A 57,671-nucleotide genomic window follows, 5' to 3' on the forward strand; every position below is an offset into this window, starting at 1 on the left:
CCTCTTCTGCACTCAAGTCTCCCAGTTTCCAATGACCCTCCCCGGTTGAGCCGGGGGCTTTCACATCAGACTTAAGAAACCGCCTGCGCTCGCTTTACGCCCAATAAATCCGGACAACGCTTGCCACCTACGTATTACCGCGGCTGCTGGCACGTAGTTAGCCGTGGCTTTCTGGTTAGATACCGTCAAGGGATGAACAGTTACTCTCATCCTTGTTCTTCTCTAACAACAGAGTTTTACGATCCGAAAACCTTCTTCACTCACGCGGCGTTGCTCGGTCAGACTTTCGTCCATTGCCGAAGATTCCCTACTGCTGCCTCCCGTAGGAGTTTGGGCCGTGTCTCAGTCCCAATGTGGCCGATCACCCTCTCAGGTCGGCTATGCATCGTGGCCTTGGTGAGCCGTTACCTCACCAACTAGCTAATGCACCGCGGGTCCATCCATCAGCGACACCCGAAAGCGCCTTTCAAATCAAAACCATGCGGTTTCGATTGTTATACGGTATTAGCACCTGTTTCCAAGTGTTATCCCCTTCTGATGGGCAGGTTACCCACGTGTTACTCACCCGTTCGCCACTCTTCTTTTTCCGGTGGAGCAAGCTCCGGTGGAAAAAGAAGCGTACGACTTGCATGTATTAGGCACGCCGCCAGCGTTCGTCCTGAGCCAGGATCAAACTCTCATAAAAAGTTCGAACAATCTTGCGATTGTTAAGCTCAATTTGTTTGCTAGCATATTGCTTGCTTGTTAAAAAATGTTTGTTGTCTTGAATTGAATCAAGACGCCCTACACATTTGGTTTGTCTTACTTTGTTCAGTTTTCAAAGGTCTACTTCATCGGAAGTGTTTTTCCGATTTATTTTTGGCTGCCGTAGCAACTTTTATATCATATCAGAGTGACAAGTGATTGTCAACTCTTTTTTAAAAGTTTTTTTCGATTTCGTTTTTCGAAATCTTTCAGCAACTCATTTATCATAACTTATTGTTCGTTATTTGTCAAGAACTTTTTTGAAGTTTTTTCCGATAGAATCAAGCTTCGCAAGCTGTTCTTTTTTAACGACTCAGTTATCTTATCACGTCTAAAAACATGTGTCAACTCTTTTTTGGAATTTTCACAAAATGTTTCAATCAGATGCGACAACGTTGTTTAATATATCATTAAAAAAAATAAAGGTCAAGCTAAAATAATATTTTAGCTTGACCTTATTATAATTTCAACGATTGTCAAAAGTATTGTTTGCAACTGTGTTCCCTGTTTCTATTGATAGAATACAGCTTTCGAAACATAAGTTTTGAACTGCTTCGATCCGTCCAAATTCTTTTGCAGTTATTGTACAATGAGTAAAGCAGACATCTTCTATAGGTTTTTCAGGAAATGCTACCAAGTCAAAAGCCCGAGAAGGAAGTGGATAGCCTGGAGAAAGACTTGCCTGTACATTTTTGACATGTATGTTTCTGACTTTTGTCATTTGTTTTGATTCAGGTATTTCTTCAGCCACTGCTTGCCAACTTTCTGGCATTCGTTCAAGATCATTGCTATTTTTTCTATTATATTCATTATGCCAGTCCATTATCCAAGAAAACGGAAATTGTACATCCATCATATTCAGGTTTTCTACCCTGATATTTTCAATCACTCCCCCTCTTTCTCTTGAAGATTTCATTCGAATACCACAGTCTGACTGAAAAAAATCGATATCGTGAATATACACATCACTAATTCCAGCACTAACTTCGCTACCAATAGTTACACCGTAACCTGAACGAATGTTACATCTCGCAATCTCGATTCTTGATGATTTTCGATTGACTCTTGCACCGTTACCGTCCCTGCCAGATTTAATAGCGATACAATCATCACCACAGGCCAAATCACATTCATAGATACGCACATCTGTTGAAGAATCAATATCAATCCCATCTGTACTTGGCCCATCATTATGACGGATGATTACTTTTTCTACTAATACATCGTTAGAATAAGTGATTTGCAGGTTCCAAAAACCTGATTTTTGAAAAATCAAATCACGAATGACAACATGTTCTGCATGATACAGTAAACACGCGCGCGGACGCTTAATAGCATAATCTGCAATCCAACGCAGTCCCTTTCGATCATATTCAGCTCTTGTTCCGCTTTTTTGGTCTTTCCCCCAATATAGTTCCCACCAATGCTCTCCTTGACCGTCGATTATTCCTTTTCCTTCTATAAGAATATCTTTTGCTGAGAGAACATTCAAAATCGCTGCTGGCCATTTCATTTCTATTCCAGCAACTCGTGTATCAATCTCTGGAAATGCTTCGATCTCTGTTTTTCCCTTGAGAACAGCCCCTTCTTCGAAAATGAGATGGCTCTTATCTTTTAAAAAAAGTGCGCCGACTAAATAAATACCTTTTGGAATAAATACGGGCAAGTGTTCTTTTGCACCTTGATTGATTGCCTTTTGCAGCATTACTGTATCATCTTGTTGAATGTCGTTTGTTTTAAAGTCTAAAGCATTGATGAACTCTTTTTTGTCTGCAATACTTTTCTCCTTATCTTTCATTGATTTTTTTTAATTCTTCACCAATAAACACAGTTTTCGAACGATTCAGCGGATACCCTACTAACAAAATGATTGCGGATACAAATAAACAGAATGCTGGTAGCAAGTTTGCCATCGTATAAATTCTTTCTTGTACTAAAACTGATTGGATGGCTCCACCTGTTGTAGACGATTGGTAACCAATGAGTGCTAGCATAAATCCTCCGACTGCTCCTGCGCACGCTTGTCCTACTTTTTTCGCAAAAGAATTCACTCCGTATACTGTTCCATCTTCTCTTAAGCCTGTCTTATATTGATGATAGTCAATCACGTCAGTAATGAATGCCCAGACCATCAAATTGAATAAACCAGATCCTAAAGTAGCAATAAATAAAAGAATCAGATATACCCATGCATTTGTTATATGAAGGAAATACATCAGCAAGTACATACATGAAGAAGCGAGTAACGCAAATACGCTTGCTTCCTTTTTACCAAATAATTTTGTCAGCTTTGTAGCAAATGGTGCTAAAACTACTACTGTTCCGTAAGTAAATAAAAGAGCAACAGACATTGCTTGTTTATTATGGAAGTAATCATTAAATAAATAAGTCATATTCGTCCCAGCTAAAATCTGATTGATCACAATGAAAATGTCAACAATGACTAAAATAATCAGTGCTCGGTTAGCCAACAAACCTTTTACCAACTGAGAAGCAGGCACTTTTTCGTTTTTGACAACTCTTACTCGTTCAGTAGTCAATTTACAAGTCAGCATGTATGCGACAAATGCAATTGCCGCACATCCGATGGAAATCCAAAAGAAATGATTCCCCGAAACGACTTGCTGCCCACTCTTGTTATGGGTGTACATCAAAATCGGGATAAAGAACCCTGTAGTTGACCCGCCAATCGCAGAACCAATGCTTCGGAATGTGGATAGCGAGGTGCGGTCATTAAGATTTGAACTAATGGCTGCTGCCATTGCTCCGTAAGGGATATTGATTGTTGACAGAAAAATACCATAAACAATATATGAAACAAAAATATATGCAATCTTCACCGTCATTGGAAGATGTTGGACGAATGGTAAAAACAAAATGACTGTCACTAAGCAAAATGGATATTTCATTTTTCTGATCCAAGGAATAAATCGGCCAGCTTCTGTTAACTCTGAGACATCGCATAATCTTCCAACCATCACATCAGCAAACGCATCCAAAATTCTTGAAATCAAGAATAACGTACCTACAATTGCTCCTGAAACACCAAGAACATTCGTATAATAAATCATCAAGAAACTATTGACCAAACCTAAAATAAAACAGTTACCTAAATCACCGAACATGTAGCCTATCTTATCGGAAATCCCAAATTCCTTTTTTTCTTTTTTTACTGTATTTGCTGTAACAGCATTTTGTGAAAGCATTTGAATTCCTCCTACCTCTTCTAGTAAACGTTTTCAAAATTATAACTCTTTTTTTCTTGTTTTGATATTCACAATATTGACATTTTATTGCATTATCTTGACAGAAAAAAAACAAAAATACGTTTAAAAACATTGTCAGAAAAGGGCATTAATATTATTTTCATAACATCATAGATAAACAAAAAGATTCACTAACTAGCAAAAACAAGTTAGTGAATCTCTATTTATTAGAGAGTTAGATTATTCAAGATCTTTTCCTTCGTACTTAAAAAATTCAAAGTCCGCATAACTTCCTCTTTTTCTATTCAAATCATGTACGACTATCCCGATAAAATTCCCGGTAAATCCACCTGAGAGTATACACATGTTTTTTTGTAGACCTACTTCCTTCCATTCTTCAGATGGTGTGTCTTTCAAATAAAACTGTGCTGTCTCTTTCCTTACGGCTACTTTCAAGAAAGTCTTCTTTTCTGTGAGTGGAATCCTCCAATCTTCTATTTGTGCAACTCCGTTTTCTGATTCTATCATACGAAGACATTTTCCCTTGTTCTCATTCCAAGTAACATAGCAATAAATATAATTGGATTCATTTAGGTACAATACCAGTCCAGCCATCTGATTAAAATTATTAGGTGTATATTCAAATGCTGTCTCCGCATCAAAAGTAAAATCCGTTTGCCGAATAGCTAATAAATGATGGTCAAAGGTAGATTGAAGAGATTCACCGGCAATCAGTCGTAAAAAACCAGGTCTAGTTTTTGTATCACACCAATCAGCCCTTGGCAAAATACGTCTGGCATTCCAGTTCTTTTTTAACTCTCCTTCAAATGTATCCATAAACTGATGATCTCTCTCTTGTTGTACCTCTTCATTCGTCTCAATCATTATTTCTTCCATCGGAGTTGTCTGGTTATCTTTAAGCCTTAACCAATCGTCGGACGTCCAATACACTTCTTGGATAGCGGTTTCTCTTCCCAAAATAGCCGCACCGTTTAATGGTCTGGTACAAAGATATGTCATGTACCATTTTCCTGACGGGGTTTGTACTAAGCTCCCATGTCCTGTACATTGCAATGTAGAAGCAGGTTTGTCACTAGCTGTCAGCATAGGAAAACCAGGATCAAGCTCGTAAGGACCAGTAATCTTCTTTGCTCGGCAGACTGTGACTGAATGTCCTCTTCCTGTACCGCCTTCTGCTGTCCTCAAATAATAATACCCGTTACGAAAATACAAATGCGGTGCCTCTGTTTTCGCTAATTCTGTACCTGCAAATATTTTATAGATGGGACCGTCAAGCTTCTTCTTCTCTGCATCATATTCTTGCAATACGATACCGCTGGATTTATTCGGTGTGTCCAGACGATAATCCCATAATTCATTGACAAGCCATTTTTTCCTGTTTCCAAATCATGAAACAAAGAAGGATCAAAGCCGTTACTATTTAAATAAATCGGTTCGGACCAAGGTCCTGTGATCTCAGATGCAGTAATCAAGTAATTGTGGACATCTTTAAACGGACGGCCTGCACTTTTGACATCTGTGTAAACAAGATAGAACAATCCATCAGCATAACTGATTTGCGGTGCCCATATGCTTCCGTTTGTAGGATTTCCTTGCAAAGATACTTGAGTGGTCAAAATATCCGTTGTATGTGACCAATTGACTAAATTCTTCGACTCATATACTCGAATTCCTGGAAGCCATTCAAAAGAGGAGACAATAATGTAATATCGGTCTTTCGCTCTTAAAATATTAGGATCTGGATTGAACCCTCTTAAAATAGGATTTTTCACTTTGATAGTCTGCATGATTCAGGCTTCCTTTCTTATTCTTACTCGATACAAACTGAATACCCCAGCGGCAAAATAAAAAAATGCAAAAGGAAACGCAATAAACTGAGTGCCGACCAACAATATAACTCCCGTTATAAAATACAAGCCAGTGGCAGTTGTTAAGTATTTTCCTTTAGCCGTCAAAAATAGTGCTACTGCTAAAAAAGAAAGTGAAATAAACAATACAACGGCAAACAGACCAGTCATGTCCTGTAATAGCTCAAATGTATTTTCTAAAGACAAAGTTGGATGATCGACAGCAAGCGACTGATAACTTTTTTTAAACTCTGACGCAGACATATTACTTAAAGTAACTGCTAACCCGCCAAAGAAAATCAGAGATAGGCTGCCACCGATCATTCCTAGCAATAGTTCCCATTTTCTTTTCATTTCAGAACCCCCTGCTTTTCTAAATGGATCCATTCAGGTCTTTTGATTGGTGTTTCATAATTGTTATTTCGTTCAGAGAATTTGGCAGTCTGTTCATTTTTCTTGTCATCCCAATTGTCCCAACCAGTTGGGTGAACATGCCCACCTATCTTACACGCTTCAAACACGACATTTGCATACGGACGCCACGGTCTTCCTAAATAGACGTTTCTAGTATCAGGCTCTGCAGTCAAGGTACAGCTTTCAAAACGATACCCTGATTTTTGATTTTTCGGCGTAGATGCTGCTGTGATGTATCCAGGATTTTTACTGGCTAAGCTATGGATACGGCACTGGCGAAAAACTGCATCTGCCCCACCAAATATGAAATCCACCGTTCCTTCAATCCAACAATATTCATAGGTCTGACGACAATAATCAGGATTGGCAGAAGCCGGTGTACAAAAAGGTGTACCATCTTTTTGCAAGTCAGGCAACGGACCCGTGCATAAAGTATCCTGATAACCAGTTAGTCGACAGTTTTTTAACAATACGCGATCTCCTGAATTGAATAAAGCAACAGCTTGACCTACTTTTTCTCCTGGACCTGCTGTATTTTCGATGTAAAGATTTTCTAATACGACATTCGATCCTTCTAAGAAAAAAGTAGCACTTCGGAAAGTCCCTAACTGGCTACCGTCAAGATACTCCTGTTTTGCAAAACGATTACCAGAGATCACTACTGTTCCTGTTCCCACAAGTTTAAAATTGGATAATCTACTTTCTATATATTCATCATATCTTCCTTCTTTTACTATCAAGACCTTTGGATGGCTATCCGGCAGGTCTGCCAAATAATCGATTCCTTCTTGGATAGTTTCAAAATCCGTCGGGGTATCTATAGAATTTTTTCCAATTATCAGTTTGTCTTTCATCCTCATAAATGCTCCCTTATGAATTGTTTCCAAATGTTTCTCATTTCTTGTGTTTCCATATGACCGCCTGTTAAAGAAAAAGAAGAAAAGTTTTCTGGACTACCCATTGATCGATACTTCTTGTCCAGTCCTTTTCTCAGCTTCAGTACGCCTTCGTCCAAGCACATCGTATCGTTTTTTCCAACTAAGCTAAGACGAGGGCGCGGAGCGATTTTTTCTTGGATTGCTAACGTTGTATAAGCTGTCAGTAGGTTTGGCACATAGTAATAAAACCCATGATGATCTAGGCGACGATGTAGCAAAAGTGTTTCGATGTCCACCTGTGCCGCTAGATCAATACAAACTTTGACACGAGAATCCAATGCCGCCACCCACCAGCTTAATAAGCCTCCCATAGAAAGACCAATCGTTGCGATCCGTTGAGTATCTGTGTCTTCCCTTGTCTCCAAATAATCGATCAAGCTGATCACATCATAAATACGCATTCCCCATAATGTTTTTCCTGTTAATAAAAATTGTTTGAACAACTCGCTTTCGGAAATACCTCCGCGTTCTTCAAATCCCCAAGCATCAATCGACCAAACAGCATATCCCATTCCTGTCAGTACTTCTGCAAAAGATGGAGAAGCTAAGTAAGGAGCACCATGGATCAATTCACTTTTCCCGACTGAAAAATCTCCGCCGTGAGAATGCAGGTAAAGGACCGTCGGAAACGGTCCTTCTTTCTCCGGGTAAGCATAAAGTACTGGTACTGTTTCCAATTCATTTAAGTACAGTTGATAATATTCAAGCATAAACCCATTTTGTTTTTCTCTGTATAATCGCTTTCCACTAGGAGTAAGTCTGCTAGATGGATCACCTAAAAAGTCATTCAACTGCATAAGCAAAATTTTTACGAACAACCAGATCATCCATGTTTTCCGATTGAGTTGACCGGAATTTCTCAATACTGATTTCTTTCGTATTTTCTAATAGAAATGCTGGTCCTTCATGATTCTCAATCGTCATTTGATTAAAGGTAACCTTCTCCGCAAAACCAATGTAAAATCCTTGCTTGCTCATTTCCTCTATCCCTTTCATCATAGCAGGGACACCGGGAACTGCATCTTGGGCCATTGAAACATCAATATTATCAAATGTGATTTCTTGTATAAACTGTTCTGCTAATCCATAAATAAATCCTGCAGAAGCATGGACATTCCTTGCCGTGATATTCGAAAAATGGATCCTTCTGAATGCTGGTGTCCGCTCATCTATCGGATAAGCCGTTTTTTCCCATACATATGGTTCTTTTCCTCGCGGACCGCAGAAATAATAAAGATTCAGTATAAATGGACACATCACATTATCCATGACTATATTGGATACTCGAATATCTTCAACGTTCCCGCCTCGACCTCGTCTAGATTTCAATCGTATTCCTCGATCAGTTTCTTGGAAGATACAATTTGAAATGGTAATATTACGTATACTACCACTCATTTCACTTCCTAACACGACCCCTCCGTGTCCATGGACCATCGTGCAATTTGTAATCGTGATATTTTCACAAGCAATTCTTTCGTACGTATCTTCAGTCCCTGCTTTGATTGCGATACAGTCATCTCCCACGTCAATATGGCAATTACTAATACGCACATTTTTGCAGGATTCTGGATCGATGCCGTCTGTATTTGGTGAATCCGCCGGGTTCAAAATCGTCAAGTTGTCAAACGTCGCGTTGCTACAAAGAATTGGGTTGATCGTCCAGCTTGGTGACTGGATCAGTTTGATATCTTTCACAGTGATTCGATGGCAGTTATGGAAACTCATCAATTTAGGACGAGGATAAGCCAGATTATCTGGTTCGTTTCGGAAAGTATGCCACCATTTTTTTCCATTTCCATCTAATGTACCGAAACCAGTGACAGAGATGTTCTCTACATTTTGTGCATAGATACAGGAAGCATAGACTTTTCGATGGACTCCTTCCCAACGTGAATGAACAATAGGATAATCTTTTGGATCGTCAGAGAATTTCAAAACCGCCCCTGCGCTCAAATGAAGTTCTACATTGCTTTTTAAAAATAAAGCCCCTGTTAAAAATTCACCTGCTGGCACAACTACGGTTCCGCCTCCTGCGCTTGCTGCTGCATCAATCGCTTGTTGTATTGCTTCAGTATTCAATTCATCAATTGATGCACCGAATGTCAAAATATCATACATACTTATAATGCCTCCACTTCGATCAATGCTTGCAAGAATGCACCGACACCTTTTTGATCATTACAAATAATCGGCTCACTGATGTAGTAAGCGTATGAACCATCTCGCTGTTCTGCTCCGCCTAACCCTGCTACTTGACAGTTTTTGTTCAAGTTCAACCAGCCTTCTTTTGTTTCAAGAACAAATTCATCGAGTAGTCCTTGATGAGATTTTTTCACTTGCGGCAGCCACTCTTCTTTGTTCAGCAAGCCTAAGCGTATCCCTTTAGCCATTGCGTAAACAAACATACTGCTGCCAGAAGCTTCCAGATAATTTCCTTTCCGTTTTGTTTCTGTTGTTACTTGATACCATGTCCCACTGTTTTCTTCTTGATACGGAAGTAATGCGGTCAATGTCTTTTCTAAAATTTCCTTCAGCAAAGAACAATCCGTTTCCGCATGAAGCAATTCATAGGTATCTGCCGCAGCCATCAGATACCAGCCAATCGATCGACTCCAGAAATGATGAGATAAACCTGTTTCTGGATCAGCCCATGGTTGGACTTTCTTTTCATCCCATGCATGGATCAGTAAATTTGTTTTTGGATCAAATAAATGTTTATAGCTGATTTCAAACTGTCTCAAGACATCTTGGTAATCTTTTTCCTCACTAAAATTCTGGATAAATTCAGCATAAAAAGGTGAGCCCATATATAATCCATCTTACCAAATTTGATAAGGATAAATTTCTTTATGCCAAAAAGCCCCTTCGGATGTACGCGGATGGTTTGCCAACTGCCGGGAAAGGAGTTCTGCTGCTTTTTTATATTTTTCTTCGCCTGTTTCTTTGTACAATAAAAAGAAAAGCTTTCCTGTATTTACATGGTCGATATTGTATTCTTCAACGCTGTAGCCACGGATCGTTCCATCTTCTTGCACGAAATAGTCGATATTGTCTTTTATGAAATCAAAATAAATTTTTTCTTGGGTTTGTTCCCAAAGTAATTGGAACCCTTTAAGTACGACGCCATAGTCATAAGACCATTTTCCTTTATACCACTTTTCTTCATATAAGCGAGGTGTTCTTTCCATGATGCTTTTTGCTAATCTCTTTGACCAGTTTTCCATTATTTGCTCTCCTTTAAAAATTAAAATAGGATTTAGGACAAATACCAAGAAGTATTTGTCCCAATCGTCTATATTACTGTGCCGCTGCTTTGTATGCTTCCTCGTATTCTTGTGTGATTCGGTCGCCTCCTTGTGCTTTCCAGTCTTCTACAGCTTTCTTGAATCCTTCTTCGTCAAGCTGTCCCATGATGTATTGCACTGTAGCATCAATAACGATTTTTTCGATTTCCGATCCTACTTCATTGTTCGTCGGTGAATCCAATGGCACAGAAGGATCCATTACAGCGAATTCTTCGTTTTCTTTGATCAATTGATTCGACAATTCTTTTTCAGGATCTGCGTCTTTGAAAGAGAACGTTACTTCACTAGGGCGAGAACTTGATAGCGGTTGCACTTCTTGTTGCCAAAGATCCATATCGATAAATTCGATAGAACCATCATCATTCAATTCATAATGTGTTCCCTCAATACCACCAGTCATCAATTTATACATATCTTCTTCTAGAAGATCATCAACAAATTGCAGTAATTTCTTCAATTGTGCTTCGTCTTTTACTTGTGATTTAGGGAATGCTAACAAACCACCAATACCATTTCCTTCTGACCAAACATGATAACCTCCGCCTTCACCATCTGAAATCTTGTTTACAGGGACTAATTCCATATCATCTTGAATACCTTGTCCCATTGTCTTCAGGTTCTTGATATCCACCATCCCAGTGTAGATTCCTGTTTTTCCTTGTGCAAATTGTTCTTGCTGGTCAGTCTTTTGAGTAACCGCAAAATCTTGTGCCAAATAGCCATTCTCAAATAGATCTCTTGAGAAGTTCAACGCTTTCATGTATTCTTCTGTATCAAATTCTGGAGTAAATTTGCCATTATCATCTACAGCCCAGCCATTCGGTGCTCCAAAATAAGAAGTGAACAGCTTAAAGCTGGTATAACGAATATCACTAGGCGCACGATCACCAAAACCAACTGTATCATCCACACCATTTCCATCTGGATCGTTTTCTGTAAATTGTTTAGCTACTTCGTAAAGTTCATCCATCGTAGTTGGAACATCTAATCCAAGATTATCCAACCAGTCTTTTCGAATGACTAAACCAGCACGAGCATAGTCCTTTTGCATTGGCACACCATACAATGCTCCGTCGATACTTGCAGCTTCGATTCTATCCTCAGAGATTTGGCTTAAGTTTTTATAGTCTTTTAAATATTCCGATACATCCCAGAATACGCCTGATTTCAACGCACTTCGGACAGAAGAGTTTTTCAGCATAGCAATTTGAAGTGTAACGATATCTCCTAGTTCGTCAGAAGCCAATGCAGTTGTCAGTCTTTCTTCTTTTGAAGCATCAGGAATCCAATTGAATGTAAGTTCCGTATCGGTTTTTTCTTCTATTAGATTCACGATTGTGTCAGTTGGTGGGGAAGCATGGTGTAAAATATTCAACCAAGTGATTTTGGTTTTCCCATCTTCTGTTTCTGAAGAACTGTTGTTTGAACTGTTGCCACATGCGGCAAGTGCTAAAATTCCTGCAAAACTAAGACCTAATTTTACGAGCGTTGCTTTTTTCATAAATTTTCTCCTTCACTGTTTTAATGATATTTTTGTTTTCTTCTGTTTTTTCTGTATATGAGTTCTTCCATTCCAAATGGCAAAATATAGAATTTGCTGTCCACGTGACTGCGGAAAAGAAGAGACTGCCACCGATAAAGGTTAAAACACCTGGCATTGTTTGGATGATCATCAGGTAAATACCCACCAGACTTAGTATTAATACTAATGAATAATGAAGATGAGAGAATCCGAACAAAAATGCCATTTTCATTTTGAAAAAATATCCTTTCCAATCATAATGTGCCATGATTGGAAAAATATAGAGTGCTGAGAGCAAATACAAGAACGCAGCAATATACAAAGCGATTCTAAGATACCAATTGTGTATGAAAGAAAGATCCACAAGTAAAACAACTCCGATGACGCCGTATATCCAGCTCATCAGCAAGGTTTCACGATAGTTTTCTTTAAAATATGAGAAGTACGTTTTCGTCAAAGGAAATGTTTCTTTTGTGCGCAGCCATTTTCTAATCACTGCAACCATTGCATAAGATGCAGGACCAAAAGTAAAAACCCCCAGACCTGCAATGACTAAACCACCCCACAGAAAATTCAAATAAACCAACTGTAAAATACGATTTAGCCTTCCATTTATTTTATCTAATGACTGCAGCATGTCTTTTCCTCTCTTTCTAAATTAGTAAACGCCGTCTTCTCCTAGCTTTTTGGCGATCTTGTTAGCTAAAATTACCATGAATAATCCTACGACCCCTTTAAACAATCCCATTGCTGTACTGAAACTTAATTGTCCATTCTTCAATCCAGCTGTATAAATGTAGGTGTCGAAAATTTCTGCAACACTTCGATTCAATGAATTCAATAACAAGTACATATGCTCGAAACCTAAGTCCAGTGTCTGACCGATTTTTAGAATCAGCAAGGTAATGATTACTGGACGAATCGCCGTCAATGTAACATGCCATGTTTTTCGCAAGCGTCCTGCGCCATCCATTTCAGCTGCTTCATATAACTGTGTATCTACTGCAGTGATTGCTGAAAGGTAGATGATCGTAGACCAGCCCAACTCTTTCCAGATTACTTGTCCAATATAGACTGTTCGTGTCCACTCAGGAGATGTCAGAAAACTGATTTTTTCAAATCCCATCGTTGCAAGGAATTCATTCAATACCCCTCCGTCAACGTTCAAAAATACATAAGTAATCGAAACGATGATTACCCAAGACATGAAATGAGGGATGTAAATGATCGTTTGAATCCCACTTTTCAGTCGCTTGTTCGTTACTTCGTTTAATAGTAGGGACAAAATAATTGGCATCGGAAAAAACACGAAGATATTTAACCCGAACAAGATCAAAGTATTCCTTAATAAAGTAAAGAAAGTCGGCTCTGTAAACAAACGAATGAAATGTTTGAATCCCACCCAAGGACTGCCCATTATCCCTAAAAATGGTTGATAATCTTGAAAAGCAATAACGAGCCCTCCCATAGGAAGATACCTAAAGATCAGGAAATAAAGGACCCCCGGCAGAATCATCACGTATAAAAATTTATTCGTTTTGATTCCTGCAATTATTTTTTTTCGTCTTCTGAGCTTTTCTTCTTTTTTCGATAGCGTCAGTTGAAATGGTTCTTGTTTCTTTACACTTTCCATAAGCCCCTCCTTAGTTTTATGAATGTTTGCTGCTTATGTCTTTATGATAGATAACTATCCGAATTACGTATATAATCATTTTTATCGCATGTAAAAACGCTTACACAGCAGCGATTTTTATACTTGCAAAATATATAAGTGTATTTCTTCACAAATAAGATACGCCTAGTAACTATTCTATTTTTTTCTATCTGACACTTAACGTAGGAAATGATTATATACGTAATCTTTCACCGATGATAAATTGAATACATAGAAACAGAACATTTAATTTATTTTGAGGAGGAGCCTATCTATATGAAAAAGAAAGTCTCTATAGGAGAAAGAAGTTTTACATTTTTCAACAATACGTTTCTGATCTTGCTAGCTTTGATCTGTATCGTGCCTTTTTTAAATATCATCGCTACATCTTTCGCTTCTACACAAGAAGTCGTCGCGAAAAAATTTATCCTTTTCCCTACTACCTTTTCTCTAGACGCGTATCGTTATATTCTATCTACGCCAACTATTTTTAGAGCACTTGCTGTTTCGATTGGCGTTACCGGGGTTGGGACGATCGTCAGCATGTGCGCAACTTCACTGATGGCATACGGGCTTTCCAGAAAATACTTGTTTGGTCGAGGATTCGTCAACTTTCTTGTTGTATTTTCTATGTTGTTCAGCGGGGGGATGATTCCCACATTCTTAGTTGTTCGTTCTCTGGGACTGGTCAATTCTTATTGGGCAATGATCTTGCCTGTAGCTGTTAATGCAATGAACATGATCATTATGAGAAACTTTTTCCAAGCCTTGCCGGATAGTTTGGAAGAATCGGCAAAAATGGATGGTTGCACAGATTTCGGTGTATTTTTCAAAATCATGCTGCCATTAGCGTTACCGTCTATTGCTACTATTTCACTTTTTTATGCTGTTACTTACTGGAACACTTATATGACCGCTATTTTGTATATCAACGATTCATCTAAATGGCCGATACAGATTCTTTTACGTCAGATCGTCATTGTATCAAGCGGGATGCAAGCAGAAAGTAGTGCCGTTGATGTGATTCCACCAGCACAAACAGTTAAAATGGCTGTTATCGTTATTGCCACAGTCCCTATGCTGATTGCTTATCCTTTTGTTCAGAAATACTTTGTCAAAGGCGCACTCGTAGGTTCTGTCAAAGGTTGATTATGTATGGAACATAAAATAGAGGTTATGAAAGAGACGTTCAGCCTTATTTTTATAAGCTGTCTCTTGAATACCGTTTATTCGCAAAAAAGGATTGTGACAAAGCTTTGGTCACAGTCCTTTTTGCGTGCTTAGCCTTGAAATTTAACTATTCATAAAGACAAATACTAAGGTTATTCTCCTTTCTTTTATTGCTTGAATCAGACCACAAGAAAAACAGCCTCTTGTTTAAACGGCGTTTATCTTGTTGATTCTGCGGCAATAAAATCAGCCAGCCACAAAACATGAAATGCTGTTTTTCGCTGTCCTCTTTTATTGCTTGAATCAGACCACAAGAAAAACAGCCTCTTGTTTCACAAATATTTTTTTCGATATTCTCCCGGAGTGATTGATTCTTTCTTTTTGAAGAAACGAATAAAATTTTGCAGATTTCGATATTGCAGTCTTTCTGCAATCTCTTTTACAGAGAGATTGGTTTCTTTCAACCACTTTTTCGCTACCTCTAGACGATGATTTTGAACGAAATCACCAAATTTTTCTCCTGTTTCCTTTTTAAATACATTGCTTAAATAATTAGGGTTATAGTGCAACCTATCAGCAATCACATCTAGAGATAGATCACGGTCATATTCTGTATAGACGATGTTCATGATATTCTCCGAAAGATTTTTAAATTCATGATCAGTGATTGCTTGAGAACATTCTGTGATTGGCAAGACTAATTGTTCTAAAACAAGTTTTTCTAGCTCTTTGGGATGATAATTGTTCAATGCTTTTACATAGATTTGTTTCATGTTATCAAAATTTTTTGAATCTACTCCCAATAACTGCCCTAATTGAACGAGCTCATTGATCAAACGGACCGAAACTACTTCTCGGCTCAGAGGATTTTTATTTTGTGCGAACAATGCATTAATTAATTCATGTACCAACTTCCTTACTTCCTGATTTCCGGAACGAATAGCTTCAAACAATCGATTCTGTTCTTCTACTGGATATCTAATAAGCGTTTTTTCATGCGCAGCAGGAACAATTTCCTGATAAAATATGATCGAACTCGGACCAGTATTTACACGATAATATAGGGCTTCTTTTGCTCGGTCAACCGATTGCTTGCTTTCATTCAGCGTTTCGAACCGGTTACTGATACCTATACTCACAGTTAATTTCAAGTATTCTTTTACACGTTTTTGAATGAGTCGGCAATACTCCATGACTTTTTTGCTTGCTTCTGCATCGTCTTTATCCATTCGATAAATAGTGGCTTGCATTTCTTCATTCAAAACGATCGGCAGCATTCGATTTTCCTTTGGCACAATTTCCGTGATCATGTTGTTGATTGCTAAAAGTAGCAAATCACGCTCTCCACCGTGACTATCTTCTAACAGATCGATTTGAACCAAGGCCGTATAATAGCAGTCAGTTTGAGAACTATAACCAAATTGCTGCAACCGCTGATCTAGTTCTCGCCTTTCTACTCGATTTCTAAATAAACTGAGTACAAATAACGTTTCTAGTTGCGGCTTTTGGGTAACTAAGTGTGCACTTAACGCTTCTTTTTCTCCTATGATCCGACTGACTGATTGAGCGACCAAATCTAGTTCTTTCCCACTGAATCCTTTTGATTTAAGATTCAAACGTTCCTGAATTTGAGAAATTGGACGGGCAAATCTATCCGAAAATAAATAGGAAAGGAGACCGATCAGTCCTACTAGCGTCAAAGACACTGCAACTAACCCGATTCTCAGATTGCGAATCGTTGCTCCAATTGCACTAGAATCAACTTCTAATCTGTAAATCCAATTATTATAATCTGATTTCAGTACGATATAGGATGTCCCATTTTCTCTTATCACTTTCAACTGGTTGTAATCTAGATCCACATCCGCTAATGCATCTGGCTGCTCTTCTTCTTTTACTTTCTGTGTAGAAAAAAGCTTTCCATCTTCGTTTTCGATAGAAAGTATATCTTCTCCGCTTTCCCCAACAACTTGTTCTATTGTATGTTTCTCTATCGTAGCAATTCCCAATGCATATTTTTCTTTTGCCAAAATAAATTATCTTTGTTATTTATGTACTTTTGTTGATACCTTTCAACTTCCTCTTCAGTCAGTTGAGTCAACGATCCATTGATTACTCCCCATTTACCAGCTAAACTGAGTAAATCATAATTATTATCATCCATAACAATTGTTTCTATAAAGTTTAGCTCTTTCCTGATTTCAGAATAAGTGGAGTAATTTGTATATGTCAGTGGATGCTTGAATATATCCGAGAAATTTTTGGTCGAACCATACGTAGAAAACGAATATTCGATCGTTCTGATTTTCCATTCAACGTTCGTTTTGACTTGCCTGAGCAGGTTCTTTTTATCTGTTAAATAACTCGATTCGATCGACTCATAGGTATTCTGATAAATAAATAAACTAAATCCTATGACAAGTACGGCTCCTAATAAAAACATCGGTAAAAATATTTTATAAAACACTGTACTTTTCTTCATTTTCTTCCTCTCTTTCCTTTAAATAAAAGGCTTTCATTTTTCTGTAAAATTGATACTCATCTAATTAAATGAGCATTCCCCGCTTTTAAGAATAGCATAATTAAAAATAAAAATCCAAGTAATTTTTAACGTGTGCAATCTTTTCATACCAAAGATCTATTGACTTATCGTAGTTATCGTAATATGATGAATGCGTTAACAAAAAGTGAAAAAGTAAGGAAAATGATGGAATGGTAACGATCAAAGATATCGCTAAAGCAGCTGGTGTTTCTCATACGACAGTTTCTCGTGCTTTGAATAACAGCAGTTTAATCAAAAATGAAACAAAACAAAAAATACGGCAACTAGCTAAGGAAATGAATTATTCGCCGAACTATAGTGCAAAAGGTTTAGTAAATCAAAAAAAATATCTGATCGGACTGTTTTTCTCAAGTTTGCATAAAGGAACTTCATCAAATTTCCTAGCAGATTCCATTGCAGGTATCCATTCAGTATTGGACACAAACTACAGCTTATCTGTCGAAAGTATCGATGCTGTTGATTTAACAGAAATCAATTTGCAACGTTATGATGGTCTGATCGTTATGAGTCAAAGTGATGAAGATCAGCCTTTTATCGATTATCTAAAAGAAAAAGCGTTTCCCTTCGTCGTTGTCAATCGTCACATCAATGATCCAGCGGTTATCAATGTTACTGCCGATGATGCGGCTGGTGTTATGCAGGCAGTAGATTACGGTATTGGGTGCGGACATACGAAGATCGCTTATATTGGTGGGAAAAAAAACTTTCGTTCGACAAAAGAACGGGAAAAAGGTGTATTGGACAGTCTAAAAAAAGCAAGCATCCCTGCCAATCCAGCCTATTTTTTAACAGGAGACTACAGCTTAGAAAGCGGCCTCAAAAACATGGAATACCTATTATCGCTTTCTGACCTGCCTACTCTGGTTTTTTGTGGCAACGACGATATAGCGATTGGTGCATTGAGAGCTGTACATTCAGCTGGTCTTCGTGTTCCCCAGAACATTTCTCTGATTGGGTTCGATGATTCTCCAGTCGTCTCCTATCTTAATCCACCGCTTACTACAGTACACAAACCGTTGAAAGAAATGTGTCAAGTAGGAACAAAGCTTTTATTGGATTTGATTGAAGACAGGCCGATCGAACAATCTAAAATGGAGCTCTCCACCTTACTGATGCTTCGTGAGTCGATCAATTACTTGTAAACTGCAAGTAATTTTATATAAAAATGTTAACGTGTGCATAACACAGAAAGGAATAATCTATGAATAAACTGACAAAAGAATTAGTGAAAAAAAACGAGGCTCCCGTAAAAGTTCTTCAATTCGGCGAAGGCAATTTTATGCGCGGATTTGTTGATTGGCAGATTCAGCAACTGAATAACCAGCAATTGTTTAAAGGAAATGTCGCCATCATTCAGCCTTTAGAACAAGGTCTTGGGAATATGATGAACCAGCAAGACAATTTATATACGGTCATTTTACAAGGACTCAGCAATGGCGAAATCGTTGATACTTCCGAGATTATCACCATAGTAGAACAAATGATCAATCCTTATCATGAATGGGATGCTTATCTTTCTCTAGCAGAAAATGACGACTTGGCCTATATCGTCTCCAATACAACAGAGGCAGGAATCCAATTTGTGGAGACTGATGAACGAACAGATACGCCACCACAGAGCTTCCCGGGCAAACTGACAGCCTTTTTATACCGACGTTTCGAATTAAACAAAGCCGGTTTTACGATTATTCCTTGTGAATTGATTGACAGAAACGGTGAATGTCTAAAAGAAATCATTTTACGCTACGCAGAAAAATGGGATTTAGAACCTGCTTTTATTGAGTGGTTAGAAAAAGAAAATGTTTTCTGTTGTAGTTTAGTTGACCGCATCGTTCCAGGTTATCCTCGTGAGGATGCAGCTGTTTTCAATCAACGACATAACTATGAAGATCAATTGATGGTCAAAGCGGAACCATTCATGCTTTGGGTGATTGAAGGGCCTAAAGAGTTGGAGAATCAACTACCATTCAAACAGGCTGGCTTGAATGTCATCATCACAGATGATATGACTCCTTATCGTGAACGTAAGGTGCATTTGCTTAATGGACCGCACACAGCGATGGTCCCTCTTGCTTTGTTGGCGGAATTGGAAACTGTAGAAGAAGTAATGAAAGATCCTTTATTCTCCGCTTATGTTGATCAGCTATTCGATCTAGAATTGATTCCTATGCTTTCTTTACCTAAAGATGAATTAGCCATTTATGCTGATCAAATCAAAGAACGTTTCTTGAATCCTTTTGCCCATCACAAATTAGAAGCGATTTCATTAAATAGTGTTTCAAAATTCAGCACCCGTCTGCTTCCGGTCTTCAAGAAGTATATCGAAGAAAAAAATCAAGTACCACCGCTAATCTCTGTTTCACTAGCTGCGTTACTTCTTATGTATCGAGGCGATCAAGTAAAGCCCCATGATGATGAAAAGACGATAAGCGAATTTGTTGATGCTTGGTCTGATAATGAAACAGCTATTCTTCGATTATTGCAAAACGCTGCGCTTTGGGGAGAAGATTTGTCTCAATTACCGAATGTGGCAGATACTGTTCAAGAAATGGCTACAAAAATCGAACAAAAAGGTGTCCGAGCAGTATTACAAGAAATGAAAGGAACGATGGTCCATGCTTGAAACCCTGCAACCAACAATGAAACTAAACCAACGAGACAGTGTTGTTGTCGCATTAACACCTATCCCAAAGCAAACACAACTGACGATTGATCAGCAAACGATCACCACTCTTGAAGATATCCCGCAAGGTCACAAGATTGCATTGAGTGATTTGAAAGCTGGAGACAACGTGATCAAATATGGCTATCCAATCGGGCACGTGACGACAGACGTAACTGCCGGTCAATGGCTGCACACTCATAATGTAAAAACCAATCTTTCTGGTGAATTGGATTATCGATATGAAAAAGATGTCCATCCAAGTCATTATCCTTTTGAGAACCGAACATTTCAAGGCTACTTACGAAAAAATGGAAAAGTAGGGATTCGTAATGACTTGTTCTTAGTACCTACCGTTGGGTGTGTGAATGGTATTGCTGAACTGATCGTCAAACAGTTCAAAGAAAAACATCCGGATCTGGGACAGTTTGACCATATTACGATTTTAAAGCATCCCTACGGCTGTTCACAGCTTGGAAAAGATCATCAAAATACTCGAGAAATCTTAGCAGACGCGGTAAACCATCCAAATGCTGGCGGAGTTTTAGTGTTTGGATTAGGTTGCGAGAACAATACCGTTCCTGAATTCAAAAAAATTTTAGGTGAATATGATGAAGAACGAGTGAAATTTCTAGTGGCTCAAGATGTCTATGATGAGATCGAACAAGGCGTAGCTCTATTAGAAGAACTTTTAACCGCGGCCGAAAACGACCAGCGCATACCAGTCCCGCTCTCTAAGTTGAATGTCGGTTTGAAATGCGGCGGTTCTGATGGTCTATCGGGAATAACTGCCAATCCTTTGCTTGGTGCATTTTCTGATTACTTGATTGCTCAAGGAGGTAGCACGATCTTAACAGAAGTGCCAGAAATGTTTGGTGCAGAACAAGTATTGATGGCACGAGCGGAAAATGAAAAAGTTTTTGATTCAATCGTTGACTTGATCAATGACTTCAAACAGTATTTCTTGTCTTACGGGGAACCAGTTTACGAAAACCCATCTCCTGGTAATAAAGCAGGTGGGATCACTACATTAGAAGATAAGTCTTTAGGCTGCACGCAAAAATCAGGAAGCTCTCCTGTCGTTGATGTACTGCAATATGGCGAAAAAATCAGAAAACCAGGACTTAGTTTATTGCAAGCTCCCGGGAATGATCTTGTAGCTGCCTCTGCTCTTGCTTCATCCGATTGCCAGTTGGTCTTGTTTACCACAGGAAGAGGGACTCCGTTTGGCTCATATGTCCCTACGGTCAAGGTATCTACGAACACGACTCTTTTTGAACGCAAAGGTCATTGGATGGACTTTAATGCAGGCGTCTTATTAGAACAACCAATGGAAGTGATCTTAGAATCATTTGTTCAAAAAATCATCGCTGTGGCTAGTGGAGAAGAAACGAAAAATGAACAAAATAACGTTCGAGAAATTGCCATTTTTAAAAACGGAGTAACACTTTGATTTTCATAAAAACAGTATAAAAAGAAAGAAGGAAGATTTATGTTTTTATCTGATGATTTTTTATTAAAAGACGATTGGGCGAAAAAGCTTTATCATTCCTACGCAAAAAATATGCCCATTATTGATTATCACTGTCACTTAGATCCAAAAGAAATTTACGAAAACAACAATTTCAGCAATCTGACAGAAGCTTGGTTAGGAGGCGATCATTACAAATGGCGCTTGATGCGAGCTTGCGGCGTGCCTGAAGAAAAAATCACAGGAAATGCTTCTGATTTTGAAAAATTTTTAGCTTGGTGTCAAACCGTACCAAAAATTATCGGAAATTTGCTTTACAGTTGGTCACATCTTGAATTGAAGCGTTTCTTCGATATTGACTTGTTGATAAATGAAGAAAACGCAGAGAAAATTTGGACACAAGCAAATAAAATTTTGGCAACTCCTGATTTCCGTCGGCGGGAAATCGCGAAAAAATCGAATGTAGAAGTGATTTGTACGACAGATGATCCAGCAGATGACTTACACTATCATCAATTGCTTGCTCATGAAGAACCAGATTTGAAAGTTCTCCCTTCATTCCGTCCAGATAAAGCACTCAATATTGAAAAAGAAGGATTTAATGCATGGATCACACTACTGGAAGAAGCAGCTGACCAAACGATTACCACCTATCAAGAACTAATCGAAGTTTTAGAGCAGCGGATAGAATACTTCCATCAACATGGATGTCGTGTTTCCGACCACGCTTTAGACACCTTACGCTATAAAGAAGCGGATGAAACAGTATTAGAAGAGATTTTTCAAAAAGCACGAGCTAACAAACTATTATCTTCAGATGAAATCGATGCTTCTCGTACAGAAACACTGATACGTTTGACCCACTTCTATCATTCTCATAATTGGACGATGCAGCTGCATATTCATGCTTATCGTAATTGTAATACACAAATGTTGGAAAAATTAGGACCCGATACCGGTTATGATGGAATGAATGATCTTTCTTTGACTATTCCTCTGCAAAAATTATTGAATGGTGCAGAAGAAACGGATCAGTTGCCAAAGACGATCCTCTATTCACTGAATCCAAATGACTACCCTGCGATTTTAGCTTTGATGGGCTGTTTCCAAAAAGAACAGAATGGAAAACTGCAGTTAGGTTCTGGATGGTGGTACAACGATACTCGAGCTGGTATGCGCGATCAATTGACACAGTTTGCTGATGGTAGTGCTTTGGGGAATTTTGTCGGCATGCTGACAGATTCAAGAAGTTTCCTTTCCTACACTAGACATGAATATTTCCGTCGTGTTCTTTGTGAATTTTTAGGCGAAATGGTCATGCGAGGAGAAGCACCTGAGGATGAACAACTTTTAGGAAGTCTCGTTCAAGCGATTAGTTATACAAATGCTAAAAATTACTTTGGCTTTTTCGCCTAATTGATTAATAGTAACAGTAACGAATCAAAACAGGATAGCGAAATAACGGAATCCGTTTATCCACGTTTTAGAGAAGAAGACGGACCAAATTTGCTCCGTCTTCTTCTCTTGCTGTTCTGCTTCATTGCCTATAAACCCTTATGAAAGAAGAGATAACATGCCTACTATCCATATTGCCGGTGATTCTACTGCGGCAGAAAAAGATGAAAACAAGCGTCCCGAGACAGGTTGGGGAGAAAAAATCTCTGCTTATTTTTCACCTGAGATCCAGATCAATAACCAAGCAAAGAATGGACGCAGCACCAAATCATTTATCCAGGAAGGAAGATTAGCCCGTTTAGCTTCACAGTTTCAGCCAAATGATTTCTTATTTGTACAATTTGGACATAACGACCAGAAAATCCAAGAAGAAAGAGGTACGCTCCCCTTCGGTAGCTATTTAAAAAATCTGCAGATATTTTTTGAATGCGCAAAAAAAGCGAACGTCCACATGGTCTTGCTGACATCTGTGACGCGACGAGATTACTTAGAAAATGGAACATTGAATCCAGATATACTTGGAGACTATCCAAAAGCGATGCGTGCATTTGCTGAGAAACACCATATTCCACTTTTAGATGTTTTCTCACGATCACAAGAATATTTCCAGACCTTTTCAAAAGAAGAGACAAAAAAATTCTATCTGCATTTTATGCCTAATAGTTGTGAAAATTACCCAGAAGGGCTAAAGGATAATACCCACTTTAGTCCAGAAGGCGCTGATAAAGTTGCCCGAATAATTGCTGAATTGATAAAAGAATCCCGTCTGCCTCTTGCTGATTATTTACAAAAAGGAGTTTGAGATGTTTCCATTAAATTTAGGCATCCGTGCCCATGATCTAGAGGTTCGAAATCGTGAAGAAATCGTTCAAAAAGTATCACAGCTTCACTTGTCCCATATCCAATTTGCACCACAAAAAGCATTTCCTGAACAACTTAAATTAAATGACATGACACTTGGGAGTGCTGCCTATTTTGGTGAATACTTCCAAAAAAACAATATCGAACTTTCCATTTTAGGTTGCTATATCAACCTATCCAGCAAAAATCAAGAAGTTCGTGCACAAGCATTAGCAACTTTCAAACAGCAAATTGCTCTGTGCTCTGCCTATCAAGCCAAGATGATTGCTACGGAAACCGGTAGTGTCTCTGTCGGTTTCACAAAAGAAAATTTTACTGAAGAAGCTTATCAGATTGCTAGAAATTCTGTCATTGAATTAGTCGCTCATGCAGAAAATTTTGGCGTAACTGTTGCTGTTGAAGCAGGGATCAATCATCCGATCTATAACTATCTGTTAGCCAAACGTTTAGTCGATGAAGTAGCTTCACCAAATTTAAAAATCATTTTAGACTGTGCGAATTTGATCCACAAAGAAAATCATGCTGATCAGGAAAAAGTGATCCGAGGTGCCTTGGACAATTTACAGGGTTGTATTACAGCGCTTCATCTCAAAGACTACATCATGGAAAATGGAAAGATCCGCATAGTTCCTGTTGGTAAAGGCTGTTTAGATTTCCGCCCGGTACTACATTATATCAAATATGAGCGTCCTCTAATGTACGCCACTCTTGAAGCTACTCCTGAGATTTATGTTCCTGAAGCAATAGAACACTTGCAGTTTTTTTACCAAGATTGTTAAGGAGAAGATTATGGAGGAACGAATACAGAAAAGTTATCAAAAATATCATGCAAATGCTTTTCAGACATTGCTGCATCTTTATCAGGGGAATTATTGGCGCTTTGCCATGTCAGGACTCTTTTTTATTATCAAACATCTTCCATCTTGGTTAATGCCGATTGCTATTGCCAATGTAATCAATGCAGCTTCATCAAAAGATTCCTCTCAATTGCAGGCGATTTATTTCAACGCTTTTTTGATGACTTGTCTGATCGGTCAAAATATATTGACGAATTATTTTCATGTAAAATACCATAGCGCTTCGATCCGGCAAGTAGAAGCTGGACTAAGAGCGACTCTTATCAAGAAAATCCAAGAACTTTCTATTCCCTATCAAAAAGAATTGCAATCTGGCCGGATCCAATCAAAGATCATCCGTGATGTAGAAGCCATCCAAACGTTGTCCTCTCAAGTATTTGTCAGCGGATTGAACATTGCTGTCAATTTATTCGTGGCTTTAGGTATCACGCTTTATAGAAGTCCTGTCGTTTTCTTGTTTTTCTTATTGACTGTCCCTCTCGCCGCGTTAGTTACTCTTTTTTTCCGGAAAAGGATCAGACAGTCCAATTCAGATTTCCGGCAAGAAATGGAAGAGACTTCTGCAAAAGTGATCGAAGTGATCGAATTAGCACCGATTGCTCGAGCTCATGGGTTAGAAAAACACGAAACCACTCGCTTAAATAAGCATTTTACCCAAATCTATGAAAAAGGATTCCACTTAGATATCCTGCAATCTGTTTTCGGGTCAGTCAGCTGGGCTAGTTTTCAGATATTTCAACTGGTTTGTTTGATTTTCACTGGGATATTAGCTTTACAAGGGCGTATTCAACCAGGTGATGTCGTGATGTATCAGACATATTTCACAACGATCGTCAATTCCGTTTCTGGAATGATCACACTGATTCCTACGATTTCAAAAGGCATGGAATCTATTACTTCTATTGGTGAACTGTTGATTGCTGGCGATGTAGAAACTTATCACGGTAAGAAAAAAATCCAACATTTGGATGGAAATTTTCGCTTTGAGGATGTTTCTTTTCATTACCCGGACTCACTCAAGCCGATTATTGATCATTTTTCTCTAGAGGTGAAAGCTGGAGAAACAATTGCTTTTGTTGGGCCATCTGGTTCTGGAAAATCTACACTCCTTAACTTATTGATTGGATTTATCCAGCCGTCTTCAGGGAGGATTTTCCTAGATAATCAGCCTTTGGATGAATTGGATATGCGAAGTGTGCGTAATTATTTAGCCGTTGTTCCTCAAACCACTTTGTTGTTCTCCGCTTCGATCAAAGAGAACATCACTTATGGCTTGAAAAACGTATCAAAAGAACGTTTAGATGAAGTCATCGAAGCTGCGCAACTTTCTTCACTGATTGACCAGCTTCCTGATGGACTGGATACCTTAGTAGGCGAACATGGCAACAAGCTGTCTGGTGGCCAAAAACAACGTATCTCCATTGCACGAGCATTGATACGTCAGCCGAAAATCATTTTGCTAGATGAAGCAACTTCAGCTTTAGATAACCAGTCAGAGAAAAAAATCCAGCAGGCCCTGAATTATCTGACAGAAACACCCACTACTTTTATTGTGGCTCATCGGCTTTCAACGATCAAAGAGGCAGATAAAATCGTTGTGATCGATGAAGGAAAAATCGTTGAGATGGGTACTTACGAAGAGCTGTTAGCTCAAGAGGGCTATTTTTACCGTTTGAAAAATGAATGACAAAAAAAGGAGAGACGACAAGAGTTTTATCGTCTCTCCTATTTCTGAACAAACGGTGTTCTCCTGCCAACTCCTCGGTCACAAATCACAATAGTCATCAAACATGAGAAGCTGTTTTTTGAAATTGTTCCTTGTCACTCAGAGTTAAACGGTAGGCTCACGTCTTTTTGGTAAACGGTGTTCAAGAGACAGTCTATCGGCAATAAGAAGCAACTTTGTCATCGCTCAAGGCTGAACGTCTCTTTCACAACCTCTGTTGTTTCATAAAATAGTTCTATTCGCTGTAAAGGTCGCGAACTGGCGTCATGATGATCCGGTTCAAGTCATTGATGATCGTACTGAACCCTTGTTCTTTTTGCATTAAATCATTGATTACTTCTTCTGATTGAATTTTCACAGCCATTTCTTGTGCTTTCATTGCATCTTCGTCGCTGAATTCTTGTCCACTCATTTGTTTTTCTTGTAATTCGATTTGCATCGCTTGGAAGTCTTTGAACAGCTTGTGTGCTTCTTCGTTTGCTTGTACTTTCTCGTACGCTTCTTTCAACGCTTTGAATTCTGGTAATTCACGGATCTCACGTTCGATCTGATTCGCGCTATCGTAGATGTTTGACATGTTATGCCCTCTTTTCTTTTAGTAGTTACTCTCTATTGTAACATGGGGTTATTCGTTTTCAAAGGGTCTACTCTCCTTGATATTTCCGCCAGAGGTCTTTAGCCGCTTCACCAATTCCCTGAACGCCTTCTTTCACCATATCGCCGAAATTCTTCAATCCTTCTTTTGCTTGTTCACCGTATTGATTCAAGTTATCTTGCCAATTTCCAGACTCTCCATTAGAATTACCTGTGTTTCCAACTTGATCTGCTGCTACCACTTGCCCTCCTGTGGCATAGGCGTCAGCTACACTAAATCCTGTTTTGGAAGTATAAGGAAGGATACCTTCTGCCGCTGATTTGAAGACTTTCCCGACAACATTTCCACTTGTCCCTTCCAAATAATGCAGCTTGCTGGATTCTTCAAACCCCATCCATGTCGAAATCACTACATCTGGCGTATACCCGATCATCCATTGGTCATTTGCTTTCGTGGCATCGAAATTAGTTTCTGTGGTTCCTGTTTTACCTGCTATCGTATAACCTGCAGGGTTCGCAGCAGCTGCTGTCCCATTTGAGAATGTACCAAGAAGCATGCTGGTCATTTCATCAGCTGTTTCCTTTGATATAACCTGTTTTGGCTTTTTGTTTGTATTATCGATGATCACCGCTCCAGTTGAATCAACGATTTTCGTGATGAGATGCGGCGTATACATCTGACCTTCATTGGCAAATGCACTGTAAGCACCCGCCATGATCATTGGAGATACTCCTTTTTCTAATCCGCCAAGAGCTAAGCCATAATACTTATCAGATTTTGCTAAAGGCAGGCCGAATTCTTCTGCTTTATCATATCCTTTTTGTAAACCGATCTCATGCAAAAGCCATACAGCAGGCAAGTTCAAACTTTGTGCAACAGCCTGATACATCGGTACTTCTCCTTGGTATGTCCCGTCAAAATTATGCGCATCGTAATAACTTTGCGGTTCATCTTTCAAGACACTAGAAGGCTTGTAACCAGCTTCCAACGCTGGTGTATATACGCTTAATGGTTTGATCGTTGATCCTGGAGAACGGCGCATCTGTGTAGCAAAGCTGAATCCTCTAAAGACATGATCTCCTCTTCGTCCTACTAATGCTTGTACACCGCCTGTATTCGGATCTAAAGCTACTGAAGCAGATTGGACCATGGCACCATCTGAAGCATTTGCTGGGAATAATGCATTATTTTGATAAGTAGCTTCTAATTGCTTTTGGTAATCCTGATCTAAAGCTGTATAGATTTTATAGCCTTTATTCATGACATCTTCTTCATCAAGACCATACTCGTTAACTGCTTCATCGATCACTGCATCAAAATAATAAGGATAACGATAACCAGAATCTGAATTATCGTATGTGTCATGAAGATAAGCACTGATGTCTGTCTGGCTTTCTGCTTGTTCTTGTTCTTTTGTGATTTTTCCGTTTTCTTCCATTACGCTTAGTACTGTGTTTTTCCGATCATTCGCATTTTCTGGGTGATCAATCGGATTATAAATACCAGGACCTTTCAGCATTCCTGCCAAAGTAGCAGCCTCAGATAGCGTAACATTCGTTGCATCTACTCCGAAATACTTTCTGGAAGCGTCTTGGACACCCCATACCCCGTTACCAAAATAGGCATTGTTAAGATACATGGTCAAGATTTCTTCTTTGCTGTACTTCTTTTCGATCTCGATTGCCAAAAATAATTCCTTCGCTTTTCGATCAAATGTTTGATCTAATGTCAGATAAGCATTTTTGGCAAGCTGCTGAGTGATCGTACTTCCTCCGCCCCCTGATGTTCCGCCAGACAAAACCATCCGAACAGCCGCACGGGCGATTCCTTTGATATCAAATCCGTGATGTTCGTAAAAATTCCTATCTTCTGTCGAGATTACCGCATCTTGGATATAGGGAGAAATCGCGTTTAATTCTACGTATGTCCCTTTTTGGGCGTACAGTGTGCCAGCTTCTTCATTTTTCTTATCATAAATGACTGTCGATTGGCTTAATCCAGATTTTAACGTTTCGACATTTGCTTGTTTGGCTAAAATAAAAAGGTAGATACTTGTCACTAAGACACAGATCAAACCAATCAGCAAAATCAATTTGTTCACATGATATTTTTTCCAAATGCGCTTTCGCCATCGATGGAATTGTCCGAGATATGGTCTGATCCATCGCCAAAAACTGATCAAAGCAGCTTTTATCTTTCCTAAAATGCTTTGAAAATCCATTCGCTTCTTCTCCTGTCTATTCAATTCAATCGTCTTATTTTACCATAATGAAAGAGTGTTTTCTTCCTGCTTAAGTTGTAGTTCGATTTGTTTTTTTCGTTAGTGCAAGTAGAGTAACATAAGAATGAACAGAAAAATGTAAGTTTTTTCTTAAATATGTTTTAAAAATGGTACAATTAATCTGCAATTTTACCGAAAGGAGTACACTTGTGAAAATCACGATCACTTTACCTATGAACCATCCTGAAACAACGATTCGCGACTTGCTTGAAAAGGAATGGTTAGTTCCTAGAAAGGTTCGGCACTTTTTGCGTATACGTAAAAACGTTTGGATCAATCAACAACCTGCTTTGTTCCATCATGAAGTAAAAGGCAATGACCAGATCACATTGTTATTCGAAGAAACAGATTATAATTATCAAGAAGTCCAATTAGGAGATGCGAAGCACATCCGTGTTTTATATGAAGATGAACATTTGATTATAGTGGATAAGCCTGCAGGAATGAAGACTCATCCAAACGAACCAACAGAAAACAGTACCTTGCTCAATCACTTAGCTGCTTATCTCGATACGAAAAAACAACGACCTTACGTTGTCCACCGTTTGGACAAAGAAACAAGCGGCGCTGTTTTATTTGCAAAAAACCCATTTGTCTTGCCGATACTTGGAAGAATGTTGGAACAAAAAATGATCTATCGGAGATATCAAGCCATCGTATGGGGGAAAATCGCCAAAGATAGGACTATTACCAATAAAATCGGACGCGATCGCCATGATCGGAGAAAACGGGTCGTAGATGATAAAAATGGTCAGAACGCCTTGACACATGTCACTGTCGACAAAGTACTTTCTGGAAAAACACAAGTGTATTGTGTTTTGGAAACCGGTCGTACGCACCAGATCAGAGTTCACTTAGCTCATATAGGGCATCCAATCGTTGGAGACCCTCTCTACCAAAATAGACCAGCTGAACGACTGATGCTCCATGCATTAGAACTGCACATGATCCATCCATTTACTCAAGAAAAAATAGTTGGTAAAGCTTTACCCGGATTGTGGAAATAGAAAGAAGAACGTAGTCCTATCATTATCTGCTGATAAGACTACGTTCTTTTTGTGTAACTTGTCTGCTTACTTTTGATGTTCGTGTTCTGCTAACAGCAAACTACCGATAATCCCACTTTCATTTGGCAGTCCCCAACGAACGATATATTCACTTACTTGAGGTGTTTCCATGTAGCCACCCATCAATTCAACAAATTGCTGACGGATTTTTTGAAGGAGATGATCCTGATTCATTACTCCGCCACCTAAAATAATCTTTTCAGGTGCTAACGTCAACGTATAGTTGATCAGTGCTTGAGCAATATAGAAAGCTTGAATATCCCAAATCGGATGATCTTGTGGCAGATCTTGCCCTTTGATCCCTATACGTGCCTCAATAGACGGACCTGCCGCTAATCCTTCTAAACAGTCTTTATGATAAGGACAAGTGCCTTCATATTGATCATCTGGATGGCGTTTTACCCAAATATGTCCCATTTCAGGATGTGCGATCCCTGAAAAAATTTCCTCATTGATCACGACGCCTGCGCCGATTCCTGTTCCCACGGTAAGGTAAATACAACTATTTTTTCCTTGTGCTGCCCCTTGCTTCAGCTCCCCGTATGCAGCCGCATTGACATCCGTCGTCCAAGCAATAGGAATATGGTAGCGTTTCCTGATTGTGCCGAGAAAATCAAATTGTGCCCATCCTTTTTTGGGAGTTGCCAAAACATATCCGTAATTATCTTTTGTTTGGTCGATACCAATCGGGCCGAATGAGCCGATCCCGATTCCCTTCAGTTCATAACGATCAAAAAATTCAAATACTTGATCCAATGTTTCTTCTGGTGTTGTGGTAGGGATACTTGTTTTTTCCAAAATCTCTCCACCTTCTGAAACCGCACACACAAATTTTGTTCCGCCTGCTTCTATTCCGCCATACATTTAGTTTTCCTCCTCGAATCCGATTGTCCGAATTTCATAAGGTTGGATTATCGGGACAACCGATTGCTGCGTTGGTTCTTCAAGCAGATTCAATATGACCGTTTTTCGATTGTCTTTAGTTATTTCTAATTTTTCCAAATGACTAGACATATTGAAACCTCTCACTACTACTTTATCACTAAACTTACTCCGTTTCAAAGCTGTAATTGCAAACGTTTCACTTTTTATCGTTAAATATTGTTGTTTTGATGCCAATGTTCCTTCATGATGTTTGATTTGTTGAGTGGAGAAAGGAATCTGTGCCGCGTATGCATGCAAATAAGTAGAGAATGTTTCTTCTGGTCCATGTAGTTCAACGCTATAATTGAACCGATGCTTACCTAAACACTGTGCTTCTGGTGTTGGAAAATACCCCCAATCTCCTAGTTCTCCCACACAGCGAAGTAGTGTCACCGCGATTTGTCCATCTGCTGTTACTTCATATTCATTCAAACCAAAGTTACCAACTGTTACACCGTACTGTTCATCATGAATATTGACAAATGCTTGCTGATGTTGCGGATTCGTGGGATTTTCCCAGCTCCTAGATACATGGTTTGGGCGCTTTACTACTTCAAAAATACTATCTGCTTCGTGATGTTCCACATGTAACTTTGTAGGAAACAAGACACGCAATCGATGATCTTTCATTTGATTGTCAAGAGTCGTTTCAAAGTCGATTTTTTTACTATCTTTTCTGACTGTCATGATCGTTTCTATTTGAAGGATCCGTTTTTCTTTAGATCGTTCTGCTTTACGATAACGAAATTCTACAACCATCCGTTGTTCTTTCTCTAAACGCTCGTCTGCAGAAACTGGGATCTCCATTTCCTGTAGAATACTTATTTTGGCTATTTCTGGTGTATCTACTAATACTTTTACTTCAGAGCCCTCCTGATTACTGGATAGGATTGGTTGATCATAGACAGGTTGCTTAAAGATATACTCGTTTCCTATATCACCGATATCTTCAAAAATATGCAGGTTATTCCATTTTCGTTTGTTTTTGCGATCTTCCATTGTAATGGTACCGTTTTTTTCAATCGTCAAACGCAGGTGGGCGTTTTCGACGATTCGTCCACTCTGACGGATCATTGTTTCCTTTTCTTCTGCTTTCGCTTCCCCTTCTACAAGCGCGAATGTTTCCCAAGAAAACGCTGGCATGTTTTTTATTGGTAAAGTTACCTTGATCGTTCTTGCCATATATGGCACACGGAAACGATCTTTCGGCAAATCATAACCAAATTGTACAGTTTCTTCAGATAAAATAGCTGGTATAGTGGCCCCGCTTTTTGTTTCTACGTGATACTTCCGTCTAGGCAACTGTTCTAACTCTTGATACAGATGTTCCGGTATTCCCTCAGCGAATCTTTTTCTTGCTAATTCGATGGTTATTTCTGCTTCGCCAGTTTTATCCATTCCTGCAGTATTTACAACGACAAATGGAAAGCTGTCTTTTGGAAATCCAGTTGTATCGATCGCTGTGGCCAGTTGTTCTAAAGAATCTTGTGCAAGATACTTTCCGACTTCATCTGCTTTTTCAAAACGAGGTATCATTTCCCGATGGACAGAATCAACTGAACAACCGCAAATACTGTCATGAGGATGATTTTGCATTAATGTCTTCCAAGCATAATCTAATTGATCGTGGGGATAAATCCCTGTAACTTCGTAAGCCATCGTCGCAAGTGGTTCCGTGATGTTTTCTAGCTGCCGTTGGACCTTGGTATTCCATTGTTTCAAATAAACGCGAGCAGATGCTGTATTGGCTAAAGTATACCAGCCATCCGTTTCTTGACTTGTCAATTCTCCTTCTACTGAACCTAAGTCTTCTGGCAACTCTTGTCGAACTGCTTCCAGATAGTCAGTAAAATTAGAATGGATGAACTCGTAATCTGGAAACAGCTCATTTGCGAGATGAATTGCTTTTGATATATCTTTTTGTACTGGTTGATGATCAACACCATTCATCATTAATAGATGATCAGTAGATGCATATTGTTCTGCATCTGCTAATTTCTGCTTCCAAAAGACACGAGCAGCTTCTTTTTCTACGGGAATCTCGTTCCCATTGCTATACCAATTGGCAAATAACAGACCAAAAATTTCTGTTTGATCAGGTCCTTTCCACCACATCTCTGAGTATTGAGAAGAATAGTTTTCTGCTTCCAGAACTTGATTGTCAAAGCCAATTGGTTTTACCCCACGGCCAAACGCCGCTGCTGAAATACCAGCTTGTTTCATTAATTGAGGCGTCTGTCCCATATTTCCAAATGTATCGGGAAAATACCCTAACATGACGGGGGTTCCCCATTTACGGCTTTCTTCCATGCCAATCAGCATATTTCTCACGTTTGATTCCGAACTGATCAGAAAATCATCTTGCAAGATATAAAATGGTCCGATTCTCAATTTTCCTTCATCAATAGCTCGTTGGAGTGCCTGTCTTTTTTCTGGTCTTACTTGAAGATAGTCATCTAAAATAATCGTTTGCCCATCCAAATGAAAACTGTTGAAGGACGGATCAACTTCAAATAGCTCTAATAAATCGTCTATCAATTCAATCAACCGCATGTGATGCTGTTCGTAAGCCATGTACCATTCACGATCCCAGTGGCTATGAGAAATGATATATACTTTCTTTTTCATTTACAGTACCTCCTATTTTTCTACTCGAATATCAAAGTAATCCATAACTAATTCGCAAAACATCATATTTGCCCAAGAAAACCATTCTCTCGTATAATTTTCAGGATTGTTCACATCAAATCCTTCGTGCATAAGATGTGTTCCTGCATCAGTTGCTACAAGCAAATTCAATAGCCGTTCTTTTTCAGATTTATCTGGTGTTGTCATTCCTTCCATAGCTAACGCAATCGGCCAAACATACTCTTTTGGCGTATGGGAAGAACCAATTCCTTTTGCGTACTTTCCTTCATAAAAATATGGATTCTCTTTACTCAACAATGTTCTTCTTGTTTGAAGATAATCTTCCTCTTGTTCCGAACAGTAACCCAAATAAGGTGCCGCGATCAAATTGGGCACATTGCTGTCATCCATGACCGTCGCGTTCCCCATTCCATCTACTTCGTATGCATAAATCGTTTGCCCTTTTTGATTAACCGTCCGTCCGTGATTTTGGATACCTTCTTGGATCTCTTTCTTCAATATTTGTGCTTTCTGTACAATTTCTTTATCATCGAGTATCGTTTGGAAAATTTCTTCCACATAACCTAACACGACCACCGCAAACATATTGGATGGTACCAGATATCCGTAACGGCAAGCATCATCGCTAGGACGGAACCCAGACCATGTCATACCTGTAAAAGTTGTTTTGGCTCCTCGTCCGTCATTGATCAGCGTATCTTCTTTTCTTGTCGTATCTCGTACAAATGTATAAGGAGAGTGTTCATGATCCTGCTCTGTTTCGAACACGCCTAAGATTTTTTTGATCCCTTCAATAAAAGTTGGGTTGAATTGGTCCGTTTTTCCTGTATTTTTGTAAAGAAGATAGGCCAACTGTATCGGGTAGCATAAAGAATCAATTTCATATTTTCTTTCCCAGATCCAATCGTTCATTTTTGTGTGATCTGTTTGGTGTCCTGCACCGTTCGCTTCTTCATTGAAGGCATTCGCATATGGATCGATGTTGATATAAAAAAATTGTTTTTTGACCAACCCACTAATCATGTCAGCTAGTTCCTCATCTTCTTTTGCAATCACTAAATAAGGACGAACTTGTGCAGTAGAATCTCGCAACCACATTGCAGGAATGTCTCCTGTCAATAGAAAAGTAGTACCGTCATTTTGCTTTTTGACTGTTGTCAATAGCGTGTTGGCAAATGCTGCTGTAAAATTCGTTGCCCAGTCCGCATGGGTTTTCCCGCATTTTTGTGTGATATCATCCATAAATTTTTGCACCGACTTTGGTATATCTTTATAAACCATACAAATCTCCTCTTTTCATTTGATATATCTTTAAAGATTATACCTCTTGCAGCATTTTATGTCTACGCTTTCAAAAAAAATAACTTTTTATTTACTTTTTCATCTATTATGGTATTATTTGAATATGATATATCATTAAGAGGTGTTTATATGAATCAACCATTGTACCAGACAATATTTAATGATTTGCAAACGGCTATTTTAACTGGTGAATTACCTGTGGATAGCCAACTACCAACTGAAAAGGAACTTTCCCATACTTATAAAGTAAGCAGAATCACTTCCAAACGTGCATTGACTGAATTAGAACAATTAGGGCTGATTTATCGCGTACGTGGGAAAGGCAGTTTTGTTAAATCATCTGCTCCGGAGCAGATGCTTCCTTCTCCTACAAAAACACGGCGGATTCTGTTTCTTCTTCCATATGTCGCTGATTTATCTGTTGGTGATTTTACCAAGGGATTGAATCCTGTGATGCAGGATAAACAGATGGATGTCATGATGACGACACATGATTTTTTACAAAATAAAACGGCAAAAGAACTCATCCATGAATTTGATGGATTAATTTATTATGCCTTTGATACAGAACAGCATCTTGACTTGCTTTTTGAGCTGTCATTAAAAGAATTCCCTGTCATCATATTGGATAAAAAAATCTATGAATTGCCTTTTCCTACCGTGCTTTCCGACAACTTCCAAGGTGGTGTGCTCGCTACTTCTCATTTGATCGAACAGGGACATTCAAAAATCGCTTATTTATTTGGTGCACAGACTCATCCACAATCCGTACGTCAGCGTTACCTTGGTTACCTTGAAGCATTGGACAAAGCTGGTTTAGCTTTCCACACTTCGCTGGATGACAAAAGCGCGACATTCGATGAATTGCTTTCTTATATCACTAAGTATGAAGTGACCGCTTTTGTTTGCGAAAACGATGTTGTCGCTATCCAGACGATGAATTTCTTGAGACAGCATGATTATCATGTTCCTGAAGATTTTTCAATCATCGGATTTGATGATATCCAAGCAGCTGCTCTTGTTGATCCACCGCTGACAACCATTGCACAAGATTTTGAACAGTTAGGCAAGCTTGCTGGAGAGGCTTTGATCACTTGGTTAGAGACAAACGAACGTCCTTCCGACAGCAAATTTCCAGTTTCATTTATCAAAAGACAATCAACAAAGGAGAAATAAAATGAATATCGGTCAAATAGATACTAGACATGGCACAGCTAATCAGCCAAATTTCTCTAACGGGAACTGCCAGCCTTACACTGGCGTTCCTTTTGGGATGAATTATTTTGCACCGCAAACGACCGATCAAAACGGCAGCTGGTGGTTTCATCCTGAGGATCGTGTTTTTCAAGGTTATCGACTTACCCATCAGCCAAGTCCTTGGATGGGCGATTTCAGTCATATGCTGCTCACGCCAATCAATGGTAAATTACAGGAAAATACCCTTTTTCATGCGCAAAGTTCTTACCGCCCAGAAGAAAGTATATTTTGTCCGACTCATCTGTCGATCCGTCAATTGCGTTATGGCATCCGCTCTACATTGATACCCAGTATGTATGGCGGAATCTTATCTATTGATTACAGCAGAAATGATAGCGGTTTACTTTTATCCTTTCCGGGACGTCATCAGCTCTTTGTTATAGATCCTTACACAGTGGAAGGAAAAATCACACATTTTGCTGGTTCAGAAGATCCTGATTTTTCTTTTTATTTCATATTGAGATTTGAATATCCTTTAACAACTGATGAGCTAGCTGTTTCCAACAAAAATAGCGATTCGATCCCGTTGTATTTTGAACAGACAAAAAAACAAACCATCCGATTCGGGACATCTTTTATCAGCCCGGAACAAGCAGCTTATAACTTGGAACTAGAACAAAACCAAAGCAAAGAGACTTACCTTGCTAACAGCCAGAAACAATGGCAGTCCTATTTTGATCGTATACAGCTCACACACCATGATCAACAACAATTGCGGACGTTTTATCATAACTTCTATCGGGTGTTTTTATTTCCGCAAACATTTTATGAAATGGATCCTAGCGGGCAAAAAATCCACTATGATACGACTAGCCGATCTGTGAAACCTGGCGTTCTCTATACAAATAACGGGTTTTGGGATACGTATAAAACGGTTTATCCTCTTTATTCTTTGATTGCTGTAGAAAAGTACGAAGAAATGCTGGAAGGTTTCTTGAACAGCTATAGAGAAACTGGTTATTTGCCAAAATGGCTGTCTCCTGACGAACGTGGACTAATGCCTGGGACATTGATCGATGCGGTCGTTGCAGATGCTGCTGTGAAAGATATTCGGCCAGACTTGATGCAGGAATTTCTAACAGCAATGAAGAAAGGCGCTACAGTTCAAAGTAATCATTCAAATTATGGACGACAAGGGACAGAGGATTACTTGACATACGGCTATGTTCCTAATCACTACCATGAATCGGTCAATCATACGCTAGATTATGCTTATAGCGACTTTTGTATTAGTCGAGTTGCCAAAGTACTAGCAGAGGACGAAACGGTGAAAAAATATCAGCAACGATCATTGAACTATCAACATATTTTTGACTATGAGTCAGGATGGATGCGTTCCAAAGATAAAAATGGCAAATTCAGAGAACCATTTTCTGCTCATCGTTGGGGACAAGATTATGCAGAAGGCAGTGCTTGGCAAAGCAGCTTTGCTGTTTATCATGATTTTGCAGGGTTGATCGAAAAATATGGCAGCAGTGAGAGATTCAAAGAAAAACTCATTGATTTGTGCAATCAATCTCCGACATTTGAAACAGGAGGATATGGTTTTGAGATTCATGAAATGAGCGAGATGGCTGCGATAGAATTTGGGCAGTTAGCTATCTCCAATCAGCCAAGTTTTCATTACCCATACTTGTTCAGCTATATTGGACAACCCGAAATGGCACAGCCATTGCTTAAACAATTGATGACTCAAACTTTCGACGATTCTTCAACGGGTTACCCTGGAGATGAGGACAACGGAAGTATGGCTGCTTGGTATATCTTCAATAGTCTGGGATTCTATCCTGTCACACCAGGGACCGGTGAATATGTTATCGGTATGCCTTTAATGGACAAGGCTGTTGTGCTTTTGTCAAATGGAAAGGAATTGACGATTGAAACCACTCCTAATCGGCCACAACAGCAATTTATCCATAAAATCAAACGGATGGACAAAGAATATACGAAATTATATTTTACTCATCAAGATTTGCTGAAAGGCGGCAAGATCTCTTACCAATTAGGTATCGTCCCTCATCCTAAGAAGTATCGATCAAAAGATTTGCCTTTTTCCTTATCAAACGATAACTAACAAAAGGTTGTGAAAAAGCTGTCCTGCATCAAGTAATAAGAACAGCCAAACAAAAATAGCTCCTCCTATTTTCGTTTGGTTGGGCTTATTACCGCAGATGCAAACTTTTGAACATTGATTCATTCCATACGCTTCTTTTTTTAGGATTCTCCTCTTTTTTCCCGATACTCCTTAGGGGATCTGCCGACAATCTTCTTGAATAATTTAGAGAAATACGTGGTATTGTTGTAGCCAATCTCACTTGCTATTTCATTGACGTTTTGATTACTGTGCAAAAGCAGCTGCTTTGCTTTTTCCATACGTAAATGGTTCAAATAAGCTGAAAAACTTTTTTTCGTTTCTTTTTTGAACAACTGCCCTAAATACATGACATTTAAATGCAAACTTTCTGACACTTCTTTGAGTGTAAGTGGTTCTTGATAATGCTGATGCAGGATTTCGATTACTTTTTCTACATTGCCACTGTATTTTTTCTGTCTCTGGTGCTTTTGGACGAACGACAGAAGTAGCTGGTGGAGTTCTTGCACCGTTTTTGCCTGATGAATTTTTTCGATTCCTTGTAAATATTCCTCATCTTCTAGATCAATCAATTCCCGTTGAATCTCCATAAACAGTAAAAAGCTGGAGTACCGGATGTCTTCCGGCATCATGGCTGCTAACTGAAATTGCTCGAAAAAATCAGTGATCATTTTTTGGGCATCATCTAATCGTTTATTTTGCAACACACGTCTGAAACTTGAAAAATCGATGGTTTGCTCTTTTATTGTTGCTTGTATTGCGTAAAAAACATGCTCGTCTTTATCTCCATAAAATTGATGTAATTGTAGATTGTCTTTCGCTTGTTGGAATGTTTCAGGGATCTTGTCCAATGAATCTGTCTCTTCCCCGATACTGATCAGCCATTCCTGATCAGGGATGTTTTCTTGGACAAAACAGCAGAATCCATCAACTTCATCTGCCTCCAACAACAGCGTAATCAATATACGGTCTCCATAATTTCTTTGATAATAAAAGATTTGCTGGTGTTCTTTCAACCATGTATTGATAAGAGGATCATGAATTCTTGATAATTGGATCAATACTATTCTATGCTGTTTCTCACTGATTTGTCCTATTATTTCTTCTTCACTTGCTTCATCTAACTCTTCATTCAACCATTGACTGAATAATAGTTCCTGATAGATTTCTTGCTGATTTTTTTGTTCATTTTGCTGGTCTAACCGTGTTTTGATTTTCTTGAGGCTTTCAATCAATTCGAACTTATTCACGGGTTTCATCAAATAATTCACCGCACCTAATTGCATGCCTCCTTTCAAATAATCAAATTCTTGGTACCCGGACAAAATCATAAATTCAAAATTATGATGTTCTTTTTGAGCTGCTTCAATAAATTCCAGTCCGTTTATTTCTGGCATCGTCACGTCCGTTACCACTAGATCAATCCGTTGTTGTTCAAGGACAGATAGTCCTTCTTTGGCATTCTCCGCTGTTGCTACTATTTGGAACCCTAAACTTTTCCAATCAATTATCTTTTTTAACCCATTCAAAATCATATATTCATCATCTACCAATAACACCTGGTACATATTCACCCCTCCTTGAATGTAATAGAAACAGTCAGTCCACCTGTCTCATTATTCTCAAGCGACATGTAATAACTGCTGCCGAAGTTGGCACGTAAACGTTCATTCACGTTTTGCAGACCGATTGATTCGTGAAGTTCCACTTTGGGATGAGACAGTTTTTCTTCCACCTGTTTTAGCCGTTTTTCAGTCATCCCTCTTCCATTATCTTTGACGATGATCCTTACCCGCTTGTCTTCCTGTAAGACTTTGACACTTAGGGCATTATCAAATCGAGTAAAATCAATACCATGTTTAAAATAATTTTCAACTAATGGTTGAATCACAAATTTAGGTACTTCAATCTTTTCCAAATCAGGATCGATCATAAAATGATAGGCCACTCGATTAGGATAACGCATTTGATATAAATAGACATATTTTTCGCAAAAGTCCAATTCTTCTTTCAAAGTGATCGTCTTCTCTTGATTTGTGTTGTTTCGGAGCAAGGCAGAAAAAGCATATACAACATCTGCTAATTCTTCGCTTCCTTCGCTGATTGCATACATTCGGATATATTCTAATGTATTGTATAAAAAATGCGGATTAATCTGTGCTTGAAGCGCCCGCATATGTGCATCTTGCTGTTTGATTTCTAGTTTGTAGATGTCTTCGACAAATTGATTGATGCTATCCAACATTTCGTTGATACCGATCGAAAGTTCCTTTAGTTCATATTCCGTTTTTGTTGTATCAATCCGTGTTTCTAAATTTCCTGCTGCTGTTTGCTCCATTGCCTGCATGACGACGGATATTTGCTGTGAATATCGTTTGAATGTTTTATAAAGAAAGATAAGCAATATACTGTCTAAAACAATGATACCGACAATCAGAGGGGCAAGGTTTTTCCCCGTTTCGGTTTTTACGCTTTTTTTATCTAATACAGCTAATATTCGGTAATCATCCGACAGTTCTTGATGCTGAACAAAATTATTTTTTCTCAGATTAGCAATTGGCAATTGTGAATTTTTCTGAAGACTCTCTGAGATAATCGTTTCTTGTCTTCCAAATGTTTCTTTAGCTATTTTATTATCATGGAACGTATACAAGCGATTTGTCGTGCCAGAAATCATGTATAAAGAGAGTCCATTGAATGACGTTAGATTCTCTAAAATCGTATCTAGCTCTTTCTTTTGGAAACCGATAAAAATACTGCCTGACTCAGCTCCTCCTTGGGTGATAGGCAACTTGATATAAAAGGCGTCTAGTAATTTCGGCGTTCCGGCTTTTACTTCTCCGCCTTTGTTTTCTCTAGAGGATTCATAGTACTCCGGTAGCTGATTCAACACGATATATATCGCACTTAGTTCTTCATAATTTATATAAAGATCTTTGATTTGATTTGGGAAAGAAACTAATTCGTCGGTACTGTTTTGCTGCTCATATACATACATCAAATACTGATCTATGGGTTTTGTTAAGTAGGTAGTGACATTTTCGATTTTTTCGGAATCACCTACAAGCTGGTTTTTAATGATCCTACTCAAAGTTGTTTTGTCATTCAGCATTCTGCTTGTACTTTGAACGGCATCACTTGTCATGTTTTCTGCCTGCTTTTGGTTTTGATCCCACGTATGGACACTAAAAATAACAGTAGCAGTCATCGTTACACCAATCATGATAACCGCATATTTCCGTAATAGCCGATTCAGTAAGGTTCCTTTTGAAAATAGAATCCGGATTTTATTCATAACTTTCCAACTGTTTATCTAACTCTTCACGCCACTGTTTCGTCATCGTACCATTCCAAACCGTCAAAAGACCAATGACACCAAATAAAATCAATCCTTTGAATTGCCAAGTCACAGCTATAATTACACTGCTACCAATAATTATTTTTAGAAAAGACGAAAAGCTGGAAAAAACCGAAATAAAACTCAGCTTTAGCAGATTAGGAACAGAGATCGTATATTCACTGTCTAAAATCATACTGTATTGATAAGTAGCAAATAGGCAAAACAAGGCAAAAAGCAAAATAAAATCAATAGCTAAAAAAATGAGCCCTTTGATTTGAACAGATAGATATAGATTGTAGCTCAATAAAGCAGTACTAGATAAAAATAAACTAAATAGCAGATTTCCTCTTAAAAAATTTCTTTTATATATATTCCAGCCTCTTTTTAACGTGATTTCTTTATACTCGAATCCATGTAAATAAAATAACTCATTGACTGTTTTCCATGCCGTACCTAATCCAAAGATGATTCCGCCGACAAACGTGTATATCCAGAAATATAAGGTTAGTTTTATAACGACCCAGATCCGGATAAACAACTCTTCCAAAACCTTCCCTAACATATCTTCTCCTCCAAACATTAAGTTTATACTTTCTCATTATACAAAAAAAGGTTGGGCAATCAGCACCATGACCTGAGTATTAAAGGTTGTAAAAGAGCTGCCCTGCATCAAGTAATAAGAACAGCCGAACAAAAATAGCTCTCTACGTTTTTCGTTCGGTTGGGCTGATTGCCGCAGATACAAGGTTTTGAACACCATTCATTCGGAACAAGAGGTTGCGACACGTTTTTGTCACAACCTCTTTGTCTTTATTCATTATTGTTCTTGTCGAAACTCGTCATATTGTTTTTGCATTTCTTTCAATACCTTGTCATAACCAGCTTTATCTAAAGCTTCTTTTAATTTCGGCAATGTTTCATCTGGATCAACAGTTCCTGTATTCAATCCATCCAAATACTGGTTCATGACATTTGAAATATTACTTAATTCTGTTTTTACATTGTCCGTGTTGAAGCTGAACCCTAAAATCGGTGAAGTTTCTGCTTCAGCAATCGATTGGTCGCGGTTGGCAATCATGTCATCCGTAATGGACTCTTGTGTATATAGAATCTTATTGTTTCCTGTATTCCAAGCAGACATATGTGTGTTTGGCTGATAACCATCTAGCAATTTGATTTTATCCTCTGAACCATCGACTTTTTCCCATGCTTCTCCTTCGATTCCCCAAACAAGTCCATTCAATAATTCTGGATCACTGTTAAGTAGGCCTAGAAGTTCTACTGATTTTTCTTTATTTTTTGAAGTATTGGATACGACAAAATTTGCCATTTGTGCTTGAGCTGTAGATTTCAATGGAACAGTAATTGCTTTTGAAACTAGTTCTTGTTTTGCTGCATTTGTCAAAATCGTATCGCCATAATCATAGGGTCCTTGTGTTTCTCCACGCATCAGCCAAGTATTTCCTTCTAGTGGATAGTCCTTATTGCTCGTTGCAGCGTCACTTGGAATGAGTCCTTGTTTGTACCAGCTATGCATCGTACGCAACAGTCCGATATACGTTTCATTGTCGTATTGGTTGATGATTTTTGAATCATCTCCATCCAGATCAATAGCAAATGGTAAAGTGTTCCCTAAAGGATAGTCAAAGTTTCCTTGGACTTTGAATCCTTGTCCAATGGCAAAAGCGGCCGTGTTTGGTTCTTTTTCATGGAATTCCTTCAAAACTTTTTCTGCATCAGCGTAAGATTGGATTCCATCAATTGAAAGATCATATTTATCTAGTAAAGCTTTGTTAAAAGTAAGTACTTGTTGAGCAAAGATATTTCCATTTACTGGAAAGGCATATAATTTCCCATTCACCAAATTTCCTTTGATATAAGCTTCATCTAAATCATTATACGCTTTTTCAGCATACTTAGGCGCTAATTCAGTCAAATCAGCAAAGGCTCCTTTTTGAGCATTGGAAACATAGTTGTTCGCAAAGGCGATATCGTAATTTTCTCCGGAAGAAATGATGACGTTCATTTTCTTTTCGTAATCGCCCCAACCAATGTAATTGATATTGACTTTTGCACCAATCTCTTTTTCGATTCGTTTGTTTGCCACTTCCATCAATTGATCGAAATTATCCGGTTTATCACCGATTTGATACATCTGCAAAGTGTCCGAATCACTAGCTTCTGCTTGCTCTTTAGAACCAGAACCTCCGCATGCCGCTAATGTACCTACCAATAATGCTGAAACACCTGTAAAGGCTAGTTTCTTCCATAACTTCATTTTTCTTCCTCCTAGTTTTATGATTTTTATATTTTTTTATTCTTTTACTCCACCGATCGTTAGACCTTTGACAAAATGTTTCTGGAAAAATGGATAGCTGATCGCAATAGGCAACGTAGAGATAACTACGATCGCCATTCTGGCGGATTCTCCTGGAACTGAAGCTAGCCCACCTGTCAATTGGCTTCCTGCTCCTGAATTTTGCGTCAGATATTGAATATTACTTTGGATTTTCATCAAAAGATACTGTAGTGGAACCAGCTTATCATCTTGAATGTATAGTAAAGCATTGAACCAGTCATTCCAGTAGCCCAATGCGGCAAATAAGCTGATTGTCGCGATACCAGGAACAGCTAACGGTAAAACGATTTGAACGAATATTCGAAGTTCGCTAGCTCCGTCGATCCGCGCCGATTCAATAATCGAATCAGAGACCGAACGTTTAAAGAATGTGCGCATCACAATAATATTGAAGGGGCTGACAGCCATTGGCAAGATCAATGCCCAAATCGTATCTTTTAACTGGAGAAGATTTGTCATAACAAGATAATTGGCTACCATTCCTGGTGAGAACAACATCGTAATCAAACAAAAAACGGTAAAAAAACGACGGAATGGAAAGTTTGACCGCGAAATCGCATAAGCATATAAAGAAGTAGCCGTGCTATTGATCAGGGTACCTAAAACAGTAACAAGTACAGTGACGAAAAGCGCTTGCAAAATTTTATCCTGCATCTGGTCGAATAAATACGTATAACCAAATAGACTGAATTTTTCTGGCCAAAAACTGTACCCGTGCGTCGACAATATGGACTCATCGGTAACAGAGATGGCAATAACAAATATGAATGGCAAAACACAGGAAATAGCAAAGAGTGCAATCATTATATTAGAGAAAAAATTGGTCGTCTTATTGAAAGAACGGACTTGGACTCTCTCCACTTTCTTTTTTTTCATTTTTTTCCTCCTTAGAATAATGCAGAATCGCTATCAAAACGACGGGCGACCGTATTTGTGATCATCAATAAGACAAAACCGACAACTGATTGATAAAGGCCTGCAGCAGCCGTCATACCAAAATCTCCTGTGGATGTCAGCCCATTGTAGATATACGTATCCAAAACTTGAGTCACATCGTACAATGCACCGGAATTCCTAGGAATGTTATAAAACAGGCCAAAATCAGCTCGAAAAATGTTTCCTACGGCTAAAATCGTTAAAATCGTCATCAATGGAATCAGTTGTGGTATAGTCACATGTTTGATTTGCTGCCATTTGCTAGCTCCATCAACCATAGCAGCTTCATAATAAGTCGGATCGATTCCCATAACAGATGCAAAGTAAATGATGCTGTTATAACCAATCCCTTTCCATGTACCGATGAATACTAAGATAAATGGCCAATATTTCGGTTCATTATACCAATTGACAGCTTCTCCTCCGTGTCCAGTAATCCACTGGTTGAATATTCCTTTGTCGGGACTTAAAAAGGCGTAAACGAAGTAACTGATAATGACCCAAGATAGAAAATAAGGGAGCAACGACATCGTTTGATAAACTTTAACAAGTCGTTTATTTCTCAACTCGCTCATAATGACTGCAAATACGACTGAAATGAACAGATTTAAAAGGATAAATGTCACATTATATAAAATTGTATTTTTAGTGATGAGAAATGCTTGGTCCGAAGAAAATAAAAATTTGAAATTTTCCCAACCCACCCAAGGACTTTCCCTCAGGCTAGCCAGGAACCCATCTGCTGAAATATGAAAATTTTTGAATGCTACGACATTCGCCATTACAGGTATGTAAAAGAAAAAAATCATCCAAAGCATACCCGGTACAGCCATCAGGACAAGTGCTTTATAACGCCATAGATTCATAAAAAAATGATTGAACCCCTTTCGTTTTTTCATCTAAAAACCCCTTTCGATTCATTCGCAACGTTATTATAGCGCTTTCAATAATGAGAATAAATAAACAAAGTATAGGGAAAATGAAACAAAGTATAGGAGAGGTTGTGAAATCAGCGTTTTGTCCTGAGTATTAGACAGATCGTGACCTTGCTATCTAACTCCGAGTCACAACGAGCAATGGGGACTGTGACAAAAGTCTTGTCACAGTCCCTTCTTCCGAACAAACGGTGTTCCAGAAGTAGCTTCTACGGAAATAAGCCGAAATTTCACAAAAAAGCCATCCAAAAGTCAGACGGATAAGTCTGCTTTTCAGATGGCGCTACAACTACACTGCTTATTCTTTTAGCTGTCCATTCACTTATTTTTCTCTCACTTGTTCTAGCTCTTCTTTGGTCATGGGGCGATACTGCCCTCTATTCAAATCTTTAGGAAGACAAAAATTCCCCATACGGATTCTTTTTAAATATAAGACTTCTTTTCCTACTGCTTTGACCATTCGCTTGACTTGGTGAAACTTCCCTTCATGCAAAATCAGACGGATAATTGAAGTTTCTGACTCTTGATCTACTTGATCGATTTGGAGTTTTGCCGGCAATGTCTGCTCATCACCATCAATAATCAGTCCTTCTGCAAATAAACGGATATCTTCTTCTGTCATTATGCCGTTAACCTCAGCTAGATATTCTTTCTCCACGTGTTTTTTTGGTGATAATAACTGATGGGCAAATACCCCATCATTCGTTAAAATCAGGAGGCCTTCCGTGTCTTTATCCAATCGGCCAACTGGAAAAAGATCTTCCCGATAATCTTGATCTTCCAACAAATCGATTACGGTTTGATCATGATTATCCTGAGTAGCAGAAATGACTCCTGCAGGTTTATGCAAAATATAATAAAAATCTTTTTGATACGCAATGATTTCTCCTAAATAAGTAACCGTATCTTCAAACTCGTTTACTTGCGCTTTATCGCTTTTGACCACTTGTCCATTGACTTCAATCGTTCCTTTTTTGATCAATCCTTTGACTTCTTTGCGGCTACCAAGTCCCATATCTGCTAAAAATTTATCTAAACGCATGCGTTTCCCCCATTTCAAAAGAGCATTGATTCTGCTCTTCCCATTCACTTATTTTATTTTTAATTTGTGTCGTAAACGCGCTATTCCTGGTCCTAGTAGTCTTTCTGCCAAACGGATTTTCAAAGCTAAATAACCGTACACCAATGCCCCTATACCTGCTACTGCAAGAATCAATAATAGAGACTGGAATTTGCTATCTTCATTTAAGAAAGTCCCAAAAATCATCTTTGTGATCCACGAAGCAAAAAGCATAATCAAGGTAAGAATAAAGATCAGTAATGTCCTACGCCAGACAAAACTTGGTTTAAAGCGAGCTACTTCATGGATCCTCTTTAAGATCAAGGTACAAGACACAGCAAACCCGAGCATTGTCGCTAATAAAGGGCCATACACTTCAAATAAACGAATGGCTGGATATTGAAGAAGTAGTTTCACCAGAAACCCAACAACCAAATAATTGATTGCCGCCCTGTTTTCAAACATTCCTTGCAGCATGTTGGAAACTAGCATATATAACCCTAAGAAGAGTCCTACAAAACTTGCTTGGATCAGTACATTGCTTCCTAGAGAATCTGGTGTATAAAATAATGTGTTGAGCGGATAGGCAAGTAACATGACACCAAATGTCGCTGGAAACATAAAAAATGAAAACAGTTGTAAATTTCCGCTCGTCAATTTTGCCAGTCCTACTCGATCTTTCAACGTAACAGCTTCTGTAATCAACGGTAACCCGGTAGACGCGATCGATGTTGCCAATGCGATAACTACCATTGTCAATTTATCTGGATTGGCACTAAAAATCGAAAAAAGATCTAGCAACTGTGCATTGGAATATTCAGTGGATGCAGACATGACCCTCATAAAAGTGAATTGATCGACTAATTTGAAGATTGTTACCCCTGAACCAACGATAATAAACGGTATTGCTTCTTTAATGGTATCTAACAACAATTCCTTCGTTGCAATATTTACTTTGTTTTCGCTGTAGTGGATAAATGCAGATGTATACGCTTGATGTTTCTTCAAAAAATACAAAAGGACAAGGATACTTGCTAGCATACCGATAAATGCCGCGAAAGTTGATTGCGTGACCGCCGTCACATAATCGCCATTCATGACTTTCATGATGATGAATGTAGCCAACAGCATATAAAAAATACGTGCAACTTGTTCAACGATCTGCGACAGCGCATAAGGCATCATCTCTTGGTTCCCTTGAAAATACCCTCGTATCACACTCATACAAGGAAAAACCAATACAGCGATACTCAAAGAGCGCATCGTTGGAATCAGTTCTTCTCCGCCACCAGAAGCATGAGCTAGCCAAGGAGAGGCGATGTACATGAACAAAGCGAACAACAGACCTAACCCGCCCATCATCTGTAATGCCCGGATGAACAATCGTCGTGAAGTGCCATATTCATTCAACGAATTATATCGCGCGGTTTGTTTTGCGATCGCCGCGGGTATTCCTGCTGTAGAGATCAGTAGAAACAATGCATATATATTGTACCCCATATTGAATAATCCATTGGCAGCCTTAGCATTTTCGCCCATCCAAGCATACCAAGGAATGATATAGACAGCTCCTAGCAACCTTGAAATGATATTACTGGCGGTCATCCAAGCAGAGCCTCGTGCCATTTTTTCTTGCGGTGATAATTGATCTAATGCTGGTTTTCTTTGATTATCCATCGGTCAGATTCCAACTTTCTACAAAACATTACTATCATTTTAATTGGTAAAACAGAAACTGGCAATCGATTTTATATAACTTTTATAAGAACGATTGTTTTTTTGAATTCGGTTTCGTTTTTTTGGTAAAGTAAAGAAATATACAGCCTTTTATGGCTAACATTTATAGGAGATATCAATGACACAAGAAATAAAAAAACTACCCGTTATATTTTTAGGTCTTTTCTTTATCACAGTTGGATTGAATTGGTTCTTGCTCCCTCATGATATAGCTTCCGCCGGAGTGGGCGCAATCGGACATTTAGTTGAAACGGCCTTTTCTATCCAACGCTCAGTTACTGTTTGGAGCATCAATCTTATGATGCTGCTTCTAGCCGCTGTTCTATTAGGAAAATCAATATTTTTTAAAACTGTAGCGGGAAGTCTGCTTTTTCCTGTTGTTTTAGAAATCGTTCCAAAAGTGGAAATGCTCTCCTCTCATTTCTTCTCACTGATTTCAGGAAGTCTTTTGTTCAGTCTTGGCGTTTACACATTGTACACCGTCGGAGCCTCAAATGGCGGGATAACGATACCGCCAATTATTTTTCACAAATTTTTTCGGCTTCCAATGCCGCAAGGACTGTTACTTACGAATAGCCTTATCATCTTTTTGAATTATTATGTATTTGGATGGTTGGAGACACTGTTCGTTCTCCTATCTATTACAGTCAGTTCATTGTTTATGAAAATACTCATCCGCTTGTCCCCTGTGTCAAGAAAATTTGAATAAAGCTGGATTTTGTCACAGCGGAATCAAACGATATATATCAAACGATATATTGAAAAGAGTGTGCTATAATAAATCAAGAAATTGAATGAAGCGAGGGATCAATCAATGAGCTTCTCTTTAGAAGACATCCGTCATTTACTATTAAAAGAACATCTATTAAAAGAATTTGTTTCAACAAAAGGCTGGCATCTTGATGTACCAGAAAAAGCTGAATTTCTTCAGTTAAGTTATGATTCAAGAAAAGCTGATGCTTCTACTCTGTTTTTCTGTAAAGGAATGAATTTCAAAGAAGAATATTTGGATTCAGCGATCGAACAAGGTATCCAATATTATGTATCAGAGCAGCCATATGAAAATTCAGCAGTAGGCATCATTGTGACGGATATTCGTAAAGCAATGGCACTTCTTGCTATGGCCTTTTACGACTATCCACAAAATAAATTGAAAGTGATTGGATTCACTGGAACAAAAGGTAAAACAACTGCTGCGTACTTTACTAAAGCAATCTTGGATCACACAACGAATAAAAAAACTGCATTGCTTTCTACGATGAATACAACGCTAGATGGCAAAACGTATTTCAAATCCCATTTAACAACGCCTGAGTCATTAGATTTATATCGTATGATGGCAGAAGCAGTTAAAAATGGTATGACTCATCTAGTGATGGAAGTTTCTTCCCAAGCTTACAAAACACAACGTGTGTACGGGTTGACTTTAGATGTAGGAATCTTCTTGAATATCTCGCCTGACCATATCAGTCCGATCGAACATCCGACATTTGATGACTATTTCTATTGCAAGCGTCAATTGATCTTAAACTCAAAAACAGTTGTTTTGAATCACGAAAGTGACTATTTTGATTTGCTTAAAGAAACCGCCGATCTATTCCAGATCCCAACGATCACTTATGGTCGTTCGGAAGAAAGCAATTATCAAGTGATTCATTCAGACAAAGGTACCCACGGGTTTACTTTATCTTCTCGTCAAGATCACTTAGCTATCTGCGATACTGCTTATGATATTTTGCTGGCCGGAGGATTCAATCAAGAAAATGCAGCCAGTGCGATCATTGCCGCAGCACTAACAGGTGCCTCCAGTCAAGATGCACAAGCCGGATTAAAAGAAGCTCGTGTACCAGGCCGAATGGATCAATTGATCCAATCAAATGGGGCGCATGTCTATGTGGACTACGCACATAATTATCTAAGTTTGAAAACATTGCTGGAATTTGCCAAAAATGAACATCCAGACGGTCGTGTAATTGTTGTATTAGGCAGCCCAGGGAACAAAGCAATCTCCCGTCGACATGATTTTGGAAAAGTGCTATCAGAAACAGCTGACGTTGCCTTTTTGACGGCAGATGACCCAGCATTTGAAGATCCGCAAAAAATCGCGGAAGAAATCAATGAAGCAATTACTAATCCAGAATTGATCGTTCATTATGAAATGGACCGTCCTGAAGCGATTCGGCGTGCTTTAGCAGAAAGTACTCCGCAGGATTCAGTCGTCATTGCGGGAAAAGGGGTTGATCCCTATCAAAAAATCAATGGTGTAGATGAACCTTACGAAGGGGATTATGCAATCGTGAAGCGGTTGATTGAAGAATAATGTTATTTATATTCTAGTAGACGGGACGCCATGAAAAGAAAACTTTTCATAGCGTCCCGTCTATGGAATTATCAAGAAAAGTTGCCGGAACTACAATAATTTTTATTGTTTCTTTATCATGCCTCTTAAAGATAGCGCTTTTATTTGTTTTGATTACTGGCTCTTCTATCGTTGCTTTTAGTTTATTATTCCTGTCTTTTCAATAATATAAAAGTGGTTATTATGAAAAAATTTTTCAACTTAGCTAACGGTATCTTTTTTCTGTCATTTTTCTAACTTTGAATTTGCAAAGTGGCAAAATGGGGGCCGTTATTTTCAGAAATCTCCATTTGCCAGTTGATGCATCGATTGTTGGATGGTTACTGCTACTTTTTTCTTACTTGATGAGTCGGAAGCATCAGACTAAGTTTTTCGCGCGCTTAGGCGGAAGGGTTGCTCTATTTTTTCTAGTCGTTTATCTGATATTCACATGCCTAGGTTTGCTTCAGTCGCTCGGTATTCTGCCTTGATACTTCGTTCGAATCATATTGACTATAATAAATAGAGGCTGGGACAGAAGCGTTTAACTCCAAGAAATAAGAAGGAATTCACGAAAATTGCTTTTCAAATTTTTGTGAATTTCAGCTTATTTCCGAAGGAGTTGCTTCTGCTTCCGCAGTTTATACGTGTTTAGAGCGTGAGACAAAAGTGTTCTTTACTTTTGTCCCACGCTCTATTTTCTTAGAAATCAGTTAGCTGACTTTTCACTAGCTGATTCTGCTGCCTTTTCTCTTTCTTCATTCAATAATTTACTATCATAAAATTTAATAAATGGGAACCAGATAATGAATGCGATGATTGCACAAAAGACAGCTAGCACAGCTGCTTTCCAATCACCCCCACTGCCGACAAATGCGCCAATTCCAACTGGTGAAGGCCACGGCATCTGTGCAAGCATCGGTTTAACGATTTCCAGCCGAATGGCAAAATAAGCGAGTGTAGCAGAAGCCATCGGTGCTAAGAAAAACGGAACCGCTAAATAGGGATTGTAGACGATTGGCATCCCGAAAATAATTGGTTCGTTGATATTGAATAGTCCTGGTACAAGAGAGGCTTTTCCTAACACTTTCAGCTGATCCGATTTCGCGAGGAATGCAATAAAGATGATCAATCCTAAGGTCGCGCCTGATCCACCAACGGTTACATAAGAATTGTTGAATTCTCCTGCCAACGGATAATTTGCGCCTTGTGCGTTAGCTGCCATATTAGCTAATACGATTGGGGTCAAGAAAGAAGTGATGATATTCGCTCCATGGATACCTACGATCCACAATGCATGGATCAAGAAATAAATCACCATGACACCAAGCCACGTATTCGTCAGCTGCGTAACAAACCCAAATGGGATAGCAATCATTTTGAAGATATCCGTTCCTAGTGCAACTAATAATCCATTGATGATCATCACCACAAACGCAATGACAAATGTTGGGATCAGAGCGGTGAAAGAACGAGAAACTCCCGGCGGAACAACATCTGGCATTTTTATGACCCAATTTCTCTTGACACACATACAATACAATTCGACCGCAATAATCGACATAATAACAGCTGTAAAGATTCCTGAAGTTCCTAAACGTTCGACAAAAGAGCCCATCCGTATCCCATTTACTACAGTTTCTGTCTCATTGATAGAAGCAATCAAGCTGATTTTACCATCGGTCATGATCAACTCAGGGATACACATAAAGAATGCAAAAACAGATAGTAATGCCCCCGTGAGCGGATTAACATTCAACTTTTGTTCATCTCGTTCAATTGACGTTAATTCATAAGCAAACACAATGGCAAAGTAAATAGATAAAATACCCATCGTCATTGTATTGACGATCATGTACAAGTCACTAACTTTGAAAAAAGTTGCATTAAAAAATCCTTCTAAAAATGGGAACGGTAATGGCAAAATATTCAAAACCAAAAACATCGAACCTACGATCGTGAAAGGAATAGAAGCCATCCCCGCTGCCATGACAGCCCGAACGATTTTAAGTTGCGCAATTTTCCCCATAGGTCCCATCAGGTATTTCTGCAAAAAATCAAACATTAATTATTCTCCTTTCCTAAATACAACGCTTTTTCATATTGTTTTATACGGATATACTGCTGATCTTGATTGAGCGAAATTTTCTTTAAACGATACTGGATAAATACACTGACAAAAATACCGCTTACAATAAGAATGAAAACAAATAGCTGTCCTCTATTGTTATTTGCCATAAAAGGATACAAGAGTGTAAATCCTGAGGTGAACAACACTGGAATCAATAATATATTGCAGACACCCTGAAACAAAAAATACCGCTTTGTCCATGGAACATTCGTTTGGTGCTTTCGATAAAGCTTTACTTGTTCTCCTACTGCAGGCAAAATAGCTAAAAGTAGAACCATTGGTAAACTGCTTCCTAAACTTTTAGCTGATAGAAGCAGAATCATCCATTGCATGTTCATGAAAAAGAAAAAGGCAGTCAGATAGCGTACGAACAGATAACGATTGAAATACATGTTTTTCAAACTAAGTTGCTTTTTTTCTAATTCGATTTTCCTTTTTACTGTATCCTGCACAATAAATCTTCCTTTCTATTTATTTTTTTGATACAAATAATTCATTTCCTGTGCAACTTCCAATAATGTCATCGTCGTCATCAGATGATCTTGTGCATGGACCATGATAATTTCCATTTCTATTTTTGTCCCACTAGCATATTCTTTCAGAAGTTGAGTTTGTGATTGATGCGCATGAAGAATCTCTTCATTTGCTTGTCGCAACTTCTCTTCTACTTCTTCAAACAGCTCCTTACGCATCGAGCGAAATGCTTCATGTATCAGTGTTCGTGCATTTCCGCTATGAAAAATGATATCAAAAGACGTCACTTGTAGCGTTTCACTGTTTATTTTTTCAGCCATCTGTTTTCCTCCTTATTCGATCAATTTGATAAATTTACTGCTGAAATTCTCAAAAATAGGTTCAGCTAAGATTTCCTGTTGCACGTTTAGCTGGTCAACTAACCTAACGATTGCTTTGGTCACGACCGTAATTCCTTCATTTTCGATATAAGAAGGCGAAACTAGAAAAACAAAATGGATTCCTTGATACTGATTCCATTGCATCCCTGAAGGAATCAATGCAACGGCTATCTTTGTTTCGATTCCAACTGGAACAGCGGGATGTGGGACTGCCACTGTATCACTGAATATGATTTGTCCCATACTTTCACGTTGCTGGATCTGCTTTCGCATTTCTCTTATATATCCTTCTTCTTCATTTATGCTCAGCTTTTGCAACAAATCATGAAGAACTTCTTCTTTTTTCGGTTCGTACGTATAAGTCTTGAAAAACTTTTCAGACAGCTGTTCGGTGTAAATCTGCTTTTTTTGCTGTAGAGAAAATGCTGGTATCGGTCGATCTGAGGAATGATAAGGTATAGATTCACCAATTACCTTTCGTATTTTATGAACATCATCTTCATTCAAAAAAATACTGACATGTAAAACTGGAATTTTAAAAAACATTGTCGAAAGATCAATAGAAGAAATAATCAAGTCGATTCCTTTTAAAGTTGTTTCATTGATCTCATAATAGCCTTTTACATTTACCACTGTAATATTTTTTCCAAATTCACTGACTACACGATTCTTTAATAATTGGGCACTGCCGTAACCCGTTGCACAGATGATCAACGCATGCAATTTATGCGTAGCTCTTTCTTTTTCCAATGCCGCCATGAGATGCAAAGCCAAATAGGCCCATTCATCTTCATTGATGGTATAGTTTTTCAAAGCCGGCATGTTGCTGAAATGCGTTTTTACTGCTTCAAAAACTTTGGGATTTTCTTCCTTTATCTCTTCAGTCAGAGGGTTCTCAATGCGAATGCCTCGGCTCAATCGAATCATCATTGGTGACAAATGATCGAGTAGACCATTGAAAAGCTGGTGATCCTCTATTAATGAAAAACGAAATTCCTGAGACAATCGTTTCAAAACTTTCGCTACTTCCTTTGATAGTTCCTGATCATTTTTATTTTCTCTATGATTTGACTTAGCCATAAGGTGTAAAGTCAAATAAGCAATTTCTTCTTGGGGAAACGATACATCTGCGATTACCTCAATACGTTGAACAATGCGTTGCGCGACTTGATACTCTACTCGATCAGAAACTTCTTGTTCGATACCTAGTTCCTTGATTTCAAACCCTTCTCGTAGACGTTTGATTCCCAAAGCCAAGTGTAAGGACAAATTCTGTATGATAAAATCAGAAACTTTTAACTTAGCTTCTCTTGTTTCATCGAGAATGATGATCACTAGCTCTTCAAAACTGATGTCTGTGAAAAAGCGACTTTGTCCTAAATATTCTTTCAATGAATTCCCATAATGGTTCCCGAAAAAAGTATCCATGATAAAATGCCGTCGATTTCTTTCTTCCCCTTCGATCCATATCCCTTGACCATGCTTAGAAACAATTTTTAGTGAATAAGAAATCAACCGCTCTTTGATTTCTTGCATGTCCTTTGTCAAACTAGAACGACTGATATAAAGCTCTTCTGCCAAATCATCCATAAAAAGAATGGCATCTTCCAAAAGCAGTTGGTTCAATATATACTTTTGTCGGTCTTCCGACTCATAAAATCCTTGAGGCTCTCTAGCATATCCCGGTACTATTTCTTGCCGACTCAAAAACAGATCAAATGTCAGTCTTTGTAAAATATGCAGTTGGTAACCATAACCTGGTTTAGCAATGATCTTACCTCCGTTTTCTTCTACTAACTCTTTGATCCGCTGCAAGTAATTACGGATTGTCCGATCAGATAATAACAATTCAGAAGCTAAACGTTGACTGGTGACATACTCCTTCCTGTGATCAATCAAATATCTCAACAGTAATTTTTCCTTCTGTTTCATTATCATCCACTCCTATTCCATCATATGTTCTCTTCGATCACCTCTGCTAACTTCTGGATGCCTGTAGGGATTGGGACATACGCTTGGAAAGGGATACTAACAACAGGCTTTCCAACAGATTCTCCTAATTTTTTGAATTTATCCAAAAACATCGTCGTTTGCGGGCTGATCAGAAATAAATCAAAATCACTATTCTTAATCATATTATCGCCTTCTGTAGCTGAAACTGCATCTACGAGTATCTCTTCTCCTTTTTGCTTAAAGAAATCCGTTGTCTTTGAGGCCATCATCGATGATGACATTCCTGCTGCACAAATAATCAATGCTTTTTTCATAAATCAATCACTCCTTTTATTTTTATAAACCAAGCATAACTTGTAAGCGTTTTCTATTCAAAATATATATTTCCGTAGCATTACGGAAAAAATGTGTATCATCTCTTGAATAATGAACGTAGAGCATTTCACTGATTTACCGTAAAAAAGATACACATGGAATGATAGCAATTTATCATCCATGTGTATCTTCACTTTTTCCTTATTTTTTTATTCGATCTCATCTAATGATTCAAACCGTGTTTTTCTCTTATTTTGCGGATAAGTATCTCAGTCACCCCAATATACATGATTCCTAAACATACCCCAAGGATATTCTCAAAAATACGGATCGTTACTGCTCCTGGAACACCAAATAAGCTTGCAGCGATTGTCAAAGCACCAAAGCAATTAAAAATTGTTTTATATCTATAGGTAGAACAAATACCTAAAGCTAGTCCACCCAATATACCGACCCACGCAAACGGAATAAATTGGCTGATACCAATAAATAAAGCACATCCGATCAATGAGCCGATAATTCTGTCTACTGCTCGTTCTTTGAAACCAATCGACATCAATCCATAGCTAGATACAATAGAAGAAAATGCAAACCCTGCCCACATCAATCGTTGAAAAGGGACATATTCTCCTGCGACAATCAAAAGACTGATACCAAACGCATAGCTGAGCATCCAAATTTTTTGTTGCGAATAAATATCTTTCAAAAAATTCTTTCTGAATAAGCTTTTGCCTCTATTCTTTTCTCGATGTTTTCTATAAAGGATAACTGAAAACCAACAAAAAAATAAAAACAATAAGCTACCTGTTTGTGTAAAGAAATCCTTGTTCAACAAATCTTTAGGTAACGAATAAACAATAAAAAGATAAGAAAAACCGTACAAAGAAGCATTTCCCATTTTAGGGTCACTAGCAGTTGCCAGTAATATGCTACTTAGTAAAATAAAATGAATCAACACGCCCATACCTGACCATTTGATCAGTTGGACATAAGGCGCTGTTAATAGTGAGAGCATAACGATGGCTAAACTAATGATCGAATGAAAAATCTTATAACCAAAATCAACAAAACGAATACTCATCAACATACAGAATAAAACCACAGCGTATGGTTTATGCGTCGATTCA

At 38.5% G+C, this 57,671-nt stretch carries 41 protein-coding genes, 1 rRNA gene and 3 pseudogenes (2 of these 45 cut by a window edge); 13 read left to right on the forward strand and 32 right to left on the reverse strand.

What is annotated here, in order from left to right:
* The 12 genes and pseudogenes from QK255_RS11280 to QK255_RS11335 form a co-directional block, all read right to left on the reverse strand.
* A 16S ribosomal RNA gene (locus QK255_RS11280) occupies window positions 1-685 on the reverse strand (it extends 876 nt beyond the left edge of the window).
* A gap of 525 nt (window positions 686-1,210) precedes the next feature.
* Window positions 1,211-2,542 (reverse strand): glycoside hydrolase family 28 protein, encoded by a 1,332-nt coding sequence (locus QK255_RS11285; RefSeq protein WP_002329951.1) that lies wholly within the window; start codon window positions 2,540-2,542, stop codon window positions 1,211-1,213.
* Complete coding sequence (locus tag QK255_RS11290) at window positions 2,532-3,950, reverse strand: MFS transporter (protein WP_002342348.1); 1,419 nt, start codon at window positions 3,948-3,950, stop codon at window positions 2,532-2,534. Before QK255_RS11290 ends, QK255_RS11285 begins: the two co-directional genes overlap by 11 nt.
* A 240-nt stretch (window positions 3,951-4,190) precedes the next feature.
* Window positions 4,191-5,758: pseudogene (locus QK255_RS11295) on the reverse strand (glycoside hydrolase family 43 protein).
* Between the two features lie 3 nt (window positions 5,759-5,761).
* Window positions 5,762-6,172, reverse strand: coding sequence for a DUF4064 domain-containing protein (locus tag QK255_RS11300; RefSeq protein WP_002329947.1), 411 nt, complete (start codon window positions 6,170-6,172; stop codon window positions 5,762-5,764).
* Complete coding sequence (locus QK255_RS11305) at window positions 6,169-7,092, reverse strand: pectinesterase family protein (protein ID WP_002329946.1); 924 nt, start codon at window positions 7,090-7,092, stop codon at window positions 6,169-6,171. The genes QK255_RS11300 and QK255_RS11305 overlap by 4 nt, the downstream gene beginning before the upstream one ends.
* A complete protein-coding gene (locus tag QK255_RS11310; protein WP_002390625.1) occupies window positions 7,089-7,967 on the reverse strand; it encodes a dienelactone hydrolase family protein in 879 nt (292 codons plus the stop codon). The genes QK255_RS11305 and QK255_RS11310 overlap by 4 nt, the downstream gene beginning before the upstream one ends.
* Entirely contained in the window at window positions 7,954-9,291 is a 1,338-nt protein-coding gene (locus tag QK255_RS11315) for a glycoside hydrolase family 28 protein (RefSeq protein ID WP_002342347.1), read from the reverse strand. Before QK255_RS11315 ends, QK255_RS11310 begins: the two co-directional genes overlap by 14 nt.
* A gap of 2 nt (window positions 9,292-9,293) precedes the next feature.
* Window positions 9,294-10,397 (reverse strand): annotated as a pseudogene (locus QK255_RS11320) (glycoside hydrolase family 88/105 protein).
* Between the two features lie 73 nt (window positions 10,398-10,470).
* Window positions 10,471-11,979, reverse strand: a complete 1,509-nt coding sequence (locus QK255_RS11325; protein ID WP_002329941.1) for an extracellular solute-binding protein — start codon at window positions 11,977-11,979, stop codon at window positions 10,471-10,473.
* Window positions 11,945-12,637, reverse strand: a complete 693-nt coding sequence (locus tag QK255_RS11330) for a YesL family protein (RefSeq protein ID WP_002316990.1) — start codon at window positions 12,635-12,637, stop codon at window positions 11,945-11,947. The genes QK255_RS11325 and QK255_RS11330 overlap by 35 nt, the downstream gene beginning before the upstream one ends.
* Window positions 12,638-12,658: 21 nt before the next feature.
* On the reverse strand, window positions 12,659-13,633 hold the full coding sequence (locus QK255_RS11335; protein ID WP_002329940.1) for an ABC transporter permease: 975 nt from the start codon (window positions 13,631-13,633) through the stop codon (window positions 12,659-12,661).
* Window positions 13,634-13,930: 297 nt separating this feature from the next.
* Between QK255_RS11335 and QK255_RS11340 the strand changes: the two genes are divergently transcribed.
* Window positions 13,931-14,803 (forward strand): carbohydrate ABC transporter permease, encoded by an 873-nt coding sequence (locus QK255_RS11340; protein ID WP_002329939.1) that lies wholly within the window; start codon window positions 13,931-13,933, stop codon window positions 14,801-14,803.
* Window positions 14,804-15,156: 353 nt separating this feature from the next.
* On the opposite strand, the pseudogene QK255_RS11345 reads toward QK255_RS11340, so the two are convergent.
* Window positions 15,157-17,306: pseudogene (locus QK255_RS11345) on the reverse strand (helix-turn-helix transcriptional regulator).
* 230 nt (window positions 17,307-17,536) lie between these two features.
* Here QK255_RS11345 and QK255_RS11350 point away from each other — a divergent pair.
* The 7 genes from QK255_RS11350 (at window position 17,537) to QK255_RS11380 (ending at window position 26,380) form a co-directional block, all read left to right on the forward strand.
* On the forward strand, window positions 17,537-18,529 hold the full coding sequence (locus tag QK255_RS11350) for a LacI family DNA-binding transcriptional regulator (protein WP_002329936.1): 993 nt from the start codon (window positions 17,537-17,539) through the stop codon (window positions 18,527-18,529).
* Between the two features lie 59 nt (window positions 18,530-18,588).
* Entirely contained in the window at window positions 18,589-20,010 is a 1,422-nt protein-coding gene (locus QK255_RS11355; RefSeq protein WP_002342344.1) for a tagaturonate reductase, read from the forward strand.
* On the forward strand, window positions 20,003-21,502 hold the full coding sequence (locus QK255_RS11360) for a UxaA family hydrolase (protein WP_002329934.1): 1,500 nt from the start codon (window positions 20,003-20,005) through the stop codon (window positions 21,500-21,502). The genes QK255_RS11355 and QK255_RS11360 overlap by 8 nt, the downstream gene beginning before the upstream one ends.
* Before the next feature lie 39 nt (window positions 21,503-21,541).
* Window positions 21,542-22,936 carry a glucuronate isomerase gene (uxaC, locus tag QK255_RS11365; RefSeq protein WP_283341550.1) on the forward strand — a complete coding sequence of 465 codons (1,395 nt, stop codon included), beginning with the start codon at window positions 21,542-21,544 and terminating at the stop codon, window positions 22,934-22,936.
* Window positions 22,937-23,093: 157 nt separating this feature from the next.
* A complete protein-coding gene (locus QK255_RS11370) occupies window positions 23,094-23,777 on the forward strand; it encodes a rhamnogalacturonan acetylesterase (RefSeq protein ID WP_283341551.1) in 684 nt (227 codons plus the stop codon).
* A gap of 1 nt (window position 23,778) precedes the next feature.
* Window positions 23,779-24,615 (forward strand): sugar phosphate isomerase/epimerase family protein, encoded by an 837-nt coding sequence (locus tag QK255_RS11375; protein ID WP_002329931.1) that lies wholly within the window; start codon window positions 23,779-23,781, stop codon window positions 24,613-24,615.
* A gap of 10 nt (window positions 24,616-24,625) precedes the next feature.
* Entirely contained in the window at window positions 24,626-26,380 is a 1,755-nt protein-coding gene (locus QK255_RS11380; RefSeq protein ID WP_002342343.1) for an ABC transporter ATP-binding protein, read from the forward strand.
* A 274-nt stretch (window positions 26,381-26,654) separates the two neighbouring features.
* Here QK255_RS11380 and QK255_RS11385 read toward each other — a convergent pair whose 3' ends face one another.
* Both QK255_RS11385 and QK255_RS11390 read right to left on the reverse strand, forming a co-directional pair.
* Entirely contained in the window at window positions 26,655-26,996 is a 342-nt protein-coding gene (locus tag QK255_RS11385; RefSeq protein WP_002285994.1) for a YlbF/YmcA family competence regulator, read from the reverse strand.
* Between the two features lie 67 nt (window positions 26,997-27,063).
* On the reverse strand, window positions 27,064-29,235 hold the full coding sequence (locus tag QK255_RS11390) for a PBP1A family penicillin-binding protein (protein ID WP_002335449.1): 2,172 nt from the start codon (window positions 29,233-29,235) through the stop codon (window positions 27,064-27,066).
* A gap of 209 nt (window positions 29,236-29,444) precedes the next feature.
* Here QK255_RS11390 and QK255_RS11395 point away from each other — a divergent pair, with 209 nt between their 5' ends.
* Window positions 29,445-30,302, forward strand: a complete 858-nt coding sequence (locus tag QK255_RS11395) for an RluA family pseudouridine synthase (protein WP_002310841.1) — start codon at window positions 29,445-29,447, stop codon at window positions 30,300-30,302.
* A 66-nt stretch (window positions 30,303-30,368) separates the two neighbouring features.
* Here the strand turns inward: QK255_RS11395 and QK255_RS11400 are convergent, their stop codons facing one another.
* The 3 genes from QK255_RS11400 to QK255_RS11410 are packed head-to-tail and all read right to left on the reverse strand — an operon-like array spanning window position 30,369 to window position 35,216.
* A complete protein-coding gene (locus QK255_RS11400) occupies window positions 30,369-31,226 on the reverse strand; it encodes an ROK family protein (RefSeq protein WP_283341552.1) in 858 nt (285 codons plus the stop codon).
* Entirely contained in the window at window positions 31,227-33,914 is a 2,688-nt protein-coding gene (locus QK255_RS11405) for an alpha-mannosidase (protein WP_002329927.1), read from the reverse strand.
* Between the two features lie 12 nt (window positions 33,915-33,926).
* Window positions 33,927-35,216, reverse strand: a complete 1,290-nt coding sequence (locus QK255_RS11410; RefSeq protein ID WP_002290952.1) for a glycoside hydrolase family 125 protein — start codon at window positions 35,214-35,216, stop codon at window positions 33,927-33,929.
* A gap of 150 nt (window positions 35,217-35,366) precedes the next feature.
* Between QK255_RS11410 and QK255_RS11415 the strand changes: the two genes are divergently transcribed.
* Together QK255_RS11415 and QK255_RS11420 are read left to right on the forward strand one after the other, a co-directional pair.
* The gene (locus QK255_RS11415; RefSeq protein ID WP_002290950.1) at window positions 35,367-36,413 is read left to right on the forward strand and encodes a GntR family transcriptional regulator; all 1,047 of its coding nucleotides are present in this window, start codon (window positions 35,367-35,369) and stop codon (window positions 36,411-36,413) included.
* Window position 36,414: 1 nt separating this feature from the next.
* Window positions 36,415-38,568, forward strand: coding sequence for a GH92 family glycosyl hydrolase (locus tag QK255_RS11420; RefSeq protein WP_002290949.1), 2,154 nt, complete (start codon window positions 36,415-36,417; stop codon window positions 38,566-38,568).
* A 140-nt stretch (window positions 38,569-38,708) separates the two neighbouring features.
* On the opposite strand, the gene QK255_RS11425 is transcribed toward QK255_RS11420, so the two are convergent.
* The 8 genes from QK255_RS11425 to QK255_RS11460 form a co-directional block, all read right to left on the reverse strand.
* Window positions 38,709-40,154: a response regulator transcription factor gene (locus QK255_RS11425; RefSeq protein WP_002292279.1), complete on the reverse strand. Its 1,446-nt coding sequence runs from the start codon at window positions 40,152-40,154 to the stop codon at window positions 38,709-38,711.
* Window positions 40,155-40,156: 2 nt separating this feature from the next.
* Window positions 40,157-41,881 (reverse strand): sensor histidine kinase, encoded by a 1,725-nt coding sequence (locus tag QK255_RS11430; RefSeq protein WP_002292278.1) that lies wholly within the window; start codon window positions 41,879-41,881, stop codon window positions 40,157-40,159.
* The gene (locus tag QK255_RS11435; RefSeq protein WP_002292277.1) at window positions 41,874-42,488 is read right to left on the reverse strand and encodes a YesL family protein; all 615 of its coding nucleotides are present in this window, start codon (window positions 42,486-42,488) and stop codon (window positions 41,874-41,876) included. The genes QK255_RS11430 and QK255_RS11435 overlap by 8 nt, the downstream gene beginning before the upstream one ends.
* Before the next feature lie 255 nt (window positions 42,489-42,743).
* Window positions 42,744-44,204, reverse strand: a complete 1,461-nt coding sequence (locus QK255_RS11440; protein ID WP_002292274.1) for an ABC transporter substrate-binding protein — start codon at window positions 44,202-44,204, stop codon at window positions 42,744-42,746.
* 36 nt (window positions 44,205-44,240) lie between these two features.
* Window positions 44,241-45,161, reverse strand: a complete 921-nt coding sequence (locus QK255_RS11445; RefSeq protein ID WP_002316111.1) for a carbohydrate ABC transporter permease — start codon at window positions 45,159-45,161, stop codon at window positions 44,241-44,243.
* 11 nt (window positions 45,162-45,172) lie between these two features.
* Complete coding sequence (locus QK255_RS11450) at window positions 45,173-46,120, reverse strand: ABC transporter permease (protein ID WP_002292271.1); 948 nt, start codon at window positions 46,118-46,120, stop codon at window positions 45,173-45,175.
* Between the two features lie 358 nt (window positions 46,121-46,478).
* On the reverse strand, window positions 46,479-47,198 hold the full coding sequence (locus QK255_RS11455) for a pseudouridine synthase (protein WP_002292270.1): 720 nt from the start codon (window positions 47,196-47,198) through the stop codon (window positions 46,479-46,481).
* A 48-nt stretch (window positions 47,199-47,246) separates the two neighbouring features.
* The gene (locus QK255_RS11460) at window positions 47,247-48,893 is read right to left on the reverse strand and encodes a putative polysaccharide biosynthesis protein (RefSeq protein WP_002292269.1); all 1,647 of its coding nucleotides are present in this window, start codon (window positions 48,891-48,893) and stop codon (window positions 47,247-47,249) included.
* Between the two features lie 178 nt (window positions 48,894-49,071).
* Between QK255_RS11460 and QK255_RS11465 the strand changes: the two genes are divergently transcribed.
* Together QK255_RS11465 and QK255_RS11470 are read left to right on the forward strand one after the other, a co-directional pair.
* Window positions 49,072-49,662: a YitT family protein gene (locus QK255_RS11465; RefSeq protein WP_002292268.1), complete on the forward strand. Its 591-nt coding sequence runs from the start codon at window positions 49,072-49,074 to the stop codon at window positions 49,660-49,662.
* 105 nt (window positions 49,663-49,767) lie between these two features.
* Window positions 49,768-51,273, forward strand: a complete 1,506-nt coding sequence (locus tag QK255_RS11470; RefSeq protein WP_002292267.1) for a UDP-N-acetylmuramoyl-L-alanyl-D-glutamate--L-lysine ligase — start codon at window positions 49,768-49,770, stop codon at window positions 51,271-51,273.
* Between the two features lie 727 nt (window positions 51,274-52,000).
* Here QK255_RS11470 and celB read toward each other — a convergent pair.
* The 6 genes from celB to QK255_RS11500 form a co-directional block, all read right to left on the reverse strand.
* Window positions 52,001-53,356, reverse strand: a complete 1,356-nt coding sequence (gene celB / locus QK255_RS11475; RefSeq protein ID WP_283341553.1) for a PTS cellobiose transporter subunit IIC — start codon at window positions 53,354-53,356, stop codon at window positions 52,001-52,003.
* Complete coding sequence (locus tag QK255_RS11480; protein WP_002292261.1) at window positions 53,356-53,874, reverse strand: hypothetical protein; 519 nt, start codon at window positions 53,872-53,874, stop codon at window positions 53,356-53,358. The genes celB and QK255_RS11480 overlap by 1 nt, the downstream gene beginning before the upstream one ends.
* A 15-nt stretch (window positions 53,875-53,889) precedes the next feature.
* Window positions 53,890-54,216 (reverse strand): PTS cellobiose transporter subunit IIA, encoded by a 327-nt coding sequence (locus tag QK255_RS11485; protein WP_002292259.1) that lies wholly within the window; start codon window positions 54,214-54,216, stop codon window positions 53,890-53,892.
* 12 nt (window positions 54,217-54,228) lie between these two features.
* Window positions 54,229-56,208, reverse strand: a complete 1,980-nt coding sequence (locus QK255_RS11490; RefSeq protein ID WP_002292258.1) for a BglG family transcription antiterminator — start codon at window positions 56,206-56,208, stop codon at window positions 54,229-54,231.
* A 20-nt stretch (window positions 56,209-56,228) separates the two neighbouring features.
* Window positions 56,229-56,543: a PTS cellobiose transporter subunit IIB gene (locus tag QK255_RS11495; protein ID WP_002292257.1), complete on the reverse strand. Its 315-nt coding sequence runs from the start codon at window positions 56,541-56,543 to the stop codon at window positions 56,229-56,231.
* Window positions 56,544-56,767: 224 nt separating this feature from the next.
* On the reverse strand, window positions 56,768-57,671 hold the 3' portion of the coding sequence (locus QK255_RS11500; protein WP_002292256.1) for an FUSC family protein. Its footprint extends 167 nt past the window's final position; only the last 904 of its 1,071 coding nucleotides appear in the window; its start codon lies beyond the right edge, outside the window; the stop codon is at window positions 56,768-56,770.

This window comes from Enterococcus sp. ZQ21, assembly GCF_030053755.1.
Lineage (GTDB): Bacteria > Bacillota > Bacilli > Lactobacillales > Enterococcaceae > Enterococcus_B > Enterococcus_B lactis.

Bases quoted from the DNA above. Each gene is read 5' to 3' on its own strand.
- QK255_RS11285 (WP_002329951.1), bottom strand. From the start codon at position 2,542: ATGAAAGATAAGGAGAAAAGTATTGCAGACAAAAAAGAGTTCATCAAT.
- QK255_RS11290 (WP_002342348.1), bottom strand. From the start codon at position 3,950: ATGCTTTCACAAAATGCTGTTACAGCAAATACAGTAAAAAAAGAAAAA.
- QK255_RS11300 (WP_002329947.1), bottom strand. From the start codon at position 6,172: ATGAAAAGAAAATGGGAACTATTGCTAGGAATGATCGGTGGCAGCCTA.
- QK255_RS11305 (WP_002329946.1), bottom strand. From the start codon at position 7,092: ATGAGGATGAAAGACAAACTGATAATTGGAAAAAATTCTATAGATACC.
- QK255_RS11310 (WP_002390625.1), bottom strand. From the start codon at position 7,967: ATGCAGTTGAATGACTTTTTAGGTGATCCATCTAGCAGACTTACTCCT.
- QK255_RS11315 (WP_002342347.1), bottom strand. From the start codon at position 9,291: ATGTATGATATTTTGACATTCGGTGCATCAATTGATGAATTGAATACT.
- QK255_RS11325 (WP_002329941.1), bottom strand. From the start codon at position 11,979: ATGAAAAAAGCAACGCTCGTAAAATTAGGTCTTAGTTTTGCAGGAATT.
- QK255_RS11330 (WP_002316990.1), bottom strand. From the start codon at position 12,637: ATGCTGCAGTCATTAGATAAAATAAATGGAAGGCTAAATCGTATTTTA.
- QK255_RS11335 (WP_002329940.1), bottom strand. From the start codon at position 13,633: ATGGAAAGTGTAAAGAAACAAGAACCATTTCAACTGACGCTATCGAAA.
- QK255_RS11340 (WP_002329939.1), top strand. From the start codon at position 13,931: ATGAAAAAGAAAGTCTCTATAGGAGAAAGAAGTTTTACATTTTTCAAC.
- QK255_RS11350 (WP_002329936.1), top strand. From the start codon at position 17,537: ATGGTAACGATCAAAGATATCGCTAAAGCAGCTGGTGTTTCTCATACG.
- QK255_RS11355 (WP_002342344.1), top strand. From the start codon at position 18,589: ATGAATAAACTGACAAAAGAATTAGTGAAAAAAAACGAGGCTCCCGTA.
- QK255_RS11360 (WP_002329934.1), top strand. From the start codon at position 20,003: ATGCTTGAAACCCTGCAACCAACAATGAAACTAAACCAACGAGACAGT.
- uxaC (WP_283341550.1), top strand. From the start codon at position 21,542: ATGTTTTTATCTGATGATTTTTTATTAAAAGACGATTGGGCGAAAAAG.
- QK255_RS11370 (WP_283341551.1), top strand. From the start codon at position 23,094: ATGCCTACTATCCATATTGCCGGTGATTCTACTGCGGCAGAAAAAGAT.
- QK255_RS11375 (WP_002329931.1), top strand. From the start codon at position 23,779: ATGTTTCCATTAAATTTAGGCATCCGTGCCCATGATCTAGAGGTTCGA.
- QK255_RS11380 (WP_002342343.1), top strand. From the start codon at position 24,626: ATGGAGGAACGAATACAGAAAAGTTATCAAAAATATCATGCAAATGCT.
- QK255_RS11385 (WP_002285994.1), bottom strand. From the start codon at position 26,996: ATGTCAAACATCTACGATAGCGCGAATCAGATCGAACGTGAGATCCGT.
- QK255_RS11390 (WP_002335449.1), bottom strand. From the start codon at position 29,235: ATGGATTTTCAAAGCATTTTAGGAAAGATAAAAGCTGCTTTGATCAGT.
- QK255_RS11400 (WP_283341552.1), bottom strand. From the start codon at position 31,226: ATGTATGGCGGAATAGAAGCAGGCGGAACAAAATTTGTGTGTGCGGTT.
- QK255_RS11405 (WP_002329927.1), bottom strand. From the start codon at position 33,914: ATGAAAAAGAAAGTATATATCATTTCTCATAGCCACTGGGATCGTGAA.
- QK255_RS11410 (WP_002290952.1), bottom strand. From the start codon at position 35,216: ATGGTTTATAAAGATATACCAAAGTCGGTGCAAAAATTTATGGATGAT.
- QK255_RS11415 (WP_002290950.1), top strand. From the start codon at position 35,367: ATGAATCAACCATTGTACCAGACAATATTTAATGATTTGCAAACGGCT.
- QK255_RS11420 (WP_002290949.1), top strand. From the start codon at position 36,415: ATGAATATCGGTCAAATAGATACTAGACATGGCACAGCTAATCAGCCA.
- QK255_RS11425 (WP_002292279.1), bottom strand. From the start codon at position 40,154: ATGTACCAGGTGTTATTGGTAGATGATGAATATATGATTTTGAATGGG.
- QK255_RS11430 (WP_002292278.1), bottom strand. From the start codon at position 41,881: ATGAATAAAATCCGGATTCTATTTTCAAAAGGAACCTTACTGAATCGG.
- QK255_RS11435 (WP_002292277.1), bottom strand. From the start codon at position 42,488: ATGTTAGGGAAGGTTTTGGAAGAGTTGTTTATCCGGATCTGGGTCGTT.
- QK255_RS11440 (WP_002292274.1), bottom strand. From the start codon at position 44,204: ATGAAGTTATGGAAGAAACTAGCCTTTACAGGTGTTTCAGCATTATTG.
- QK255_RS11445 (WP_002316111.1), bottom strand. From the start codon at position 45,161: ATGAAAAAAAAGAAAGTGGAGAGAGTCCAAGTCCGTTCTTTCAATAAG.
- QK255_RS11450 (WP_002292271.1), bottom strand. From the start codon at position 46,120: ATGAAAAAACGAAAGGGGTTCAATCATTTTTTTATGAATCTATGGCGT.
- QK255_RS11455 (WP_002292270.1), bottom strand. From the start codon at position 47,198: ATGCGTTTAGATAAATTTTTAGCAGATATGGGACTTGGTAGCCGCAAA.
- QK255_RS11460 (WP_002292269.1), bottom strand. From the start codon at position 48,893: ATGGATAATCAAAGAAAACCAGCATTAGATCAATTATCACCGCAAGAA.
- QK255_RS11465 (WP_002292268.1), top strand. From the start codon at position 49,072: ATGACACAAGAAATAAAAAAACTACCCGTTATATTTTTAGGTCTTTTC.
- QK255_RS11470 (WP_002292267.1), top strand. From the start codon at position 49,768: ATGAGCTTCTCTTTAGAAGACATCCGTCATTTACTATTAAAAGAACAT.
- celB (WP_283341553.1), bottom strand. From the start codon at position 53,356: ATGTTTGATTTTTTGCAGAAATACCTGATGGGACCTATGGGGAAAATT.
- QK255_RS11485 (WP_002292259.1), bottom strand. From the start codon at position 54,216: ATGGCTGAAAAAATAAACAGTGAAACGCTACAAGTGACGTCTTTTGAT.
- QK255_RS11490 (WP_002292258.1), bottom strand. From the start codon at position 56,208: ATGAAACAGAAGGAAAAATTACTGTTGAGATATTTGATTGATCACAGG.
- QK255_RS11495 (WP_002292257.1), bottom strand. From the start codon at position 56,543: ATGAAAAAAGCATTGATTATTTGTGCAGCAGGAATGTCATCATCGATG.